The sequence below is a fragment of the Thauera sp. 27 genome (genome assembly GCF_000310125.2).
Lineage (GTDB): Bacteria > Pseudomonadota > Gammaproteobacteria > Burkholderiales > Rhodocyclaceae > Thauera > Thauera mechernichensis.
The window spans coordinates 1-56,580 of sequence record NZ_AMXB01000024.1 but is presented as its reverse complement, the minus strand read 5'-3'; the positions used below and the strand labels follow the sequence as shown (position 1 = coordinate 56,580).

Genomic DNA, 56,580 nt, shown 5'->3' with positions numbered 1-56,580 from the left:
TCCGATATGAGCCCTGCCGAAGAAGCCGAAGCAGCCGCGAAGATCCTCGCGCGCTGTGATGGTGACCGGGAGGAGGCAGCCAAGCGTCTGGGTTGGACCCGTTCCACCCTGGACAAGCGACTGGCGCTCATGAACTGCGCCCAACCAGTGCGTGACGCTTTGGTCGAGCGCAAGATCAAGCTCGGTCACGCCGAGCTGATCGCGGGCTTGTCCAAGGACAAGCAGGAAGGCGTTCTGAATGCCCTTCTCAAGGCACCCGAGCTCGTCTCGGTGGCTGAGTTGAAGGTGCAGATCCAGAAACTCGCCAACGCCCTTTCCGCTGCAATCTTCGACAAGACCGACTGCGCGGGTTGTCAACACAACTCGGGCAACCAGCAAGCACTCTTTGGTGAAGCGGTCGATGACGGCCACTGCACCAATCGTGACTGCTGGAGCACGAAGACCGACCAAGCGCTCGAGGCCAAGAGGGAGTCCCTCAAGGATGAATTCCCCGAGGTGCGCATTGTTCGTCCGGGCGAGAACTTCACCGTGATCAAACTTGTAGCGGAAGGGGCGACTGGTGTAGGTGAGGATCAGGCTCAGGCTTGCCGCTCTTGCGGGAAGTACGGTGCGGCCATCAGCGCGGTACCGGGCAAGGTCGGCAACGTCTTTCGCGGTCTGTGTTTCGACGCCCAGTGCAACATGCAGAAGGTCAAGGCGCAGCAAGAAAGCACCCTTGCTGCAGTCACGGCTGCAGCCGAGAAGCCAGCGGGTGAGGGTGTTTCGACGTCCGGAGCTGCTAAGGCTCGAAGTGCGGGTAAGACCGCGCAGAAGGCCGAGAAAAAGCCGACTGAAGTACAGGACTCGACACGCGTGAAGGATTACCGGGTGAAGGTCTGGCGCAAAGCCTTGGCTAAGCATCTGGCGTCCAACCCGCAGCAGAACGAACGGGTGCTCATCGCGTTGGCGATGACCGGCGAAGGCCGGAACATCTCCGATAAGACGGTCAAGGCAGTCTACAAGGCCTTGACGCAGCAGGACGTCCCTCCGAATGGCAAGCCTGAGGAGATCTTCGTGCTACTGGCGGATGCATCGGATGAGGTGGTCGTAAAGCTCCTCCGGACGCTGGCCCCCTCGGTTGCGGAAGGGATCGATGAGTTCAAGCTGGTCGCGTTGATGAAGACGCTACGCGTGGATCTCACGGCCTACTGGAAGCTCAACGAGGAGTACCTCAACTTGCTCACCAAGAGCGAGATCGAGGTCATCGCCGAGCAGGTGGGCATCAAGGAGCACCTTGGCAAGGACTACGCAAAGCTCATGGCGGGCAAGAAGGACGAGATCGTGAAGAAGATCCTCACGGTCGACGGCTTCGAGTACGCCGGAAAGCTGCCGGGCAACATGCTGTACGGCAAGAAGTAACAACCACACCACCCGGCTTTTGTCCGGGTGGTTTTCCTCAGCGTCACGGAGTGGGCGTTGTGGAAAGCGAGTTTCTGGTCGTCCATTGCGGATGCCGAAAATCACAGACCGATGTTTGCCGGATCTGTGGGCTACGCGAGTAGCCGACTCTTCGAGTCAGCAAGCCTTTCAACCCCGCTGGGAACCATGTTCCCGGACGGGGATGGTCTCCCCGCATCACATGGAGACCATCTATGAGGTTCAATTACTTCAAAGCCGCTGAGAAAGTGGCAAACGCACTCCAGGCAGCGTCAGTTCTCACCCCGGCAGGGGCGGAGCTCTTGCTTGGGGCGGACGTTTTGGAAGGCGAGGGTGCTGTCATGCTCGTCATCTACATTGCTGTATTCGTGTTGTTCAACCTGCTCGCGGCAATCGTGGCCGGCTTCGAGGACGACAGCACTTGATCAGCCCCATGGGTTGAGCATTGTGCGTTGGGCAACTACGATTAAGCATTCTAGGAGAGAGGACAATGTCCGAAGCAGCTACCACCATCATCGTTATCCTGAGCGGCTCACTGGCTGTCGGGGTTATCGCGGTGGCCTTCCTGTACTGGAAGATCAAGGGTAAGCACTGATGCGTTGCATCAGTCGATGACCGCAATGTGCGGCAAGCCCCGGTACTTCAGGCCGGGGAAGGATAGCGCGTTCGCCGCAGGCGAACTGGGGCTTGAAATCCGGATCGGATGTGAGAGCCTGTTCTCTGGCCGCGGGACACGCGGTTCTGGCCGGCGACGGCCAAGCGCTCGTGGAGGGAGAGGTGCACACAGGCCGCCCGGTGAAGCGAGAACCTACCGAAGGGGTAGGCCATGCGGCCTAGCCCAGCAGGGATCCCCGCCCTTCCCGCTGCGCGGCGAGCGAAGCGAGAGGGCGGGGAGGATGTCAATGAAAGAGAACAAGGACGTTCTCCGGTGCCCCCTTTCGGGGGTATCCGAGAATGGCTTTTCTGACCTTCGGGTCGAAGCGGTAGCTGGACTAAACCGGGTCGAAAGACCGAACCCAGCCTTCAACGCCCATCCAGGGCACATCAACCCCGCGGGGATCACCTATCCCCGGTCTGGGGCATGGTGGTCTCCGCTTTTTTTTGGAGATTCACCATGTTTCAAGTCCTGTCTCAACTGCTGGCCTCGTCTTCCTCGGTGGAGCTTTTCGTCACCGGCGACAGCGAGAACCTGACGGTCACCGTGATCCCCAAGGTTACGGACGCCAAGGAAGCAGCACTCAAGACCCCCTTGAGTCTCACCGGTACGCCGGCCGATCTCGATGAAGGGTTCGCTCAGGCGCTCGCAACCTACGTGACGGCTCGCAAAAGCCTGGCCGACCAGGTCGCGCAGACTGCCGCGATCCTCGATGCCGCCAAGAAGCAACAGGCGGCAAAGGCGGTGAAGAGCGCGCCCACGGCTGCACAGCCTGTGGCTGTGAGCATCGATGACCTCTCCGATGAGGAGGGCGAAGGCGATGCCGAGTCCGACACCTCCAGTGCACCGACTGTCCCGACGAGCAGTACTGAACCCAAGGCGAAAGCCGAGGCGGATGGCGCGTTTGATCTGGCGTCGCTGCTGGGCTAAGGAGGCGGAGATCATGGCACTCACCGTTACCGCCGCAATCCGCGTGTTCAACTACGCAGGCACCGAACTGCCGGACCCCGGTCCGCAGATGAGCCCTGTGCAGGTCCGAGACCTGTACAGCGCATCGTTTCCCGAACTGACCTCTGCCGAGGTCGAAGGGCCGGTGCGAAAGGGCGACAAGCTTGTGTTCGAGTTCCGACGTGCCGCCGGCACGAAGGGGTAATCATGAAATCGCTCAGAGAGAGGCTTGAAGCCATCTCCCGCGGCGAAATCAAGGAGACGGGTGGCGCTATCCCAGCGCTGCCCGTTTTTCATGATGAGGAGATGAAACGATGCGCCACCGCAATCTACGCGCTCATCGAGAAGTCCAAACGGAGCACACACGCAGCGGGGCGGCTTCAGCCGCCGCCGTCCGTCGTCCACGTGATCCTCTGAGGATTCCACGACGTATCGATGCTCCCGCAAAGTTCGTCGTGAACACACTCAATGGCGCCGCGCTGGCCGGCTTCGCGCTGGCCTTGTACGACGCAGGGTTTGTGTCCGAAGCAGACCAAGGGATCGAGATCGATAAGCTCGTCAAGACCGGGTTGGAGCGGGTCCGCCGCGACATCCTGGGCGAACTCGACCACGTCGACGAGCTCGGGCTGGTCGTCTCGACAACGCTCGAAGGGCTTGAGTGCTACACGAGCAATGACGACGACGATCTAAAGCAGTACTGGATCGGGATCGACCTGGGTAACGGCAACGCACCGGTCAGCGTGGGCGAAAAGCTCAAGCAGCTCGAAGCGTTGATGCCCGGGCTTGGCCAGACCGTCCTCGACACGCTCGAGACGGCCGGTGCCAAGACGACAGGATGCTGGTCGCCACGGTTCGTGCGAGAGACAGCCTCCTACACGCACTGGATGGGGGCAAACACCCAGGAAGAATGGCTCGAAGAACTCGAGATGTACAACTCGGACCCGGAAGATGCAGTGTTTGGGCCAGGCGAGTACGACAGCTATTTCAAGGAGTCGTGGGTCATTGACCCGACGCAGCCGCTTGACCCGTTCGCGCTCCTGCAATGCCTTGAGGAAGAAGAACCTGGCGTGGCAGCGATCGCTGAGAAGGTGCTCGAGATGCAGTGCCTGATCAAAGAAGGCGCGCACTTCACGTCGGTAGAACTGACCGATCGGGAATCCGTGTACCGCGGCGTCTGGATTCGTTGGGATGACGACGATCCGACGCAGCAGGTGCTCGACGACTACATCAACTACGCCAATCAGGGCGACGACTGCTACACGACGCTTTGCAGCGTGTGGGAGGTCGAGGCGACCCAGGAAGGCTTTGCGCAGTGGCTCAAGGGCTACATGCAGGGCCTGAAACTCTACAAGACGCTCGACCAGCTCCTGGGGCTGCTCTCTTGCGTCACTACCGGAGATCAAGATGTCGGTAACAATGAATCTGAGTGAGCAGCCGTATCGCGCTCAGCATGCGGTGTTGCTCTATGGGCAACATCGGCCGTCCTACGTGTCGGTCCATGAGGTCGCCGAGCAGCACGATGGCTCACTACGGATCGGTGTGGGGACGCCGGCGACGATGTCGGGCCTGCGCGAGCTTTTCGACCAACTCGATCCGTCCCGAAAGGTTCGGCCCGTGTTCTTCGAGGCCAATGTTCTGTCACAAGGGCCAGGTTGGCTCGTGTGGTGGATGAAACCCCAGACTCGTCGCGTATGGTTTGACGGTTCGGGGTTTAAAGACGAAAGCGCGGAAGTGCCCCATCCGGGGCTTGTCTTCGCGGTGAGCGCACTGGGTTGGCAGGTCTTTGCAGTAGGAGGCAAGGGCCGTCCTCGCCCGGGGACCAAGCTCTACCAGGTGCCGTACTTCAATGTCTGGGAGGGCGGCAGGATCTGCACCGGAACGGCCAGAACCCCCGAAGGCGCCAAGGCACAAGAGCCGAAGGCTTGGGAGGACGCGTTCTTCCTGTCCAGGTTCAGCCACCCGAACATTCATGAGGCCAACAAGCTGGTGAAGTATCGCGGCGGGCCGGTGAAGTTCTGGAAGGCCATGCTCAAGGGCAAGTTCAAGTCGTTCCCCACCGAGACGCTCGTGGAGACGAACTGGACGGTCAGCAATCTCCTGGAGAGCATCGGGAGGGCACGCTGATGGACCCGCGTGACGCCATTCTTCAACAGGTCACGCCGACGGTGATGGTGCCCCTCTACGGGGCATTCGAGCCGCTCGGCAAGCTGGGCCATCGGTTCCTGAGCGCAGGCAACGGTGAGTGGTTGGAGGTCCGTCGTTCGTGGCTGTACGCACGAACCCGGAATCTTTCGCCGGGCGCCGTGGCCAAGCCATACGGGCAGGTGACTGGGACGATCGAATGGTTGATGCCGGCCGTCCCGGTCGAACTCTTCAAGGCCTTCGCTCAGATGGCCCGGGCCAGCGCTCCCAAGGAGGCGGCGGCCTGGATCACCTGGAACGAGCTTACCGGCGAGTTCTCGTTCAAGCCCGTTGGGGTCCGGTCAGCATCCGAGGCCGCCATCCACTTCGACCGTCCGCGGCTCGATGAGGGTGAGCATCTGGTGGTCGACCTGCACTCACACGGCACCGGCAAGGCGTTCTTCTCCTCAACAGACGACGCGGACGACAGGGGCGAGGTCAAGGTCTCGGTCGTCCTCGGTCACTGCCATCAGGAGAGGATGAGCACGGTCATGCGACTGTGCTTGCTGGGAAAGTACATCGCGCTCGAGGTGGAGTCATCCGCCAATGGCGCAATCACATTCAAGGAGAGCAACATGAGCAAGCAATCCAGCTATACGGGGCGATGAAATGGAGCACTTGATTCATCACCGCCTGCTTCAAGGGCCAGTCGAGATCACGGTGGTCGGTGCCGGCGGCACCGGCAGCCACGTGATCAACGGTCTGGTGCAACTGCATACCGCCATGGTTGCCCTCGGGCATCCGGGGGGACTGAAGGTCCATGTGATCGACGACGACACCGTGTCCGAGTCGAACGTGGGGCGCCAGGCATTCGTGTGGTCCGATATCGGCCAGCCCAAGGCTGAAGTCCTCGTGAATCGTCTTAACCAGGCCTTCGGCCTTTACTGGACAGCCGAGGTCGGTCGTCTTGGTGAAGGCGATCGTTCCGGTGCTCCGAATCGGACGGATATGGTCATCGGCTGCGTCGATAACCGTAAGGCGAGAAAGGCGATCACCGAGGGATTCTCCGCTGGCGCCTACTACCTGGACATGGGAAACCGTCAGAACGACGGTCAGATCGTGCTCGGGGAGTTGGGCAAAGGGGCGAAGGTGCTTACCCGGAACGGACAAAGCCGGTTGCGACTTCCCACCGTCGCAGACCTGTTTCCGGAAACGGTCGAGGAGGGGCTCGATGCGAGTGACGATCAGCCCAGTTGTTCGCTGGCTGAAGCGCTCGAGAAGCAGAGCCTTTTCATCAACCGCGCAATGGCGCTACATGCCCTCAACCTGCTGTTCAAGCTGTTTCGGTACGGCAGGATCGAGAGTCATGGCGTCTTTGTGAATCTGGCCACGGATCGGGTTTCGCCCCTGGCGATCGACCCGCAGACGTGGATGCGATTCGGCTACGTTGTCGAGGAAAAGGTCGCAGCGTAGTGCCCACAAAGAGAAAGCCCCGCAAGCCAGTCACTGGCTTGCGGGGCTTATCTCGTTAGGGGTGTAATCAGCCGCCGCCGTTGTCGCAGTGTCCAGTATCCCCTCCGCCAGGGAGTGTGCTGCAGCCGCAGTTGAACTGGAGAACAGTCCCGTATTTTTTGGACTGCAAGCCGTCCGTATAGGCAAAGGCCCCCCGCATGTGATCGAGGTCGATGTTGGCGTGGGGGTTCGAGAGCAGGTGTTCGATCGTGCCCTGCTGATCATCTTGGATCGCGCCGTAGCCGGCTCCAATATATGCAGTAAGGCTGCCGTGCGAACGAATTAGGTCACAGATAAGGGCTGGGCCGTTCGGGCGGCCTACGTTGCGAGATCTCCAAAGGTTTCCAGACACATCGATGTCGCCCCGAGAATCAAAGACTGTGATTACCTGTGAGCTTGGAAGGGACTCAAAGCGTGCAGTAGGTGCGTGAAGGCCACCCAGGTAATCGATCCACTGCCCGTCTTCCTGTAGCACGAGGGCGCCACCTCTGCCGTCGCTAGCTGCAACGTACATTGAACCTGGTCTGCCTTGGTCGTTAGGAAGCGGGTGGATGATGATCTGTACAACCTCGTAGGGGTCCATACATCCGGAAGCCTCGTTGTATGAACGGTAGCCCCGAAGGTAGTAGCCCTGGATCATGCCGCGGTTCACCGATTTTTTGAACACAGACGTGCATTGCTCAGCAGCAAACCAGCTGTAGCCAACTGAGGGTACTCCCAAGCTTGCCAATGTCACAAGCAGAGCAGGTAGCTTGAATCTCATCCGAGGCATCTCCACAAGGCGTAGTCGCAGACGATCCATAGTGCTCCAAGCCAACAGGAGGAGTTGCCCCGCAAAACACCCCCTTTCACTAGTTATGTTCGAGCGCGCGCAGGTAGCGATCTACAAGGGCCAGACCTCCATGATCGGCGGCAAGCCCTGTTCGGGCCTGCCCGACGGTTCCACCTTCGATATGCTCCGCGACCTGAGCGGCCAACATCAGGTTCGACTCGAACAGGAACCGGGAGGCCTTGATACCCCCTGGCGCTGGGGACCCGGTTCGACCGAGCTTGCTGTGCTCGACGAGTGTGCGATCAAGCGGAGCGAGTAGGACCAGTCGGTCTTGGGCACGCGTCGTGGCAACGTAGTACAGGCGGCGTTCGTCTTCAATCGGCGCCCCTTGGGCGGGAAACTGTCCCTCGGCCAGATCTGGCAAGAGAACGCATGGCCATTCGAGCCCTTTGGACCGATGCACGCTGGTGATGAGCACACCGTCAGCTGCTTCCTCCTGCCGGGCTACGATCTCGCGCATCAGTTCCCGAAGCGTAGCAACGGTGTGCTGGTGCTCGCGCGCAAGTTCGATGACCTGGCGGATCATGCGACACCGCTCATCGATGCGTTCCTTTCGCACACCCGTCCGGTGGATGTGCTCAAAGAGGGACAGCCGGCGGATGGTCTCGAGCAGGAACGGCGCTGCAGGCGCATCGGGGCTCTGCCGACTTGCCCACTCCATCGCGTCGGCCGTCTTGCCCCTGATCTGCGCGAGCCACGATTTCGCCCCGGAGCTCACCTGCCGCAGGGTGCGCGACAGCGGCGCTCCTGGGGCCGTCAGCCGCGAGAGCTCGGCGCGCTTGAGGTACAGGGTCGGCGTGTTGAGCATGGCTGCGATGATTGCCTGCGCGTTGGACGGATCCCAAACTGCCGTATTACCCCCTGCCAGGCTCATGTAGCCACGCAGCACGAGCACTTCGGTCTGCTCAGCAAACGATGCGGCGCCGACGATGCGCGCGGGGATGCCATGCCGGTGCATGGCAATCTCGACGCCGACTGCGTTGGCGTACTCTCTCACAAGGATGGCGATCTCGTTGAGCTGGCGGCCCTCTGCAATCCATGCGTGGATCTCCTCGACGGCCAGATCGGCGGGCCCATGGGTGTGTAGACGGACTCTGATCCGGGTCGAATGGGCGGTGCGCGAAACGCAGAGCTTCTCCGCTCGCATGGTGTTGTTTGCGATGCAGGAGTTCGCCAGCAGCGACAATGCATGTCCGTACCGGAAGGTGCCTGTTAGGTTGTAACTCTTCACTCCCGGGAACTGCTTCTCGAACAGTGAGAGCATGAATTCCGGTCTCGCGCCTCGCCAGCCGTAAATCGTTTGGTCGTCGTCGCCAACGACCATGACCGAGGCACGTTCGCCGGCGACCATTCGCACCATCTCCATCTGGGCGTCGTTGATGTCCTGGAACTCGTCGACCAGCACGTGTCCGTAGTCGTCTGCGAGTGACGCGCGCACCAGCTCATCCTGTCTGGCTTGGAGAACGGGGTCGTAGATCAGGTCAGCGAAGAAGCGCAGTCCGGCGCGGCGGCGCCGAGCCTCGAAGAGCTTAAAGGAAGACAGCAGGCGAGCGGCGTCCGAGGCCCAGCCTGGCAGAGGGCCGCCCGTATAGAGCGCCCCTTTGAGCATGTCGATGGCCGACAGATACTCATCGAGCGCTTCATTGCTCAGGTCCTCGGGCTCCTCACCGTATTCGGCGAAGTGCTCGCTGAGCACCTGCCTTGCAAACTGGCGCGATTCGGATGCTGAGCTGACAAGCCTTGCATGAGACAGCGCACCGTCACAGGCGAGCTTTCGCGCCAGCCGCCTGCCGAAGCTGTGAAACGTGAAGACCTCGGGAGCTCCATCGGGCAGGCGCCGTGAAAGCCTCGACCGAAAGTCATCGGCCGCGCTCTTGTTGAACATTAGCACCAGGATCTGGTCGAGCCTCGAGCCCGACTCAACAAGATGCGCGATCCGCTCAACGAGCGTCGCGCTCTTTCCCGAGCCAGCAACGGCACGCACCAGGGCGTGGCCGGTACGGTGCTCGACGACTTCGAGTTGCTCACGGGTAGGACTGAACATCGCGTGCATGCTTCCTGATCTCAGCCCGTAACGGGATCGATACCGTCCTCGGGGGTCGGAGAGATGAGGGCGTAGCGCGGCAATTCGAGATCGGAGATCGGATCGACATAGCCGTGCCAATCGCCAGTGGCCTGCAGTCGCTTGAAGGCGCGCACGCCACGACGGAACTTGATCTCGCCATTACGCATGACGCTCTGGCCTGCGCGGTGAATCCAGATCCCGTGTGGGCGCCCGGTTTCGATGAAGATGAAGTAGAAGGGAAGCGTCTGACCCGTAAAGGCCCGTACCCCCTCGGTGTACATGAAGGCCTGGAGGTCATATTCCATCGACGCCACCTGACGTGCGACCTTCTCGGGACGCGCGTCATCGATGCTCTTCACGTCGAAGATCACGAACGGAGTGAGGCAATCGGCCCTGATCCGGCAGCCCACACCGGTCTCCTCGTCGATCCAGAAGATCGACTTTTCGACCTCGCCGATGTCGAGGGCCGCACGAAGCGGATAGGCGTCGAACTGGGCCACCGCCTTGACGACGCCCTCGACTGCAGCCGATTCCGTCGCGTTCAGAATTTGCTTGTCCGGATTGGCTGCCTTGAACTCATCCCAAGCCTTGCCTTTCCGATACCCAGCATAGGTCACGTAGTGCTTGGCGTACTCAGCCGGCTCGAGCACTGCGGCATGGATGGCCGTTCCGATGTTGGGCGCCTTCTCCTCGCTCTCCCCGTTGAGGTACTCGAAGTAGTGCGCCGGGGAACGGAGCAACTCCTTCATCCCGCTATTGGAGATGAAGGCTTTCTGCGCATGGTAGGTGGCGTTGTCCATCGTGGCCGTGAAACTGCCCGAAGAGACGCCATCACTGACGTTCTTCAGCAGCTTCTTGAACTCATCCCCATAGGGCAGCAAGGGGGTTTGGACATCGAGGTCCTTGTCCAGAAATACTGATGCGCTCATCACTTAAACCCTTTGGATTGCATACAAATCCAAGGTATCCCAGGCGGGCTGTTCTTCAAGCCCCCAATTTGCATTGAACGTGACCGCCCGCAAAAGGGGCTAAACGAGCTGTTTTACGTGGGGATGTCCTAACCGCGATCGCGATAGCCTCGCCTCTTGCAGAAGTCGACATCGGCTGTAGCTTGGATCGCATGCGAACACATCAACAGAACTTCACGAGAGAGGACATCGTCTGGGTTAGCGCCTTGGATGTCCGTACGACCACCGAGATATTCGCCAAGAGCTTTACTGAGTTTGGCCTCGACGGCTTCCTGCTGGAGCGAGCCAACGAGAGCCTTTCGATCATTGACCCCTCAGGTTGTTCTGTCCTGCATGTTGATGACGTGCGTGGGAGTGTGCGTCGTGAGGACGGCCTTGGCGCTGTGTTGATCCTGGCCAAAACGATTGACCTCTTCCCTGAGGTGATCTCAGCCGGCTACCGGGACGGAAGACCGTTTCTTCTGACGGATGTGACCGAAGTTGACCTGCTTGCACGATGTCCGCGAGCAGACCTTGATCGAATGTGGACACTTGCTATTCGTGCAGGACTCCTCTCCGCAGGGTCTTTGAGCGACTGCATGCGCCGCCAAATTCTCTCCCCGACACCTCCCGCCCCTGTCATCAATGGCGGGTTTCAGAACACCCTATCTCTGGGCTGAGGTTCACACCATGAAAATCAATGAGGCTGTAGGCCACCAATCTGAGATGGTCATGGCAACAATGGCTCGAGAGCAGTGCATCAAGAGCTGGGTGCTGGAACGGTTCAAGGCCAAGACTGAGGATGAAGTCACAGCGCTGCTTCGCACTGTACGTCCGTCCCATGCAATGATCGTGCAGCAGGCCATTCGCTCTACGATCGAGTATCAGACGATTGCGCTGGGAAGCAGGCAGTACGAAGTGGAGTTCTTCACAATCCCATTTGTTGTCGCGTCATCGGGTCAATTGAGTCGGGATCAACTCAATCTCGAGGGCATCATTCCCGCGATAACCCGCGCAATGAAGGAGCATCGATTGGCATCAAACGCCAACGGCGGCGCCACAGTCCTAAGTCATGCCATTCCCCATCAGCGCATTCGGTCCCTGGCCTTTGCTGACATGTTCGCTGCAACGCGCGAGATCTTCTACTCCAGTGTCGCGACGCCAGGTGCTCGACAGCAACGCATCCAAGCGTTCCGGATCGGTAACGATTCTCCATTTATGGAAATGCCCTCCGGTGATCATTTTGCGGGTCATCTGGTCGGTTGTAGCTACCGGAGGGTTGGGGCCCCGGCATCAATAGCGCGCAACCCCGCCCTGTTCGGGCTGAAGCTCAAGACCTTGCTTGAATCTCACTTTGCAACCCCTTCCATGGACGTCACCGCGTCGGTGGGATCCATGGCACCCATTTATACGGGGATTGAATCATGTGCGGTACTGCAGACCGACAGGTTTGCGCGTGCTCTGGCGCACACCTATGCGGGCGATGAGGTCTGTGCAGAGATCACCGCAGACGTTTCCGTGGTTGAGCCAGGCATCACGGAACTTAGCGTTCGGATCAAGCGTGCGAGCTCCCTCGAGACCATTGCCGACCTGAAGGTGACGTTCAATCTGAACGAGGCGGGTGGTATTGGGGATGCCCTGGCTCGTGTAGCAGGTATTTTCGATCATGACGAACAAGTCATGCGGCACACGACTCGCTACGCAACGATGATCAACTGAGGTTCAGGTTAATGCTGAGACAGGCAAGGTATTCCGTCCAGCAGCGTGGCGTCACGCTGCTGGAGGTGATGGGTGGGTTGGCGGTCGGGTCGATCATGATCGCAGGGCTGGCGACGATGGCCAGCGTATCGATCGAGGACACAAAGGCGCAGCAGGCCGCGCTACACCAGAATGCGCTGGGTAAGGCTGTCGTAAACTGGATGTCGGACGCCGCCAATCGCAACGCTGTGACCTCAACAGCGACTTTAAGTGTGCCCCGCAAGATCACTCTTGCCGAGCTTACTCCCCATCTGCCAGCTGGCTTCTCCGCAGAGAACCCATACCGTCAGACCGTCTGCGTAATGGCCTACTACGATAGCTCTACCAAGCGTATTGAGGCTGCGGTCACAACCGAAGGAGGGTCAGCGATCAACGACGCCCAGTTGGGCTATATCGTTGCACATGCCGGTTCAGGTGCTGGGGCGATCTACGCATCTCAGCCGACCGTGGCGAGAGGCGCATTCGGCTCGTGGCAGGTAACGGTGACCGATTACACGACCACGTCAGCAGCTCGGAACTGCTCTGGCTCACCTGCAGCGGCCGGTCGGTTGATGAGTCTGTTGCCCTTTGACGAGTCGGGGCTCTTTGGTATGACCGGTGCGGGCGAATGGCTGGCACGCAATGCAATCCCAGGACGCCCAGATCTGAACCGGATGAACACTACGCTCGACATGGGCGACAACCGGGTAGTGGGCCTGCAGCAGGTGCTCAACGTCCCCACCGATACCTGCACCGCGGCTCGCGAAGGCAAGGCTGGTCGCACCACGACGGGCGCACCACGCCTGTGCTCATCTGGAGCCTGGGTCGCGGCCGCCTGCTCGACAGGAGATCTGGCTTCTGGCTCCGACGGCAAGCTCTTGTCGTGCCAGGCCGGGGTGTGGAAGTCCCAGGGATCAGCGTTCTGGGAGGACGCTGTGACGAACGTTGCGGCGCTACCCGGATGCAGCGCATCCATCTCAGGGCAGACCCGGGTGGTGCTCAATGGAGGCGAGGCTGGTGGCGCTGGCCGTGCGCGTGCCTATACATGCAACGGCGCTGGTTGGGTTGCCCTGGGGCTCGACAACCTCGGCAACCTCTCAGTGCCCGGCACGGTGACAGCGACCAACGTTAATGTCTCCGGTACTGTCACGACGAACGCCGTAAATGCGTCAGGCAGAGTCACGTCCGCAGATATCGTGACCCAACGCGTGTACGATGCCAATGACACAAATTTCTACATCGATCCTGCTAGCTCCTCGCGGTTAAACTACCTCGACATCGAAGGGGTCCAGATCAACCAGGTGGCAACAGAAGGAACAGCATGCGCTCCAAATGGTCGTGTTGCTAGAGATACCGTTGGCTTGCTACTTTCTTGCCAATCCGGGGTGTGGCGAAACGGGGCCGGAGGGCTTAGTTTGGCCTCTACGTGGGTGAATATGGCTTCGCTTCGCTCAATCGGCCCAACTTATATCAACGATAGGCCTTATCCGATTTATGTATCAGTCTCTCATCACAATGGGCTAGGCAGCTTTTATGTTGACGGGATACTTGTGGCGAGAGAGCAAGGTGCAAACAGCGGTGGGACACATACAGCTACAATGATTGTCGTGCCTCCTGGTAGTTCATACCGTGTAAGTGGGATCACCAACTTAATTGGATGGGCCGAACTGCGGTAAGAGCCTGCTGGAACTCCGGAAGCATATCCATATCCTTTTCATGGTTTGCCAATCCGATATTTTTGAGGAAGGCTCAATGGGTAACGAATGTAAAGGATGTCTGCGATCAACTAATCGCAGAGCTTGGGTGGGGAGTCACGAATTGAAATATTGTGACTATCAGCAAAGTCTCTGCATGTTTTGGTTATCCGGACTACCCAAGCTGTTCTCCTGGCTGCGATAGCATTGCTGTCAGACGCTACTATCAAGGCTCATGCTCTGATATGCATGGCTCGGGAGGACAGGTTGGACACTCTGAATGATTGTGCCGCATCAGGTGATTAGACGCGACTGAACTCCGGCAGGCTTTTCAGAAGTCTTGCCCCATAGGCTTTGGTGGTCAGCCGGCGGTCGAAGATCGTGATTCGACCTCGATCCTCCTCGGTTCGGATGAGCCGCCCGACCCACTGGATCAGGATGAGGCCCGCTTTCGGTAGGGTGAGCTCGGAGAAGGGGTTCCCCTTGTTCTTCTCCACCCACTCGGCAAGGGCCTCTTCAAGCGGCGAATCCGGGGGAGGGAAGGGGATCTTCGCGATCACCACGTGCTCACACAGCGCACCGGGCAAATCCAACCCTTCGCCAAGGCCCGCCAACCCGAAAAGGATGCTGCGCGCTCCTGATTCCACTCGCCGCTTGTGGCTCTCGATCAGGTCCGGGCGCGACATGGTGCCTTGCATCAGCACGTCAGCCTTCAGGTGATCGGGGATCATGGCGTGCACCGCTTCCATCTGGCGCTTCGATGAGAAGAGCACGAGGCTGCCACGGCGCCACGACTCGAGCAGTTCAGGTAGTAGCTGGCCGATCTCCTGCGTGTGGCCCTCTACCTCTTTCGGGTCGAAGCGCATGCGTGGAACCGCGAGCTGACCCTGGGTGGCATAGTCGAAAGGAGACTGCACGGAGAGCGTGGTCACTTTTGGCAGATGCGCGAGGCCCGTTTTCTTGAGGTAGAACCGGAAGTCTCCGAGCGTCGTGACGGTCGCCGAGGCGAGCACCACGGCCGCAGCTGACGACCAGAGGTGCTTGCGCAGCACCCCCGATGCGGTGATCGGCGAGGCATGGACGATGATGTCCTTGCCGTCGGCCGCAAGCTCAAGCCACTTCGCAAGCGGCGGACCGTTCTCGGGCCGCTCCCTGATCATGAGCTGCCACACGTCGATCAACGCGGCGAGCTTGCCCGAATACCCCCCGAAGTCCCGAATCAGCGGTTCCGCGGTGACTGCGCTTATCTCACCGGCCTCGATCGCATCCTCGAGGCCTCCACGGACCTTCTCCACCAGGCGCCCCGTGTCCTGGGTGAGCGATGCCAGTTCGCCGGCGATGACGAGCATGTCGTCTTGGAGTTCGCCATTGGGGAAACGGTAGATCTTCTTCTCACCGAAGAGGTTTGCCGCGCGCAGAGCGCTCTGCAACTCTTTGAGCTTGGTCTCGAGTGCCTTGATGGTCTCGCCCACGCCATTGACGTTGCGCTTGGCCGGCATGCTGGTCATCACCCTCGCCAGAAACCCTGGCATGCGTTCGAGCCACCGGATCGAGCCCTGCAGCGGTGCGTGGGTCGCAAAACGCGCTACGGCGACGTCAGGGAGATGGTGAGCTTCGTCGAAGATGAAGATCACCTCGCTCGGCGCCGGCAGAAGTGGGCTTTCAGAGGCGAGGCAGGAGAGCACCAGATCGTGGTTGGCGACGATCACATCGGCGGAGAGAATCGTAGCGCGGGCCTTGAAGTAGGGGCACTCCGTGACGTGCGGACAGCGCCGCCCCGAGCACCCGCCCGAATCGGTTGTTACCCGCGACCAGAGATCCTGCGGGATCGTTTCCGGAAACACGTCCCGATCGCCCGACCAGCGCTTCTCGTCGAACTCCTTCACGAGCTTGCGCAGGAACTTGATCTCCTTTTCCTCGGGCTTTCGCTCCCACACCCCGGTGCTGGGCTCGTCGTCGAACAGTCCGTCCTGGCCTGCATTACCTGCCACTTGGTTCAGCCGTGCCGGGCACAGATAGCGTCCTCGACCCTTGGCCAGGGCGTACTCGATCTTTTCCCCAAAGTGCTTGGTGAGGGCTGGAAGATCCCGCTCGTAGAGCTGCTCCTGAAGCGAAACGGTCCCCGTGGACACCACGAGCTTTTTACCCATCGCCTTGGCCATGACCAGTGCGGGGATCAGGTAGCCGATGGTCTTGCCCACACCGGTCTTGCCCTCGACCACGATGATGTTCTGCCCGTCAGCCGGCTCATCTTCCTTCAGCCGAGTACGGGCGAGGGTGTTGGCGATACCGGCGATCATCTCCCGTTGGCCGTATCGAGCCTTGAAACCGGGGATTCCCGCCTGAACACGACTGTAGAAATTTCGCACCCGCTGCTTGAGGGCTTCGTCGGTCAGCATTCGAGCACCACCGGGTAGTCTTCCCATGCCACCGAGTTCGCGGGCGACCCGGCTGGGACATCCTTGGCGTGGATTGCACAATCCATGTCCATGCACGCAGTGGCCGGGATGGCGAGATAGGCGAGCACAGGCTCACCGTCGAACGACTCAGCGGGAGAGCAGATGACGTCACACAGCACGTCACCGACAGTTTCACGGCCGCAGTACGTCGTATCGGGGATGGGGGAGAATTTCGCGTTCATGCAACGAGCGTCGCACGAACGTCCCGGAGTTCAAGCCCCCAATTGACATCCTCCCCGCCCTCTCGCTTCGCTTGCCACGCAGCGGGAAGGGCGGGGATTCCTGCTGGGCTAGGCCGCATGGCCTACCCCTTCGGTGGGTTCTCGCTTCACCGGGCGGCCTGACTGCACCTCTCCCTCCACGAGCGCTTGGCCGTCGCCGGCCAGAACCGCGTGTCCCGCGGCCAGAATGTTCTTCGCGGCATTGACGTCCGCGTGGTCGGTGTGGCCACAGGACCGGCACCGGAAAGCTTCGCCCTTGCGATTGTCCGCATGGGTGTGAGCGCAGGCGTGGCAGCGCTGCGAGGTGTAAGCGGGATGGACGAGCACGAGCACTCCATCGCGCCATTCGAGCTTGTACGCGAGCTGGTCCTTGAACATCGACCAGCCCTGATCGAGGATCGAGCGGTTCAGGCCCGCCTTCTGACGCACCCGCTTGCCGGGCGCCTCCTGCGAGCCTGCGGCCGAGGCGCTCATCGATCGAACCTTCAGATCCTCCAGGCACACGAGCGCGTGTTCGCGGGCGATCTGCGTCGACAGCTTATGCAGGAAGTCCGCCCGCTGGCGGGCGATCCCCTGGTGGATCTTCGCCACCCGGGCTTGTGCCTTGCGAAGCCGGTTCGAAGGCTGCAGCCGGAACCCCTTCGGGAAGGGTTTGCCCTTCGGGATGCCGGCGGCGACCTTGGCCGCTTCGAGCTTGCGAGCCACCGCTCGCTGGTAGCGGCGCAAGCGCTGGACGGCACGCTTGTGCGCATCGAGCGGCGCGATCCGCTGCCCGGTGTCGAAGGCGGCGAAGTTCGCCACCCCGCGATCGATGCCGCAGGCCTTCGGGCCGCGCTCGAGCGCCCCGGCCTCGAACGCGCAGGCGATCGACACGTACCAGCCATTGGCCTCGGCGCGCAGCGTGACCGTGATCGCTCGCCCCTCGATGGGGCGGCTCGCCCGGTAGCGCAACCAACCCACCTTGGGAAAGCGGATGCGCCCGTTGGCCGCGTCCACCGAGAAGCACTTCACATCGGTCTCGCGCAGACCGATCGGGTCGCCGCGGCGCTTGAACTTCGGGTAGCCGCCTTCCTTTCTGAAAAAGCGCTGGAAGGCGCCATCGAGCGCACGCACCACGTTTTGCAGCGCGTGCACCGGCACCTCGGCAAGATAGGCCGTCTCCGGGACCTTGCGCCAGGCGGTGACCCACTGGCACATACCCGCGAAGCCGGCATACTTCTCGCCACGCTCGCGTCGAGCCTGCTGCTCGGCCAGGGCGAGGTTCCACACCTTGCGGCTGCACCCCGCCCAGCGTCGTAGCACCGCCTCGGCCTTGCGGTTGCTCCGCATCCGATACCGGTACGCACGATGGAAGCCCGCTCCCTCACTCATGCGATCAGGCTCTCACGTCCGGTCCGAATTTCAAGCCCCCAGTTCGCCTGCAGCGAGCGCGCTATCCTTCCCCGGCCTGAAGTACCGGGGCTGGACGCGCATTTCGGTCATTACTGGGGGAGACTTTCGGGGAACGTCTCGGGCCAGGACAATCGATCCTCGGGTTGTATGAGTTCGGGACGGAGGTGCTTGCGACCAAGGTGTTCGAGGTGCAACGCAACGTCACCGGTCACACCATACTCCGCGATGAGCCTGTGGCTTGTCGAGTCGGCGAGGCGGTTTGTGCTCAGCAAAGCACAGGGCGAGCCGGTTGATGTCGAGGAGTTCGTGGATAACGATAGCGAGGCAGACTGGGATCCGGCTGACGCCTGAGCAGATCCTGCGCTAGTGTTCCGAGCCAGCAACGAAGCGCTCGTCGCACGCGAGAAAACCCACATCGACGACGAACCAGCGGCCACGATCGCCTGGCTCAATCATCGCCAAGGCAAAGACAGGTTGATCCCCACGACGCCAGGTGGCGATCGCTTGGTCGTACTTGCCTTCAGCGATGTGGGTGACCTCCGCGCTCATCAGCAGGAATGGAGCTCCGTGAAAGTTGCGTAGGCGTAGCGGGCTGAGTGGCTGATCCTGACGCTTGGCCGACGCCAGTCGCCCGAGGACCAGGACCCGGCGACGCGCTTCGGTTGCACGCTTGATCGCCGCAGCGTTGTGGGCGTCGGCTGTACCGCCCTCATGTAGCTCCCCGATCACCAGGTTCTGCGCGAGTTGCTCGCCGTTGATCTCGATCTCGGTAGCCGCAGAGCGTAGTCGGTTCAGAACTGTGAACGTGTTGCGCTTGCCGGTCCAAGACGCCTTCCATTCGTTCAGGCCCGCAAATTGCCAGAGCCTTTGAAGCAAGTCCTCCAGCGTGACGCGATGCACCCGTGGGCTCTGCTTTGTGCCTACTCCCCTCGTCCCGCCGGTTGCGGGTGCCTGCCTTGACACTGTGAATCCCAAGGGCAGACGATCCTTTGGTGCCTCGTCCTGTTCAGTTCGATTGGGAGGCTCAGGAAGTAAGTTCTTCGCCCCTCGCGAATCACGGTGGAATCGGCAAGAATTCTTGTGCGCTTCACCTTGACCAGGGAACGCTTGAAGGTGATATCGGCCCCGACTTTCGTGGACTGACAGTTGCAGTCGTGAAGAGTCGCCGGAGCACAGGCAGAGTACTGGTGTGCCGCTGGCCTTAGCCCTTGCAAGAACGGATTGCCAGAATGAGACTTTATGCGAGTCCGTTTGGGCGCTCACTCCGTATGTAGCTTGTCCGATCCGGATAGCGAAGAATCTGCTTTGCATCGAAGCGCCCTTTCTACTGGAGGTCAGCACCTAGCCGCATTGGACGTCCAATGTGTGCTTAGATTGACTTGCATAGCGCGTCGGCAATGCTCGAGATAACAGATTGCCCTCGTAGAGACACATCCAATGACGCCACGAGGGTGTTGTCGAACTTAAGATCCCGTATGGTGCCGAAGCCGCGCTGGCAGTCCGATTGAAGGATTGAGTAGATTCCGTAGTCGTATGTGTTTTTGTTTTTGTCGTGGATTCTGTACAGGGAAGTGAGCGCTGGTTTGTCCTTGTACTTACTCTTTTTAAAAGTCCGAACGTTCAACGCGAATTCATCACCTGATCTTTCAGCGGTGGCCACCTTATTCCATGCACTTGAATCGTTCTCCAGCGACACTTTCTGCGTGGTTTGATCCCATGTTTGGCAGGCCACGGTGGCCAGAGCATCTGTCACGGTTGGCCCGAACCGTACGAACTGAGACTGCTCCAGGAAGTTGCCCTGCATGTCGTTCGAAATCAAATACCCGTACCCGCTCTTACAGGCGCTGAGCTTTACAAAGACATGGTAATACTCGAACTTATTCGTCTGAATGTTCTTTCTTTCTACGAGGTAGCCGTATGCAACATTAGGTTTTCCACCCAGCGAGAAAAATGTCCCGCTCCCTTTCTGGCCGTACCAGTCATAGGTCGACGTGCCGCTGATGTGAATCCAAGACGCTTCCTTGTCGTCAGCTAGAATGTGTCCAGAAAAGAGCAGGGTTGTAGCAAGGGCGAGTGCAATCTGGGTCCGCATGGATGTCTCTTCCGTTAGAGTGGTTGGGACTGGTAGGGTGGCCTGCGACTTCACGATTTTGTCATGCAGTTGCAAACTCCTTCTGCAACGACTTGCGTCGATCTATGCGAAATTTCACAGAATCCGATCAGAGTCCGCACGGTTGTGTGAAGAGAATGAGGATGTTTGCCTCTCAATCCCCTGTGTCAAATGGGTCGGTTTCGCAGGGCAGATCTCCAGTCTCGTAGCACGCGCTTACCCTTCAATCCAATCGACCGTTCGTCAGCACGGCGCCCACGCCTCCAAGATCCGGCTGCAGGAGCTCCCGACGGAGCTTGGATCAACCGAGCGAGTGCTTGCGGCTAGCACCGTTGATGGCAAGAATCCTTCCCAAAATGCCAGTCTCCTCTTGCTCAGAGAAGCAGTAGGTGTACAGGTTCTTAGCAGAACCATATCCCTGCTGGCCACCATACTTTCTGATCAAGGCCCGTACTTTAGTGAGCGGTAGCGACAGAAGGACCGACGGTGCCGCAGCGCGTTCGCAGTTGCGCTCTGAGCCAACAACTGCAAACCCGAGGGCTTTCGTGTAGTAGCCAACGTGGCGAGGATTTACCTCGATGAGCAGTGTTGTGCTCTCGCTGACGACATAGGCGTACAGATACGCTATATGAAGAAGAGCTGCCATGACCTGCTTGTTCAGCTCGGTTTGGTCTATAGCAAATCTGGTGAGCTCGCAAAGGCGCGCGCCTGGAACCCGCAGCCTTGCTACCTCATGTGGGTATGTCGCTTCACATAGAAGCCCGGATGCACCATCCAGGCCGACAGTGACTGTCCCCAGAACTTGCGTTGCGTTGCTCGCGCAAAGTGTGATCGAGTCAGGTCTCTCTGTATTCTTGTGATCAACTGCGTACCCACGCCATCTGTAGCGCTGTTCGATGAGCATGCTTGCTGCGCCACGATGTCCATCAGTGTCAGCCACTCTCACCTTGAACAAGAAGGTGGTCTCTATCGGCGAACGTTGTGCTGGCTGGACGAGCACCTGCCGCAGACCGTTTGAGTGCAGTGCAATGTCGAGGATCGCACCATCCGCTGAGGACGGTGTGTGAAGCTGGCGGTGGCCCATTGCAGTCATCCGCATTGCGTACCCCATTTGCCATTCCCAGTGGCCATCAGGGTCGCCTCACCTTCTCGCTCCGCGTGTTCGGCAGTGTCCGATTTCTCGACAGGACGGCCAAACCAGTTACCTTGGAGCAGCTTGATACCAAGCGAGGTCACGAAGTCACGCTTGGCTGGGCAGTCTATTCCCTCGGCAATGATCACTGCGCTGTGGTCGAGTCCGACACGCATCACCTTTTCAAGTGATCGGTGGTCATTTGCTTGAAAGCAGTCGTCTACCCATTCCCTGTCTAGCTTGAGGAAAGCCGGCTTCACGGCACAGACAAAGGCATCGTCGCCGTATTCGTGCCCTAAACGGCAGTCATCCAGCGCGACGTAGATACCGCTGCTCAAGCAACGGCGTGTGAAAGACGAAAGCGTGTTCGCGTCGCTTCTGTACGTCTGAGTGATATCGACAATGACACGTCGTGATGTTCTAGCTAGCCCCAAGAGCTCTCCAAAGTACTCATCGGAGGCTAGCTCGAGGGTGCGTGCTGAAACATTTACTGCGATTCGACCCATAGTTCGGGTGTCTTCCATTGCTCTACGAACAACACGAACCATGGCGCAATCGACCGACACAACGTAACCGCTCTGCTCCCATCGCCGGAACAGTCCTGCTTGAAGCGAAGCACTTCCCTTGAACCGAAACAAGGCCTCTTCAGCATATCGCCCCTTTCCATTCACCCAGACGATAGGCTGGAAGTACGGCTCGATGTAATCACATAGCTGCAACTGATGACCCCTGTTGAGTGCCCACTACTCAACATGAATTTATCCGAGGTCCTGCCTGGGGTTTAGGACGTAAAACGGCCCATTTCACCCCTTATGCATTAATGATGAAGCGGGGCCTCATGCTGAGGCCTGAATGAGTCAGCAAATGAGCGATGAATGAAACCAGAGCACTGCCCAATTTGGGCAAAGGGGCGCGATCCGTCCCCTTACGCAGCTCCCGAAGCTGGTTGGGGGAGATCTCTCCGAAGGCACGCCCGGGAAGATCGGGCTGTGGTGTAGCGCTGGGAGCGGCCCTGCGCTCTGATTATTGGACCACGCTAGCACCGCCCCGGCTGTTAGCTTGGGGTAGAGGTCATCGGATGCGCCGCACCCAAATCAGCGTGGTCGATGCGACGTGCAGGGGGAATCGAGCGGGACATGATAGTGACGCCAATAGCGTGCACGACCGCGGACTTCGTGCAGCTGTCTGGCCAGGGTCGTTGGCGCGTCAAGTGTGACTCGGACGACGTGCCAACCAACGCCAAAGGCCGGATGCCAGGGATCGAGTACGCTGTCGCACTGGTACAGAATCTGCAGGCTCCATCCTCGCGGAGGTGGATGGTCCTCGATCAAAGCCCAGTCACTGGTGATCTCGAAGGTTCGACCTGGTCGAGTTTCAACGCCATCGTTTAGTAGTGCGTACCTGCGAAGACTTGCCAGCGCCTGGATCGAAGCTCCCTTGATCGTGGTTTCCGCGCCTGGACCTTCGCCACGGAGATGCGCCTCAAGAAAAGGATGCGTCAGAAGCTGCTCAATGAGTGCGTTGATCCGTACTGCCCGGTTACGATACAGCACCTGTGCCCAGCGCACCCTGCAGCTGATTTCAGCAATGGATGCGTGAAGCGCCGGCGCCGGATCAAGATGGCCGCAGTCCAAACAAAGCAGCCCATGAGTGCTCGCTACCAGCAACCCCGGCTCATCGAATACCGGTCTTTCCGAACCACTTGCGCAGCTCGGACACCTGCTACGTGCGAACGGGTGATCACTGAGGCCGAATTGATGCTCGTTCACCGCCTGGATGAGCTCAGCATCGAAGGGGGCTCGATTGATCGGCATCGACGAGATAAGTCAGTTCGCAGGAGCGCTATCGACCTGATCGGCCTCGGCTCGTGACGTCTGCGATGACACGCTGTCAGCTTCCGCACGCGAGCTCATCTCCTCAACAAAGCGTTGCGCCGACAGATTTTTTGAGGCCTCCGCCTCGATCGTGCGCAACACCTGCGGCATCCACTTAGGCCTGTGCTCTTCTTTCTGGCTCCAATATGCGCGCGTATCTACCGGGTTGCCTTGGCGAAGCACATGCTTTCGGCCAAAGAACGGCGAAGAGGGAGACTCGCCGATGTTGAAGATCGCCCGATCCTCCTTCTCGGGGCAGCGCTCCTTGTTGAGGATCAGCGCATAGCCAATCGGCTTGTCAGGCTCCGGCGGCAGGATGACGCCGGTTGAGAGTTGCTCTTCTTCCCAGTCGCGTGCGAACTCCACCATCACGCCTTCGTATTTGCACTTCTTCGCCCACAGTGGGGCCTGCTCAGTCATGGACACCGCATAGACCTTCACGTCCTTCTCGATGAGGATGTCCTCATCAGCGCGGGCGACAACGTTCAGGGTCTGGGTGGCGATGGTCGCTGCAATGAAGATAACGTTGAGTGCTTCGAGCATTGTGTTCGTTCCTGCAGGGCTGGTTGTTGTCAGGTCAGAAATCGCAGCGAAAGGGCCGCAGGGTATGCGCGTGTGTGGATGTTGCTTTGTATGAAGCGCACGCAAGACGCAGCGGTCTTTAGCACCATCCAGTGTTCATCGACGAGAGTTTCCGGGAACAGCGTGCCCAGCGCCTTGCGCTACATCATGGGGCGTGGGTCCGCGGACAACGGGTGCGGCTTGATCCCCGTTCGGGTGGTAATTCTTGGCCCCCATTAAACAGGCAAACAGCCTCTGACCTCGCGCCGTAAACCGCTGTTATATGGCCCTGGGTTTTCATCCTCCCCGTGCGCGCGTCGTTTGCCGCTCATCTGGGAGCACCACTGAACATCCATCGTTTGCAGATCTCTTCGACTCGAGCGCACATCTCTTCGTTGAACTCGCCGATGTGGCACGACTCGACATCGATCCCAAGCTCCCTTGCCAGCCAGGAGTAAGCATCCGCACGGCTCATCCGGCCAGATTTCCAGAACGGATCGAAGAGGGCGTGTGCCCGCGCCTTGGCCTTTCTCAACGACGCGTTAGCCAGGCGGCCGAGCGGCTGCGTACCGTCGTATCCGAACCGACGGTTCGGTGCGTGGCAACCGACATGCGCACCGCACGGGGCACAACGCCAGAAGCGCTTGGCGTGCAGTTCCGGACGGTCACGGTAGATTACGTCCCCGCCGACCAACTCTGCAGGGGCGCTGCAGTACGGACAGGACACGGTGGGGCGGAGGGCAACGACCTCGGCTGCACGCCCGAGGGTGTTGAGTGACGAGTTGGACGAGCCGCGCAGGAGATCGTGCGGGGTTGAATTGCTCATAGCCCGCTTTGCCTGGTCAGCCTGCAATCCGAGCTTGGGCAGCGTTGCGAAGCCACGCCGCACCGAGCTTGGTGACCTCGACTTCGCCTTTATGCCGCACGACCAGATCTTTCTTCGCCAGTCCGCCAACCGCACGGCCCTCGGTGTGGTCGTACGACAGCATGGTGCCCGGCGTAAGGTCGTTACCGATTTCGTCGAGGACGGACTCCATGAAGGCGAGTTCGCCCGGCGATAGCTTCACCCGACGAGCCGCCAAGCGCGTCATCAGGTCATCGCAGTCAGTCTTCGAGTGCCCGGTTTTCGCCCAAGCAGCGAAAGAGGCAAGGTGGCAGGTCGTGGTGGTGCCGATGACGGACACCATCCGCTGCTCCACGTAGCTGTACTGCTGCGTAACCTTTGCCGCCAAGACGCGGTACTCGACCTGCTCGATACCCGCAGCATTCGCGCCTATTGCGAGAACTTCCCGAACCGCGGCCTTCCCGTCGTGGTAGATGCCCCCGACCTTGATGTCTTCTACCTTCATTATCGTCCCCACATAGGCATTCAGCATGCGCCCCACGGATGCAATCCAACATACCGCATTAAGCCGCGACTTCAAGGCACGAGCGTGTCGCCCCCTTTCACGCCCGTTGCTCCTGAGTTGGCTACTTCGAGCGTCGAGCCCAGAGACAACAAAGCGCGGACCTGCCGCGCTTCGTCTCAACCTGCCTCAGCGGCTCCGGCCTTCATTTCGCCCGGCGCCGCCTGCGCGTCAGGCCGCCTCTTTGATCTCGAGGACGATTTCGCCGCTCAGCTTGCCCTCCGTGACGATCTCACCACCCAAGGCATCAACCACCGCCGCGAACAGGCGACTCAGCTCGCCCGCCATCAGCGCGAACTCGGCCTGGAACAGCGCCTCGGCGTCCTCGTCCTTACCGTCGAGTGATTCCTTGGCGACGTCGAGCAGATCGATGCGCTTCACTTCACCCTTGTCCGTCAGAACGAACGACACTCGGTCGTCGAAGGTCATCGCAAGCCGCGTGGGCAGCTTGCCCGCCTCCAGGTGATCCTTCACATGCGCCGACTCCAGATCATGACGCTTGAAGCTCGCCTCGGCCTTGTCTTCCGAGACGGACTTCAGCGAAAAATCCGAATCGAGCGTGAAGCCATCGGGCGCTTCGCCGGCCGCCAGCCAGTCAGCCATCGCCGAAACCGGGGGGCGCTCAGTGCGCAGTAGCGTCAGCGGGAAGCTGTCGAGCGTGTGACGAAGCGCCTCCACCACATCTTCCGCACGGGACTGCGACGACGCATCGACCACCAGCCAGCCGCCCACCGGATCGATCCAGGCATACCTCGTCGAGCGCCGCGTGAAGGCCCGCGGCAGCAGTTCCTGAAGTACCGCCTCTTTGATCTCCTTCATCTGCTTCTTGCCCGGCTTGTACCCTTGCTGTTCAGCCATTGCCTGGGCACGCTCCTCCGCCTGCTGCTTGAGCACCGCACCCGGCAGGATCCGGCTCTCGAACCCCAACGCAATCAGCCACTGACCACCGACCGTGGCCACCAGCGACTCGGTCTTGTTCGGCGACACCCAGCCGCGGCTTTCCATGTCCTGGCTACCGCACGGGTGAAACGCCTTCTTCGCCAGCTGCTCCTCGAGCCCCTCGGCCGTCATGCCCCAGTCCTTCGCCAGCCGATACACCTGCGCATTCTTGAAAAACATCTTGTCGTGAACTCCTTCTAATTGAAGCGGCGCAAAACTCGGTACTGCCCCGTGCTCTCTAGCGCCAGTACCATCCATTTCTGGTCGAAAATGTTCGGACCAGACATCAGTGAACAACCTCATTGGGAGACGACTGCCGTAGCGTCTTCGAAACTTCGCCGCGTAAGGCCTCAAGTTGCGTCAACGCTCGGACGGCACGTTCCGACGTCTCGGGCGTGCTGTAGACGATCACGAACGAGTTGATGAGGCTGCGCAACAGCCCCGCCGTGTCATGGTTCTTCACCACCGACATCACCGCAAACTGATCCAGCAACTCCACAGGCGTCTTGGCGAAATGCTCCAGGCCCATCCCCTTCAAGATTTCGCCAAAGAGAATCCTCAGATTCTCGCGACGTTTCTCAGGGGAAAGCGGCAAGCCCGTCTTCGCATCCACGAGCTCAAGCCGGAAATGCGGGCGCTCCATAGCCCTTTCAACACGCGATTCAAGCAGCACCGAAATCAACGCGTCTGCATGGTGGTTATCTGACATCTCGTTCGCTCTCCTGTGTGAAAACCGCTATGTGCTCAACCCACCGTACCGGCAAGTCGCGCTCATACAAGTCCTACCCTTGAGATTTCCTAGCCAGACAGAGGGATGAAGTTGCGAGGCGCCAACCTGAGCCGCCTTCCTGGTCCCGGTCGACCCTCAGCGCCCCGCGTCAATTCAGGACGCGCTCCGTACCCGATCCGCCGATGTCCGCGTCCGACATCCATCTGCGCACCACCAGACGCTCCACGCCGCGCTGTGTCAGCGAAAGACTCGGGCGCTCCTCGTCGCTCATGGACACCAGCCCCTCTACCTCGATCAGCCCAGCCCGCTCGACCGCGACAAGGTGCGCCGCATGCTCCAGACCCACCATCGCCTCCTCGATCTCATCCAGACCAGACAAGGTGTGCCCGCCGCACTCGGCTGCATGCCCAAGGTTCGTCGCCAGCAGCAGATCGAGCACCAGATCGTTCTCAAGCTCCGCGTCCTCGTCGGACAGCATCACCTCCAGCCGATCGATCAACTCTTCAAGCTCCCCATGGGACAAGCTGTGAAGCCACCCCCCAATCACGAATCCCTCAATCTCCGGTAACGCCTCCAGGTGGGCGCGCAGATGCGCCTCGAACAGGACCGCGCTCATCGCCGCACCCCGTCACAGGCTGGTCTAGCCAGACAGAGGGGAGGGAAAACGTTTATGGGGCGTTTCCGGAAACGCACTTGCCGTCCGTCGATGACAACCATCACGCACCTCCTGCTGCAAGATTCACTTCGTCCGACCCCGCCGGCGTGGGCAACTCCTCATGCCCCGGCGCATCGCCCTTGTCCTCGTCCAGCCGCAGGATCTTCCTCAAGCGCGCCTTCTCCTGCTTCTCCGTCTCCGTCAGCAACGAACGCCCATGAAGCTCGAAGAACCGTGTCCAGTGCGCCATGTACCGCTTCTCGGCCGGGCTCGGCTCCCGATCTCGCCCTGCCAGGCCGCCAATGTACGAACCCGTGATGCTTAACCTCGCGTGGCCCGCCGTCTCGGATACCACCGCTCGGGCGTACTCCACCTTCTCGGGATCAGCATGCGAAAGAACCTCCCGTGGATTGCTCGTCCTGATCGGAGAGGGAACTCCCGCAATCTCCTCAAACAGATCGTTCAGCCCCTGGTGACGCAACCCGTGCGCCGTCACACCAAGACCCGACTTCGTCGCACCGCACTTCTCCATCACGTACGAGAAGCGCCGCAGCGCTCCCTTCAGATCCCGCTCAGGATCACCAACGTGACCGTTCACGCCCTTTACGAACGCCTTGGCTTCATCCAGCACCCGACGCTGGTACTCCGTCCTAATCTGCACAACACGGTGACGACCCCCCTTTGTCCCGTCCTCCACGTCAATGTATGAACCCTTGTCCGCGCGCCGAGGCCTGAACATCACCGCCTCCTCACGTCTCAGACAAAAGGCGTGGCACAGCCGAAGCTGCATCCCCACATAGGCGTCCATCGCGGACGCCATCTGCAGCACCGCCTCAACATCCACTCCCGCTGCCGACCAGGAGTGGTCATACGTCGCGTTGGTCTTGCGTCGAACACGGATGGGGTCCGATACGAACTCACTCGACCGACCAACCATCTCCTCCTTGCCCATCCAGGCCGCCAACGTCCGTAACGAAGAAAGGTTGTTCTGGATCGTCGACGCGGACAGTCCTTCCTGCTCCCAGTGGCGGGCCAGCACCTCAACGTGCTTGCGCTTGAAGCCGTCCAACGTCCGGATCCGATAACCAAGCGCCTCCAACTGGCGGAACGCCCGAAATAGCACGTCAGCGCGCTTGTCGACCGTGCGCTCACTCACCGGCTTGCGGCGACCACGCTGCGGAGCGGTCGCTCGGCCCTTCGTCTGAAGGAGATGAATCAGCCCGTCCTTCCAGCCCATCTCGGACAAGGTGCGGGTCATGACGCTCTGGGAAGTAGTGGTAGCTGGCTTTGACTTCATCGTGGTCTTCCTGAACTGCATGTGACGTGGATTGCACAATCCAGAACAGGCGCCTCGTCCGCTCTGGATTGCACAACCCACTCGAGAATCCCTGTCTGCGGCTACCAACCGCTGCGGCCTCTCGGCCAGGCGCTTAAGGGGCGCCCAATTCGGCAAATCGCTGGTACATGAGCATGCGCGTTCCGACCCGGTGCTTCATTTCTGCTTCACCGAACCCGGCCGCCCCATCTTCCGGAACGACCACCCTGCAGCCCGCATTGCACGGCACCCAGGGGGAGTGTTGGGGAGCCCTAGCTTCGTCTCCCTTCGATGTCTGTTGGCTGTACGACCCGGCCCGCCGATTCTCCCTGCGAACAGGAGAGGGTCCGTTCCCGCGTAGCGTAAGGGTGCGCCCTGACAGATCACGTGGTCTGCAGAGTCGCTGAGAAATACGCGGCTGTCGTCAGTATTGGAAATGCTGGGGTGACTAGCTCAGCCCGTTGGTAGCTGGACTGCGCTGGTGCCATCGTTGCGACGGCGGTACTGCGGTGCTTTTCGACCCTGGGGTCGATGCGGCAGCTCCTATTCCGGGAGCTACGGCCCTTTCTGGCTGCGTTGCGGTTGGCAGCTAACCGGTCATAGACGGTGCCGACTCTATCCTCGGCGTTGTTGTCGCGTCAAGGCACTGTGCGTCGTAATTGCGCTTCTTCCCGCGTTTCGCTTTCCAAACCGTGCCGAAATCGCGCGCCGTTACTGGTCTTCGCCTTCACTCTCTTTCCGTCCCTTTTTCCAATCGCCGCAATCTCACTCCTCATTTCGCGGTGGTAAGTAGGATCTACGACGGGTCTTGCGCAAACACAATCGGCGCGTGATCAAGTTGCAGAGCAACTCGATTCACCCTCGGGATGGGCAGCGAGGTGCCTAACGCTGTTTCCGGAAACACGATTGAGTATGGTCTCCCCAACAAGAGCGTCGCAGAAACGTCGTTGCAGCGGCGCTCCTCTGGTTGGCATCTAGGCTCGTTCGAGCGCACCGTCGTTATATCGCCCCACTAGCGTCGGGGAACCGGCGTTGAGGCTGAGCGGTGAGTGCGTTTCGTGGGGTGCGACGCTACCGCGTCGTATCTGGGGCCCTTCTGCGACGCTGAATCGTCGTTGCGTGTGCGCAACCGCGTATATCGACCGAATAGGGGTGTTTTACGGACCTTGATACCCGAGGGGGCGGGGATAGGATGGGGCGGTCATTTCATCAATAGGAGGATCCATGACTCAGAGCATCGTCCGGGCCATTGACGTCGGCTATGGCAATACGAAGTTCGTCCAGTTCTACATTCAGGGCGACCAAGTGGCCTGCAGCCTTTTTCCTTCGCTCGCTCCGCAGGCCGGTTCCGGTCCGGATCTTACGGGCGGAGTCTTCCAGCGCCGTAACACCGTGCAGATCGAGGTGGAAGGCGTCAGCTACGAGGTGGGGCGTGATGCAAGACTTGCGCAGGATCCGAGCTACGGCCGGGTGCTGGATGCCGACTACTCGATGACCGACACCTACATGGCGCTCGTACGTGGCGCGATCCACTACATGGGGGTGCCGCACCTTGATCTGTTGCTGCTTGGCTTGCCGGTCAACACGCACCACCTTCACCACGAGGCACTGGCGGCCCGCATGATCGGCGTGCACCGAATCCCGGACCAATCCGGGAAGATCGTCGATGTTGAAGTGCGGAACGTTCGCGTGACCCCTCAGCCGATTGGGGCGTTCTTCGACTATTCGATCCGCAACAACGTCTATGGCCGGATGCGCAACCAGATGAACCTGCTGATCGATCCGGGGTACTACACGCTGGACTGGGTTGTGGCGCAGGGCGTGAAGATGGTCAATGCGCGAAGTGGCGCTCACTCGGGCGGGATGTCGGCCATCCTGGCAACGATCGGCGAGGCGATCAGCAAGGATCTCGGCCATCAGCTTTCTGACTACTCGGCCATCGATGAGGCCATCCGTACCGGGTCGCAGCCCCGCTTCTTTGGCAAGCAGCGCGATATCTCCTCATACATTCGCCTTGGCAAGGAGAAGGCCCGTCAGTTCGTCTCGGTGCTGGCCAACAAGGTTGGGAATGCTGGTGTCGACATCGACAACATCATCCTCGCCGGTGGCGGAGCCGAGTTCTTCCGTGACGTGATCCAGGAGAAGTTCCCGAACCATGAGCTGGTGGTGACCGAGGACCCGGTGTTTGCGAATGTGCGCGGGTTTCAGTTGGCCGGCGAGCAGTACATGCGCACCCAAGAGTTCAATGGCAAGCGGGCTGCTGCTGCTTAAGGCGATTCTCGATGAAATCACCGAAGCCTCTTGCACTTCGGGTTTCAGTCTTCGCGGACGAAACTCCGGATCTGTACGCACAACTACTTAGTTTGTTGCCTGACCAGAAATTCAGGCGTCGAACGACATTGCTGCGAATCTTGGAAGCAGGTTGCCGGGTCGAGGCGGGGGAGTTGCCCGAGCCTGTCGCTCGGGTGCCAAGCAACGCGGCAGTGGCCGAGAAGGAGGCCGCTGTGACGTTGGAAGCGATGCCTCAGCAACATCAACCCGAGCCACCGGTGAGTGGTGTCGCCGAGGTGATCCTCGACAGCGACGAACTCATGGATCTGTTTGGTGCCCCGACCGCGTAGAAGTCGTCTTGAGGGCGAATTTGCCCTCTTGAACTCAGGCGCTTCCCCTGTAGAAGTGAAGGTGAGGGATGTCCTCAAGCACTGACAGGAGAAGCACCATGAGCAAGATCCGCAGCACCTACTTCATGAAAGATTTCGCAGACGATGACCCGCGCAGCGTTCAGGCTGCCATCGAGGGGCGCGACGACGGGCGGTCGGTTCTCTACGAGCGCTACGCCCAGAAGCACCTCGACACGGCCCGCACGATGAGCGTGAGCGAGGTGTATCAGGCCGGCATGCGGGCGGCCAACGGGATCGATCCTTTTACCGCCGGCGCCCGGCGTTCCAGCCGCGGGATGTCCCGCCTCGCGACGCCGGTGCTGGGGCTTGGCCTCGGCATCGCTTTTTTTTCGCTGTTCAACGGATGAAACCTTTACCGCTCCTCATCTTGATGCTCTTGCCGGTGGTCGCTTCGGCCAACCAGCAAGCGAAGCTCGACTTCGACAACACCCGTCCAGTGACCCAGGCGTCGGTCGCTGCGGCCGCATCCGAGCCCTCGCGCACGGCGGCTGCGGCGGCCTGCACTTGGGAGAGCGTCGGCCGCAAGTGGGGAGTGAATCCTTACATCCTGTTTTCGATTGCAAAGACCGAATCAGGGCTTAACCCACGCGCCGTGAACAAGTCCAATGCCAACGGCAGTGAGGACGTGGGGATGATGCAAATTAACTCGTTCTGGTTTCCGAAGCTTGCGAAGTTCGGGATCACTCGAGAGCACCTGTTTGATCCGTGCGTGAGCCTTGACGTCGCCGGCTGGATCCTGTCGCAAAATATGGAGCGCCACGGCAACACTTGGAAGGCGATCGGGGCTTACAACGCCGTCACACCGTCCAAGCAGCAGTTGTATGCGGAGAGGGTGTTCCGCAACCTGCCTCCTCAAGCCAACAATGCACGCTGAAGATCTCCACCTCCTGAACGCCTCGATGATGCTGCCGGCTTTTGTCCATGCAGCCGCTCTCGGCTGGGCGCCAGGCGTGGTGATTCCGTTCTTGGTGAAAGTCGCGCCCTGGCTCGTCGACGGCAAGGCGCTGCGAGAGGCAGCCCCCTTGGTGGCGGGCTACAGTCTGGGCTTTGCCGTGATGCATGACCGGATCGGTTACTGGCCGATGGATCTCGTGGTCACGCTGGGTTGTGTGGCCGTATTCTTCTTCTATATTCGGGCTTGCCGCCGCGGCTAGGCTGCGGCGCGAGCCGCGTCAGCCGGCTCGAAATCCTCGGGCATGAGCTCGATCGAGCGAAACAGCGTGCGAGCCTTGCCGCTGGTAGCCGTCCCATCGCGGCCCAGATCCCCGAAACCCCGTTGTTGCATGTCGAGTTCAGCCAGCTCGAAGCCGTTGGTCGTGCGCGTAAGTAGCTTAACGCGCGCCAGGGTCTCTTCCTCGACCTCACGAGGCAAGTAGGCGAAGAACCATGCCTCACCCCCCTTACGAGCCAGCCGGCCGCGGAACTGGTGCAAGGTGCTCACACCGTACCGGTCGGCTTCCACCACAATGAGCATGCGAAGGTTCTCGATGGTGATACCGATCTCGATGATCGAGGAGGCCACGACGATCTTCTTCTGGCCTTCGCGGGCGAGCTGCATCGCCTCGAGCTTCGCCTCGGTGGAGAGCTTGCCGTGCAGCACGATCACTTGGCCAGGACACAGGCGCTCGAAACGCTCGCCTGCGGTGATCACGGACTTCACGTCATCATCGCTCTTGCCTTCGACGCGAGGGTAGATCACTGCAACCTGGTAGCCTGCTTCCACTGTCTTCTTGAGCTTGGCGAACATGCGCTGTCGATGGGACTGATCGACCACGTAGGAGTGGATGGTCTGCTGGGCGTGGCGCTTGTCGACTTCAATGCGATCCTTCCCTCCGTACTGCAGCAGGGCGAGCGTTTGAGGCAGGGGCGTCGCGGAGGCCTCGAGCACGTTCGTGTCCTCGGTGCAGAGGGCTTCGCGCTGCTCGACTGACATCTTCTGCTGCTCGTCGATCACCAGCAGATTTGGGTGCCATTTCGCGCGCTTGGCCACGGAGAAAATCCTCGTGGTGGCGACGATGATGGGGTTGTGATCCCAGGCTATCGCAACGCCCTTGGTGGCGTCGGTCACGAGCGCAACAGGGCTCTCCGGGAAGCAATGGCGGAACTCTCCCGCGATCTGCTCTGCGAGGATCGTGTTCGGGACGAGGATGCACACCCGCGCGCCTTTGGCCTGCGCAGCGACGGAGGGCACCATGTAGCAAAGTGTCTTGCCTACACCGACGTCGGCCGAGAGGATGGCATCCATCGCGTAGGGCTCGGCCAGGAGCCGTGCGATCGCCACTATAGCCTGTTCTTGCGAGCGCTCACCGATGGTCGGGGCGAAGGGTAGACGAGCCATCAGGGCACGCACGTCCTCTTCGCTCGTGCGAATCATTGTCAGCATCCGAAGGGGGCGGTGGGAGGCTTGCTCGGCGCTGTGCTTCACGTAGGCAACCGCGAGCTTTCGCGCTGCGGTCATCGCCCACTCGGCCATCTGCATGGATCGTGGATTGTGCAAACCATAAAGCAGCAGCGCTAAGTTGCCCTTGATGCCGGCGAGTTGGAGGATGTCGGCTTCCTCCATGCCGCTGAAGGCTTCACGGATGGCAAAGCAGGTTTCAGCCACGACGGCGCTATCCTTGATCGTCTCTCCAACGGCCTTCGCGACCACCGCGGCCGCCAACACACCGGCTTTGCCTGCGTACACCGGCATGACGCGATGCGCCCACTCGGCAGGTACCAATTCAGGCCCGTTCAGATAGATCCGATCGTTGTAGAGCGACGGCTTGCACACAACGCAGGCACGATCGCCCACTGGGATCTGCTTCCAGGGCGTGTAACGCACATCACCAAACACGGTGAGTCGGTGCTCGCAGCCGGAACCATCAACGACCCAGATGTGGAACGCCCCCTTCTTCGTCGGATGCTTGAACGGCTCGCTGCCGATGACAATCTCGAGCATCACGCGCTGATCGATCATGTCAGGCAGCGCGACTGCTTGGCACAGGCAGGTGTAATCAACGTGCTTTCTAGGCGCCCATAGTAGCGTCTCGAAAGCGTGCGTGATCCCGACCTTGCGCATCGCGGCCATTGGAGTGATCGGCTCGGAGTCATTACTCATGCTTCACCCGAAGGGCATTTCGCAGGTCGATGCGTTGGTCGTCTGGAAGCTCGCGGTAGAGACGAAGCACCTTGGCAAGCCGCGGCTCGAGCTTCGCGCCCATTTCGCGAGTGTGTTCTGCGTTGAGCATCTCCTCGAGAGAAGTTTTCGCGTCGCGCTCGTTTAGCGCCGTGACGATGCTCACCACTTCTGTCAGGTTCTCTTCGTTGGCGACACGGCTGGCGAGATCGAGTGTGCTGATGTTGGCCATGCACATCGCTGTCAGCGCCGCATCGGGGAGCGGCATCTCGAAGAAGAAGCGGCGGGCCACCCGCATGTACTGGTAGGCGGCGCTCTGGTTGATGCACAACTCCTCAAGGAAGCTCGTGAAGGTTTCCGCGTGGCCCTCCCATCCCTTGCTGTTACGGATGTGTTCGAGCAGCACGCCCATGTGCAGGCGTGCGAGGCCGTACTTGTGCCGCGCTTCGCGCAAGGCATGAACGGGATCGGAGGTTGTGGGATTGCTGGTCATGCAATGATCGTCACACGGATGGCCGAAAATTCAAGAGGCGTTGAGCGAGCGTACGAGTGGCAATTTGAAGATTCGCGCCCACGCGTTGATGTGTTCGTCCTGAATGGCTTGTGCCTTACCATCCTGGGCCCACCAGCCGTTTGCTACCGCGATGATCACCTCTGGTCGCTTGTTGGTCATGAAAACGCCAAGATGGAGCCAGAACATGTAGTCCTCGAAGCAAAGGGACACATGAGCCGTCTGGCCAGCCACTTCAAAGAGGCGTAGGTCGGTCGGGTTGATCACGGTCGTGTCGTCGGCCCACGGCTTCCACATGCTCACGGGCACAGCAAAGCGTGCCTTGATCGGTGACCAGTGGGCGCCATCGAAGTGCATCAGCACGTTCGCCGTCTGTTTGCCCTCGCCAGTAGGGAGTGCTGCCCCAATGAGCGCATGGGCAGACCGTTCCGCGAGCATGGGGCCGAGTAGATACTGAAGCGCCCGTTCCGTGTCGAGATTGAATCTGCCAAGGAACTGCTCTGGCAGTACGACTACTTTGGTGCCTTCTTCGCGAACTGCGGACTCAACCAGCTCCTGGGTTCGGCTGTACCGGATCATCCGGTCGCTCATCTCTTCGGGCGTCTTGCCCTCATGTGTGGTGAGTCCGACCCAGCCCGGCATTGAGGTCGGACTGGGCTGGCCGGCTAAACCAATCAGACCGATCAACACGGCGATCAACCCTGACTTCCATCTGGAGCAACGGCGAGCGGGCAGCAGCGAGAGCCAGATGGCCAGAACGAGGCCGACGACCAGGGACACGAAACCCAGTCCAGGCAGGAGCAGGGAGGTGCCCAGCAGGGGGTTTAGCCAACCAACAAAGCCGAGTGGCGGGACCGTCACCAGACAGAGGGCAGCAAGAGGGCGCCAGGCGTTACGCAATCCGCCCTGCGCGCAATGGAGTAGTCCCCACGGAAGTGCCAGGAGGCCTGCAGCGACGAGCCACAAGCCAATGCCCAAGAGAAGGCTGGTGTTCTCCCCGAAGAACACGGCCGCCGCGCCGGGGATGACGCGCGAACCAGCGAGGTAGTAGGTCAGCGCGGTGAGGTACGCAACTTCTCTGTTGGGAGCCGCACCCCAGAGTAGAAAGAAGAGGGCGGCCAGGGGGGTGAATCCATACCCCCAAGCCGCCCAACCTACCAGCGCGCCGGCTAGTGCCGGCCAGTTTCGAAGCAGCTTAGCCATTGGCGACGCGCGGTTGCTGTTCGGTTAAGCCGCTCCGGTACATATCGCAGACCCGCTTGGCGAGCTGAATGATCTGCGCGGTGGGCAGGCCTGGTGCGTTCTTCTGCATCTGCTCGAGGAGCATGGTCATGATCGGGTAGGCATCCTTGGCCGGCACGGGGACCGGATAAATAGTGCCGCCGCGAACGCGCATCGAGAAGAAGAACTTCCCGCCTTGCTCCTCGATACTCATGCTCTTTTCGTTCTCGACGCCGTGACCGGTGAGATCGACCTTCGGAATCAGACCGTAGAGCACCCCGAAGACGAGCGGCAATTCGCTCACCGTCATCTGGAAGCTCACCTTCGAGCCCCAATCGTACTGCCGGGGACCCGATACCTTCGCAGCTTCGACGCGCACTGTGGGGCTGGTGTCCTTGCGGGTCTCGTCTGGGCTGAAGCACAACGCAGCCTTGCCGGCATACAGATGAACGGAGGTGAACCTGCGATCAGGGGCTTCGCCGCTTGCTTGGGAGGCGCGGCTGGTCGTGGGCTGTCCGCTGCCCGCGTTGCGGCGTTCGTGACGTTCTCGAGCTGGGAATGGCGTCACCGAACCTTGACGTTGAGCGTGTTGGCTGCTCTGCGGGTGCGACTGACGTGTGGGCGCCTCCGTGCGCGATTGGGGTTGCGGCGCGTTCGGATGAGGTGCGCTCTGCGACGGAGTCGCTGTGGTCGGGGCGTGATCCTCAGGGGACGCGGTGGCGTGGGGGCTCACCACTCGGGTCAGGTACTGCCTGACGTGTGCGTTCTCCGCCGACATCTCATTGCCGTTGATCGCCCGGATGGCTTGCGCGAAGGTTCGGCCCTCGGCCTTGCTGATCTCAATGAGCGCGCTCAGTGCGACGCCGCGCAAACCCAGCCGTTCGAGTACGGCTCGAGTGGCCGGCACGCAGGCGCCGATTATCTGCAACAAATAGCGCAGGCTGGGATTCTCGCGGTCGACGTTGCCCTGAGCGACCGTGGCAAGAGCCTGCTTGAAGTCCTCGCCCTCTTTGCTGACGATCTCTGCAATCACTGTTGGCGTCAGTTCCGGAAGACCCGCAGCGCGCAGCATTTCTTGCGCTTCTTTCGCAGTCTTGGGCAGCACGAGTGGGCTAGTCATCTTGAACTACTCCTGAACAGACAGTATGGCCTATGCGCTAAACTCTAGCAGCAGTAATCTATACTGTCTAGGCTAGATATAGCAGACTAGGCTAAATGGGCCGGCATGTTGGTGCTTGCTCAACTAGAATGCTGTACATCATCAGTTCTGCAAGGTCGAGCGTGCGCTCACTACACTAGGAGGTATTCCCTGTGCCAATCATCGTTGTCGGCTCATCCAAGGGCGGGTGTGGGAAGAGCACCATTACGACGAACCTGATCACCTTGCACCGGGCGAAGGGCCTGGGGTCGTTGCTGATCGATGCGGACTCTCAGCGGTCATCGTCGAACTGGGTGGCGCTGCGAGCGTCGCGGGGTCTGACCCCAGAGGTCGTCGCAATCGAAAAGACGGGTGGGGATCTGAAGCGCTCGGCCGTCGAGATGGCAAAGCACTACGAGCACGTGTTCATCGACGCACCAGGCCACAACTCGCCCGAGCTTCGTGCGTCGCTGGTGGTCGCCGACGTGCTGCTGTACCCAGTCAAACCCAGCAACTTTGATGCGTGGGTGTTCCATCAGGACTTCGAGGATCTAATCTCGAATGTGCGATCGATCAACGAGGGACTCAAGGTGATTGTGGTGATGAACGGCCTGAGCCCATCGCCCGCCGCCCGTGGCCAGGAGGTGCTAGCGCTGCGGGAGTTCCTCTCCGCCTACACTGGTCTCTATGTAAGTCCGCACTTCGTGTGCCAGCGGAGTTCATTCATCACTGCGGCGCGTGAGGGCAGAGCGGTGCATGAGCTGCCCGGCAAGGCTGATTCACTTGCACGCGCGCAGATGGAAATGGAATCCGTACATACCGAGTTGATGAAGGTGCTCGCCGGCGAGCGGCCCGAGGCATCGAGCTTGATTGAAGGAGTGCATCCGTGAAGCCGGACATGAAGAGAATCGTTCCGCCGCCCCTGAGCAAACCAAAGGAAGAGTTGATCGAGTCGGCTGCGGCGCAGGCATTCATCGAGCGTGGCGATACCGTCGCCAAGCCGACAGCGCCCGTGGAGACGCCCGTTCTTGTTCCGTCTGCTGGGGTAGGGGAGGAGGGTGAGATGCCTTGGGTCAGCGGCGACCCGCGATACAAGCAAACGGTCATGATCAAGATGCCTGAGCACGAGTACCTCATGCTCAAGTGGATGGCGCAGACGACCTACGGTGCGAGCCAGACCTCGATCGTGATGGAGGCGTTGAGGTTGCATCTGGACACCCTTTTCGTCAAGCGTGGCTTCCAGACTGGCCGGAGTCCGGATGGCACGATGCGAGTAACTAAGGCAGATGCCCCATAAAACCCTTGGTTTTGGGTGCTTTGTGAAGGGTTGTTGATTTTTTCGGCGACATACACTTCCTCGAGTTAGCAGCAGGCGCCACGCCCGGGCCTTGCAATTGGAAAGACTCGTGAGAGGCTGGTCTGTGGTCCGCAACTGGCGCTGTGCGCGCCGTGCCGCGGAAATCCTGGACTCGAAACCTAAGAGGAATGTATGTCGCGAGACGGCTTTAACGACTCCATCATCATGAACAACATGGGTGGAAGCAGCGCACCCAATATCGAACTGGATCTTGAACCCCAAGACGTGATCGATACCGAGTTTGTCGAGCAGTTGCCGCCGAAGAAGAGCCGCAAGAAGCTTTTTCTCGCTCTAGCGCTCGCCGGGGTGGTGATCAGCGGCGTTGCAGCACTGCAGTTCCCGCAAGTCCATGCGCTTCTGGAAGGCAACAACCAGAAGCTGGATCTCGCGGTGCTTTCGGGTTTGGAAGGAGGCCCGAATACGGCAGGCAACCCCTTTGCCCTTCCGGAAGCTGCCGTGCCGCAGCAAGCCGTTACGGCTGTTCAACTTCCGGTCGACCCGGTACAGACGGAAGCCATGCCCGATTCAGCTCCGCCGCAAGTAGCCGTTGCCGCAGCGCCCCAATCCGCGCTAGTTGCTGGGGAGATCGGAGCAGAAGCTGAACTTCTGGCCGTTGCAGCAGGAGGTGAGCCGGTCGCCGCCGAGCCGATAGTCTCGGCTCCAGTTCAGCAGGTCCAACAGATGCAGCCTGCTCCTCAAGCGGTGATCGAAGCTCCGGTTGTCGCCCCTGTTCAAGCTGCAGTTTCCGCGCCCGCGCCGATCAGCGCCCAACCCGCACCAGCCCCGGCTGCGTCCGTACCCAAGGTGGATAAGCCGGTCGAGCCGGAAGCGATCAACCCTACCATTGAAACCAAGAAGGCCCCTCCTGCTGAGACGAAGAAGGCGTCTGCGCCTGTACAGCGCAAGACCGAAACCGCTCAACGCTCGAAGCCTTCGGAGCCGTCCAGTAAGGAACCCGAGACGGTGCGTGACGTGATGGTCGTTACCGCATCCCAGATCGGTCTTCGTGCATTTACCGACGGACAGCTGGTGGTCAGTACCGGTGGCCGGGATGCCGCGTATCGGGTGCATGACCTCCTACCGTCGGGCGAGCGCATCGAGCGCATCGATGCGGTGGCCATGACGGTCATCACCGATCGCAGTGTCATCCGTGTGAAACCCTGATCCGGAGCGGCGAATGGAGTCGAACATGCAGCTAGCTCAACGCAACCAGCGCACCAACTTCTCGATGATCCGGCAGGACAATGCTCCCAAGCGGATCAGCATCAACCCCATCGACGAGAAGGTCAGTTCGGTGATCAGCGCAAACTCGAGACTCGAGGGGAATCTGTCCTTCGCGGACGGACTGAAGATTGACGGCGTGATTGCCGGAAACGTGACCTTCGGTACCGAGGACGGGTTGTGCATCCTTTCTAAGGGAGCGCGCATCGAAGGTTCACTCATCGGCCCTCGTGCCTTCATCCTTGGCGAGGTAGAGGGCGATATCGAAGTTCAGGGCACGCTTGTTCTGGCCCCCAGTTCCGTCGTCGTCGGCAAAATCCGATGCGGCAAATTTGTCGTCTATGACGGGGCAAGTATCTCGGGATCGATTGAAACGATTCAGTCCCCGACGAAGCAGCAGCTTGAGCAGGATGATCCCGATGATGCGCGCGGCATCATCAAGTTCAAGACGGGCGCTCGGTAATAGATCCTGTCTTGGGAGAAAGGGGGGGGCTCTGCCCCCCCTTTCTTCTTGTGGAAGTCACAACTGATGAGATGACGGTGCAGTGCAAAGAGAGTCCATGCAATACAATAGCCAAGATAGATACAAGGCTGATTGGACATGACTACTCTTAATGACATCCTCGACGAGCTCCGCGAAGCGGCCCGGTCCAATCGTGAGATGGGCGACAAGTTCGAGCGCCTAATCGCCAACTACCTGCTCACGGACCCGCAGTACGCCGACCGGCTCGCCGAGGTCTGGTTGTGGTCGGAGTGGCCGGACCGTAGCGGCATGGATGTAGGCATCGACCTGGTCGCCCGCGAGCGTGGGACGGGCGATTACTGGGCGATCCAGTGCAAGTTCTTCGATCCAGGCTACGCGCTACAGAAGGCCGACATCGACTCCTTCTTCACGGCCTCGGGCAAGCGCTTCACGACCAACCAGGGCGAACGCTCGTTTGCCCACCGGGTGATCGTCTCCACGACCGACAAGTGGAGCAGCAACGCCGAGAAAGCGCTCGAGAACCAGACCATTCCGGTCTCGCGCCTATGGTTCAAGGATCTAGCCGAGAGCCCGATCGACTGGAGGCAGTTTAGCCTCGAACGCATCCAGGACATTCGGCTGCGGGATAAGAAGACACTCCTGCCCCATCAGAAAGAGGCGGTGGCCAAGATCATCGAGGGCTTCCAGGAGCTCGATCGCGGCAAGCTCATCATGGCCTGCGGAACCGGTAAAACCTTCACCTCGCTGCGCTTGATGGAGCAGGTGACGCCGGCCCCGGGCAGAGTGCTGTTCCTGGCGCCATCAATCTCGCTGGTCGGCCAGACGCTTCGGGAGTGGTCCTCGGAGGCGATCGATCCGTTCCATGCATTTGTCGTGTGCTCGGATACGAAGGTCGGCAAGGACGAGGAGGACATCAGCACGCACGACCTGGCGTACCCTGCGACCACCGATGCCCGCAAAGTCGCCCAGGCGGCGAGCGTGCTCTCGCCCGATCGGCGCACGGTCGTGTTCTCCACCTACCAATCCATCCAGGTGGTGGCTGACGCCCAGCGCCAGGGGTTGGGGGCATTCGATCTGATCATCTGTGACGAGGCCCATCGCACGACCGGCCTGACGCTGCCGGGCGAGAGCCCGTCGGAGTTCGTAAAGGTCCATCACAACGAGAACATCATCGGCGCCAAGCGGCTGTACATGACGGCCACGCCGCGGATCTACGCCGAGGCCTCGAAGACCAAGGCGAACAACTCCGATGCGGTGCTTTTCTCGATGGATGACGAGGAGACCTTCGGTCCCGCGTTCCACCGGCTCGGCTTTGGCAAGGCCGTCGAGCTCGATCTGCTCTCCGAGTACAAGGTGCTGATCGTCGCCGTCCGTGAAAACGAGATGGCCAAGCTCGCCAACAACTTCAACAACGCCTACCGCCTGGACGAGAAAAAGGCGATCGATATCAACTTCGCGACCAAGATCATCGGGAGCTGGAAGGGCCTCTCCAAGCGGGGCCTGGTGGCAGTCGGCGAGGACGGCCAGGAAGAGACGCTCACCGAAGACGTCGAGCCGATGCGCCGGGCGGTGGCCTTCTCCAAGTCGATCAAGCTTTCGAAGCAGACGACGGACATCTTCAAGGATCTGGTCGCCGTTTATCAGCAGGCCCACGACGGCGCCGAGCCGACCGGCATGGTCCGCTGCGACCTCGACCACGTCGACGGCACGATGAACGCGCTCACTCGGAAGCGCGCCCTCGACTGGCTCAAGGCCGACCTCGAGGCGGGCGACTGCCGGATCCTCTCGAACGCGCGTTGTCTTTCCGAGGGGATCGACGTCCCAACCCTCGATGCGGTGGTCTTCTTCGACACTCGGGAGTCGATCGTCGACATCGTCCAGTCGGTCGGGCGCGTCATGCGAAAGGATCGCACCGGCCGCAAGAAGTACGGCTACATCATCTTGCCGGTGTGCATGCCCTCGGAGAAGGTAAAGGACTACAACGCCTACATCGACAGCGACCCGCAGTTCAAAGGCATCTGGAAGGTCATCAAGGCGCTGCGGGCGCACGACGAGAGCCTGGTCGACGAGGCTGAGTTCCGGCGCCGGATTGCGGTGATCGACGGCGGGGGCGAGAAGTCGGGCGAGCAGCGCAGCGGCGAGAGCGAGATGCTCCCGCTCGACTTCCCAGATCTGCCGATCGATGCGATCAACGAGGCCGTCTATGCGGCGATTCCGAAGAAGCTCGGCGATCGCGAATACTGGAGCGAGTGGGCCAAGAGCATCGGCCAGGTGGCCGAGCGCCTGATCGCACGTATCGAAGATCTGATTGCGCGCGATGCGGCGCTTGCCACGGAGTTCGAGGTTTTCCTGAAAGGGCTGCAGGACACGCTCAATCCGGCGGTGACCCGGGGCGAAGCGGTGGAGATGCTTGCCCAGCACATCCTGACCCTGCCAGTGTTCCAGGCGCTTTTCGCGGCCACCAACTTTCCCGAGCACAACGCGGTCGGCAAGGCGCTACAGCGCATCGTGGATCGCTTGGGCGAGTCGGCGATCGCCTCCGAGACCGAAGGCCTCGACAAGTTCTATGAGAACGTCCGTGAGCGCGTCAGTCTCGCCAAAAGCGACAAGTCCAAGCAGGACATCATCCGCAACCTCTACGACACCTTCTTCCACAACGCTTTCCCGCGGATGGCCGAGCGGCTGGGCATCGTCTACACGCCCGTTCAGGTCGTCGACTTCATCCTGAAAAGCGCAGATGCAGCGCTGCGCAAGCATTTCGGGGAGTCGCTCGCAAGTTCCGGTGTGCAGATCCTCGATCCATTCGCCGGCACGGGGACGTTCCTGGTGAGACTCATCCAGTCCGGCCTGATCGATCCTGAGCACCTGCCGCACAAGTTCGACTACGAGCTGCACGCCAACGAGATCGTGCTGCTGGCCTACTACATCGCCACGATTAACATCGAAACCGCATACCACGCGGTGACCGGTGATTACCGCCCATTCGATGGAATGATTCTGGTCGACACCTTCCAAATGACCGAGGAGAACGACCTCGTCGACAAGGTTGTACTGCCGGAGAACAACGCCCGGGCCGAGCGCCAATTGGCGCAGCCGATCCGGGTGATCGTGGGGAATCCTCCGTATTCGGCGCAGCAGGATAGCGAGAGCGATAACAACAAGAATCTGGCTTATCCGACACTTGATTCCGCCATACGATCGTCTTACGCCGCGAGCTCCTCAGCAAAGCTAGTAAAGAATCTGTACGACTCATACATCCGTGCGATTCGTTGGGCATCTGACCGCATCGCCGAGCGGGGCGTGGTGGCGTTTGTGACCAATGGCTCCTTCCTTGACGCCAACAACATGGATGGTTTGCGTAAGTCGTTGGTGCAGGACTTCAGCCACCTGTACGTCTTCAACTTGCGTGGGGATGCAAGAACTCAAGGCGAGGAGCGTCGTAAGGAAGGGGGTGGCATCTTCGATTCCGGTTCTAGGACGCCGGTGGCTATCACCATCATGGTGAAAGATCCAACTCACGTTGGTTCCTGCGAGTTGCTCTACCACGACATCGGAGACTGCCTGAGTCAGCAGGAAAAGCTGGACATCATCGAGTCCTTCGGTTCTTTCAATGAGATGCCTTGGCAGAGGCTCACCCCTAATGCACAAGGAGACTGGGCCAATCAACGCGACCCAGCATTTGAGCGTTTCATGATGATGGGCGAGAAGGATGGTCTCGGAGCAAATGTCATCTTTGACTTTTACTCTCTGGGGGTCGTCACAAATCGTGACCCATGGGTTTACAACGCCAGTTTCGACGTCCTCACCGACAACGTTCAGGGGATGCTTCGCATCTACAACGCTGAGTTTAAGCGGTACGCTGAACTATGTGCAGGTCAGCAGAACGAGCCGCATCCTGAGTTTGAAAGTGTGGTCGATGCCGATCAGAAGAGGATCAGTTGGACGCACAACCTAAAAGAAGATGCAAAACGCCAGAAACCACTCGACTATGACGTGAGTTCGGCAGTAGTGAGCATGTACAGGCCATTCAACAAACAGTGGCTGTATTTCAACCGCCGACTGAATGAGCGCGTTTACCAAGTTCCAAAGCTCTTTCCTACCCCACGGCATCGTAATGTCGTGATCTCGAGCACAGGCGTTGCTGACCGCAAAGGCTATTCAGTTCTCGTCACTGATCATGTCCCCAACATGCATCTGACTGACACTGGCCAGTGCTTCCCTCTCTACTGGTATGAGAAGGTTGAGGATGGTGCTGAGCCCCAAGGCGAGATGTTCTCTTCTATAGGGGCTCCCGACACCGATGGTTACGTCCGCCGTGACGCGATTACAGACTGGGCGCTGGAAGCCTTCCGCGGGCACTACGGCGACGCTGCGATCAGCAAGGAAGACATCTTCTGGTACGTCTACGGGATCCTGCACTCGCCTGAATATAAGCAGCGCTTCGCGGCGGACCTCAAGAAGATGCTTCCGCGCATTCCCTTCGCCGCGGATTTTCGCGCGTTCTTGAACGCCGGTCGCCAGCTGGGCGAATGGCATCTGAACTACGAGACGGTCGAACCCTTCCCGCTGACCGAGGAAGCCAAGCGCTTGGTCATGGAGCCGGACGACTACCTGGTTACGAAGATGACCTTCGGGAAGAAGGACGGCAAGCCCGACAAGAGCGTCATCGTCTACAACCCGCACCTGGTGCTGCGTGACATCCCGCTTGAGGCCTACGAGTACGTGGTCAACGGCAAGCCGGCGCTTGAGTGGATCATGGAGCGCTACCAGGTCACGGTCGACAAGGCTTCAGGCATCAAGAACGACCCCAACGAGTGGTCGGAGGATCCGCGGTACATCGTCGATCTGCTGAAGCGGATCGTGCGTGTGAGCCTGGAGAGCGCCCGGATCATACAAAGCCTGCCTGCCCTCAAAGAGCATGTCGTATAAGTATTGCTTGGTTCCTGCTTTTCTTTAACCTCAATGGTTGTTCGGTCTTTGCCGTCTCTGACGCTGCGGTCACCGTTGCATCGACAGCGGTGAGCGTCACCGCGACGGCCGTCGAGACGACCGTCGATGTCGCAGCCGCCGGCGTCGACGCCGGATGGGTGACGATGAGGACGAGGATGAGTAAAGCTCGTCCTTAGAGTGAACCGAAGACGCCTTCCAGCGTCTCGCTGACCTTGTCGTGGAACTGCTCGTCGGCCATGGTCGAGTAGATCGTGGTTGTGGCCACGGAACTGTGCCGGCCGAGTTGCTGGGCTAGTTGCAGATCCTGTGTCGCCTCGACCGTCGCACCGATGGTTGTGTGGCGCAGCCAGTGGGTCGAGGAGTGCTTGAGCAGGTGCTCAAGGTCATCCCGCCCGCGCTCATGCGCGATCTTGCCCGCGCCTTTCAGGATCGCCTTCACTTCGCGATAGACCATGTTGTCCGAGATGCCCTCGGAAGGTTGCAGTAGCTTGGAGAGCAAGGGGTTTCGTTCGCCCATCGTCGGATAGGCCGGCAGCCCGTTGGCTAGCCGGTACTCGGTGAGATCCCGAAACAGGGTAGGGGGGAGCGGCAGGCCCGCTTTCTTTCCGCCCTTGCCGATGACCCAGAGCGTCCATCTCCCCTTTTCATGCGCGAGGTTCTGCGTGTTGGCGCTGGCAATCTCGCTCAGGCGTCCACCGGTGAACAGGAAAAGTGAGAGCGCGGCGCGAGAGCGCATCTTCCGGCATCGCTGGCTGGGGGTCTTGTCGGGGAGCGCGTTTATCCACTCGTAGGCGAGCTGCAGGGCGTCGTCGGGCAACTGGTGACGCCGTGCGGTGGGCGGTGCAATCGGTTCGTTGGTTGCGACTTCCCGCGTCCGCTTCCTTGCCAAGGAGAATGGGTTCGCCGAGAGGTAGTGCGCCTCGACCAGATAGGAGAAGAGTGAATCGCAGACGAGCTTCACGTAGCGCAACGAGCTGCCCTGCAGCGGCCCGCGGAAGGGGCGCCACTCGGGTGAGCCGATTTCGTGCCGGCCGGGGCTGATCCAGTCATCTGGAGGAGCGGACAGGAAGGCGAAGTAGTCATCGACATCCTCACGCACCAAGTCGGAGAAGGACTTCAGGGCGATGGCCTCACACCACATGAGCAGGCGCAGGGTTTCACGCTTGTAGGCCCGGTGCGTGTGGGGCGAATCCTGGAATTCGAGCAGGAACCGTGCGGCCGCCTCGCGATCGTTGCTGGCGCGGATGATGGGTGTACGCTGTCCGGTGCCGACAACAGGCGTTGCTGCGGGAGCTTGAAGTAGCGAGATCTCGAGCGACTTGAATACTTCCGGGAGGCAAGGGGAGGGGGCCGTCATCATATGGATCGCCTCTTTAAGCCAGGTTGCGCAGCAGCCGTGTGTCGACCTCGAGCGAGAGCGGGGCGCCGATCTGGATGCGGGTGAAGTTTGGATGCCTTGGGTTGAGGAGGTAGTTGCGCTCAGCCGGCACCACGGCGCTGGGCACACTCAGAACCACCGTTTCGCCACTGTCGATCCAGGTGCGGCCGATCTCCTGAAGCGAGCTCCGCGCGCCAATGGTTCGCCACTCCGAGGGCAGTGACTCGGTATCAACTCGTGTTTCGGGCAGATCGGCCGGCAACTGCGCAGGGATCAGCACGTAGTTCGCTCGTAGTGGATCGTCCTGGACCATGAGCTCGAGCAAGTCCAGGGATTGCGACTCGGCGGTGTAAATCATCGGCCAGCCCTTCGGATTCCAGCGGCCACCGTACAGCCGCGCACCTTCCCCGCTGAAGGCGGATGCCGCGAACCGTGCGGTTGTGATTCGCCAAACGATCCGCATTAAGCGAAGACGCCGTTCTCGATGCGGCCGAGCGTGTCGAGCACGTTTTCAGCGCCAATCTCCGTGTCCAAAAGGGACAGAGGCGTCACCCCGCCGAGCGAGGCGTTGGGGCTTTGGATCCAGCTCAGTGCGTCTTCCGCATCCTCGAACACCATCTCAGCGCGTTCCACGACCCGGGCAAACCGGACGAGCTTGGCCGACTCCTCGGGCGAGAGCGTGCCTTCGCGCTTGCGACGAACCAGGGTGCGCTCGGGGATGTTGAGGGCGCGCGCAAGATCCGTCTGAGTAATTCGTGTCAGCCGAATCGCTTCGTCGATCGAGGCTGAAGGCAAACCCTGGCGCAGAAGCGGAATCCATTCCATCGGGACGCGTGGCATGGCGTGAAGGACAGCCTCACCCCCGAGCAGACGGACGGCGCCCATGGAAGCGGTGACCGTACGGGAAGAGGGGAGCATGAATGTATCCTTTCTAAGCCAGCTTGGTCCGAGTTTAGGCAAATTTGGCGCGTGCGTCTATGCGTTGTCTCACACAGTGACGCTCGCCTGCCGGCCAGTCGGCGCCATGCTGTCGTTCAAGTGCGTTTCCGGAAACCAGTCCTCGCCGCGATCGAACCGGACGAGGAAGCTCCAGTAGTTCCCCGCGCGCTTTATCTCGGTGATCACGCCTTCCTCACCTTCGTCAGCGATCTCTCCGATGTAGTCGGACGCCATCAGGATGTCGCCCACGGAGAACCCGACCGCCTGGGTGATCAGGCTGCTCGCAGGCTTGGTGCCGGGGCGCTGGTGCCCTGGCTTTTCCTTTGTTCGGGACTTGGCAAGCACTAGGAGATCGGGCGAGGCTTCGGGCAGACCTTGGACTGCGCAGACCCAGAGCAGGGCAGGGGCGTCTTGCTTGAACACCTGGTAGAGCCGCTGTCTGCTCACGTCCCAATAGCGGGCGACATCGCGGATCGTCCAGCCTTTGGCGAGGATTAGCTTCTGGATATCCGCACCGGACAGAAGGGATATGCGTTTCACGTTGCTTTCCATTGGGTTGCGACCAATCCGACGCTACCACCCCGGATAGAGTGCGCACAGCTTGCCCCAATCGTGCAACGCACCGTGCTCCTTCAGGATGGCTATGCCTTGAGCCGCGTGCCACGTCTTCGGCACCCGTCGCATCCAGTATTCGTCGTCGCGTTGGAGGTAGAGTTGAAGGATCGTTGCCACGAGTAGCTGACGATACGGGGGAAGCTTGCGGTACTCGGCTCGCCACTGATCCAGTGCACCCGGAATTTCGGGGTTGTCGGGGTCTGCCCATTCGAATCCGCGCGGACGCATCAGGAAGTGATCGCCGCGGCTGCCGTAGGGGTGCTCGACCCGTTGGAAGAATGCGCCTAGGTCGTAGCGCTCGATCATCGCCCAGAGGTGGATACCAAAGGGTTCGGGATTGGACCAGAAGGGCGGTTGTACCTCGACGTTGCAGACTGCGGCCAACGTACAGGCCTCGATCTCGTCCATCGCGGGCAGCTTGTGGATCAGTTCGATGAAGGTAAGTTTCGGGAAGCGCCCTTGTGCAAAGGTCGGCGACACCAAGGCGTATCCCACCGCGGCTACGGGTATTCGCGTGTGGTGAACGTACGCTGACTCCGCTTGAGGAAAATCGATGATCTCGACTTGATGGGTGCCGATGGCAAGGCCCAAGCTATCGAGAAGGGCAGCAACGTCGGGGGGAGGAGGCATCGGGGTTACCTATTCGGTGGGAGGCGCGGGGGCGTCAGCGGCAAAGGGGTCGATGATGGTCAGGGAACCCTCGATCACCTGCCTGTGCTGCAGGTCCTCTGAGAGCAATGTGCCGCATCCGGCAATAAGTGCAGCACTCACCACCATTGCGTCCCACCAGGAGAATCCGTACTTGGATTGCACAATCCACGCCCGCTGCAGCAGTTCGCTGTCCGGCGTCAGGGGGTTCCAAGCCTGTAGGGCCAGCACGTCTGCCTGTGCCGCCGCCTCGACCATGGCCATTTTTCGCGGATGCGTCGCCACCGCATAGAACTCGATCAGCACCTGCCAGGACAGACGGCCGGTACGGTGAATCGCGAGCGCCCTCAGCCAGTCCATGGCGATTGCCTGCTTGCGGGAGTCCCGTTGGTCTCGTGCGTAGGCAAGGATGTTCGTGTCGACGAAGACGAGATTCACCGCAACACCTTGCGGTCGTAGATCTGGTCACGCGAAGGCCACGACCTGTGGTCGTCACGCGGTTCAGGTGAAAGGTATGGACCACGTGAGAAGAAATCGGTCATCGCTCGCTCATAGGCGTCGTCCCCGGCGAACTTTTCCTTCACGAGTTCACCGACAAAGCGCGAAACGCTGACGTTACGGGTGGCTGCCTCGATCCTAAGTCGGCGAAGCGTTGCGTCATCCGCCGAGATGGTCAAGTTGGGCATGATGATCTCCTGATCGTCAGTAACACGGTTCTAGTGTAGCACTAGGTTCGTGATTGTTCAGGCGATGTTTCGGGCTCTCGCCTGCGCCGATATCCAAACAGGTAAGTGGCAGCATTTTCATGGACTGGGCGAGGGTGTAGGCTGACGAGCGCTTATCCAGACAAGGAGAAAGCTGTGTGCGGACGCTATGCCCTCTACGGGCCCCATTCGCGCCTCAGAGAGCAGTTCGGCGTTGATCTCGTGGAGTTACGGGAGCGCTTCAACATTGCGCCGACGCAAGAGGCCCCGGTCGTGCGTGCGGGAGCGGGCGGCGAGCCTGAGTTGATAGACGCTCGATGGGGCCTGCTGCCGTCCTGGGTGAAGGAGCCTGGCAAACTCGCGCAACCGATCAATGCGAAGATCGAGACCGCCGGGGAGAAGCCAATGTTCAGGCACGCCTTCAAGCGGTCACGTGTGCTCGTACCGGCGTCAGGGTTCTACGAGTGGGTGCCAGTGGCCGGGTACAAGCAACCGTACTTCATCCGACCCGCTGGTGGTGAGTCGCTTTTCGGCTTCGGCGGCCTGCTCGAGCACTGGGACAGCCCCGAGGGGAAGGTCCTCACGTTCGCTATCCTGACGACCGCGGCGAACGACCTCATGCGGCCAATCCACGAACGCATGCCGGTGATCATCCAACCAGAAGACTATGCCCAATGGCTCGATCCCGGTCTTACCGACTCCAAGCTACTTCGGGCGTTTGCCGGTGAGTATCCAGGTGATGGGATGGAAGCCTATCCGGTGAGCCGGGCTGTCGGAAACCCGAGAGCACAGGGGGTGGCGCTTGTTGCTCCAGTGGTCACTTAACGAACGGCGATCCTGGTTTGTTGTTGGAGGTTTTGGTACTCAAGGGGTTGGACTCCAAGCCGGAGCCATACGGTCACACGATCCCTACGATGCTGCGAGCTTACACTTGATCCGTTGACGATTCAGGATCGTGCCAGTAACGTTCGTCCCGTTAGCCTCGGCTAACAAAAAAAGCCCCGGCCGCAAAGGACCAGGGCGTTAAGGGGTAGTACCTACGTCTTACCTGATGCCGCTCGGAAGGTGTGCCACCACCTCCAACACATGGTGAATAACAATCACCATGTGTGCGGCAATCAGGATCCATGCGCTAAAAGTATCCATTTTGGATCTCCTGAGCGACGGTAGCTCGGTTGCTGGCCTTGTGAGCCTTCGCCGGTCCCGCTTCCCGCCTTGACGGGACGCGGTCGATATTAGCGGAGGGCATCAGCGAGTGCAAATAAGTAAATCGGTTCAAAAACAGGCACTTACCATTCTGCCTTGTGTTTGAGAACTTTTTTGTCCCGTATTTAGTGGGTTTGGCTGGCATTTTGGCTCATTGATCGGGGCATTGTGCCTTCTCCAAAGAACACATCGGCCCTGGCAGGGTGGCCCCTTCGCATGTGTTGCGAGGCTCCTGATGGCTACTTCAGTCCACTTGTAGCACGCTGGCCGAGCCGATCTTGGTCAAACGCGGGATGCGGGCGCTTTATAGGCAAACCCGAGCAGCGTTGGGCAAACACAAGGGTGCTGCTTATCTGTCTCGACGCGTCGCGGGACGTTAGCTTGGCGTCGAACACCGAGACTATCGCGATCCGTAAGGTACCCAACTGGACTGGCTCGTTTAGCCAATCACGACTAGAAAGAAGCATGGCCACGTGGAACTTGGATGGCGTCCGTACTACTCGGATGCTCCTTCACGACCGGCTACCAGGGTTGCTCGGTACTGCTGACCGTGGGGCTTGAACTGGCGACAGGCGATATCGCTGTCGTTTTGGATCGCCTCTTGTGAAGCAAAGAGCGGCCTTCGTGGGTGTCAAATATATGGACACTCCCCATATTGGCGCCGACCCAGTTCCGCGCCGCTACTGGGTTCGCGGCTGATACCACGCCGCGCAACCTGTCTCCATTATTTTGAAATTCTCCGGCGACGCCCTTCTGTTGTGTTTACTCATGATAATAGGCGTTATCGTGAACGCTTGCTGACGCAAGTAACAAACGTGACGAATAACATAGCTGGCGCAACGTCACGAGTATGCTTAGATAGGGCTATTATGTGACTGATGATTGCCCATGTCCCTTCGTTTTCGATCACTGGAGGATCTCGGTCGCGGTGCGTGGCGCATCGCGTCCGTGACCCCGCTGTCCACGCCCAAAGAAAAGCTCGCGCTGCGCGATGCGTCCGCCGTTGCCCCCGGTTCAGCGGACAGCCGACGTCAGCCTGCCAGGCCACCTTGGTCGCGCTCGGGGCCGACGCCGCACGATCTGCTCTGGGATGCGGTCGTGGCGAGATGGCCCACCGCGGTGCGCGAGTTCGAGGGCGCAGTACCAGGCCGGCGCTACCGGCTCGATGTGGCGCTGCCCGAGGCGCGCATCGCGCTGGAGGTCGACGGGTTCCGACATCACGGGAAGCACCTCGAGGATTTCAGGCGCGACCGGGTGCGGCAGAACCTGCTGGTTATCAGCGGCTGGCGCGTGCTGAGGTTCGCAGCCGGGGACATTCGCAAGGATTTGGCATCTTGCCTGGACTCAATCCAGGCGCTACTGGAGACGATTCGCCATGAACAAGACTGAAACTGAACAGCCGAAGAGCCGGCGCGAGGCTGTGTGGGAGGTGTGCGATCAGCTCTCCGCGCAGGGCATCAAACCCTCGCTGCGTTCAGTGAAGATGCACTACCCACGTGGCTCGGACACCGACGTCCAGAAAGACGTGAACGGCTGGTTTGAGCACGTGTTCGCCCAGCATGCCCGCCGGCGCGTCATCCCCTCGCTGCCAGAATCAGTCGTGAAGGCGATGGAAGCGTTCTGGGAGACAGCCTCGCTGGAGGCGGATAACCAGTTCGCAAAGGAGCGCAAGGCGCACGAGGACATGAGATCCGAAATGCGGGAGAAGCTCGACTCAGTGCTGGCCGAACTGGCTCAGTCCAAGGCGTCTGCGACGAAGTCCGAGCAGGATAACGTGGATCTTCGGCTGGAACTGTCGCACCGCTCTACTCTTCTCTCCGATGCTGAGGAGGAAGTCAAAGTCCTCCGTCGGGATCTGGATGAACTCAGAAGGCACCTCCAGAAACGAGACATGGATCATCAGGAGGAGCTATCACACCTTCGTGACACTCACGAGCGCAACCTCAAGGCTCAACGTGAGGACTTCGAGCTTCAGGTGAAGTTGGTGCGAGAAGCTGCCGCAAAGCAGGCTGAGGAGCACGACCGCGAAATGAAGAGGGCCGATGACCACTACCGTGATCTTGAGCGTCGATCGCTTATGGAGATCGACTCCATGAGAACAAGAGCGAAAAGTGCTGACGAGTTGATCGAGCGCCAGCGGAACACCGTGCACGAGCGCGATATCGAGCTCGTAGAACTAAGGACAGAGCTACGGCTGATTCGTGCAGCCCAGCAGGCGCAGATAGATGATATTGCGAACCGTAACAGCGCCCTCACCTGCCAACTAGAACAGCTCCAGGCCAAGTTGGAGAGGCAGGAGAATGAGGCTACATGTAGCGGCTTGCAATCCTAGCGGCCTCGGCTCGCAATCCAGACCCGCTTCTGGCTCGGATTATCTGCAACTGGCCTCGCTGTCTGGCTCACATTCCTTGCAACCCGGCTTGCAATCCATCCGGCGGGCTCGCAATCCAGCGCTGCCGGCTCACGCTTTCTGCAATTGACCATACTTGCTCTTTCTGAACAGAAAATAGGGCAGACCCAACACTCGGGTCATCCGCCGCCATTTCTATCTCGGGTCGGCGGTCGCCACAGACCGGACGGCTGACCCGACTACAACCCGGTCGCGAACGGCAGGTGATGGGAACGAGGCTCAGGGGCATGACCCGGCCATCAAGAGTCATTCGCCGGTCAAACCTATCCGGCCGGTTAAGGCTGATCTGAGTCATTCGCAGTTTGGACCCGAGTGACAGCATCCGCTGACAGCCGTCATTGAATCCCGGATACCGCGAACGACTGGTACACCTTCGACATCAGACAGTCGGCCGCCGCCCGGCTGCGGTCCACCTTGGTTGGCCGGTCACAAGGCCGGCGCGTTGAACTGGACGAAGCGCTGCGACGACGCGATCGTCAGGGTTCGCGTGGCCCTGGAAATCGCGACGTAGAAGAGCTTTGCTTGGGCTTGCCGTTCATTGCCGAAATGTGTCGCATCGGGGATGACCACATGGTCGAATTCCAGCCCCTTCAAGAGCAGCGGCGTTGAGACAGTGCGCTTGGGCATCTTCCGACCGGAGTTGGTCACGCGCTGACGGACGCAGAGGGTAGCCGCCGCCATCGTCTCAGCACGGTCCGTGGCGACCTCATTGGCCGCTCGCTCTGCGTCTCGCCAAAGCTCGTTGCGGTAGAGTTTCCACCGCGGACGCTTACGAGCCAGGGAGAACAATTGAGCGAGGGCTTCTGCCCCGTTGCCTTCTCCGACAGTCGGGACCAAGTCCCGCATCGCTTGCTGAACCACTGCATCTTCCGGATCAGGGGCTTCGCCATCGACGGGGGCCTTCTTGTGGAAGCAGTCATTGCTCAGGTCGATGAACGCCTGCACGCGCGCGCGTTCATCGCCAGCCCGATCCCACGCCGACGCGAACCCCCGCAGACGGTTGGCGGCAACTTCTTCGATGGCCTGGTATCCGCCATTGGCTGCCTTTGCCAGTCTGTAGCAGATAGTCTTGTTGCAATGAATGGCGGCGAAGCTGCCATCTTTGCCATCTAAGCCTTCGAACAGGGTTCCCATGTCGAAGGTGTCGTCGGACTCTCGGTAGGTGATACGAGGATCGGCCAGGTCGATGACCTCTCCGCGCATGAGCTTCTCGCGCGTTTCCGCGATCCATTGCCCAAGCTCGGGGTTCTTGCCAGCCCAGCGGTGGGGTGTTTCAAGTGTTCCGGCTAGCGGGAAGCCTGGATGAATTTCACCGTTCCAGCTCAGCGTCGCTCCGGCGAACTCGAAGATCCCCTGCATTGGGTCGCCGAAGATCAACGTGGGAACGATGCAGGAGAGCGCGATTGCGAGCTCATGCTGCAAGCCATGACAGTCCTGATACTCGTCGATCAGGATGCGGTCGTAGGAGGATGCGACGACCTCGCGGATCGCGTGGACGCGCAGGGCCCACGCCGCTCCACGATAGAGCTGATTCCATTGCTCGGCGGTCTGTGGCATTCCATCGGGCGGCTGGGCCACGCCGGGGAAGGCATGGGCGTAGCGCATGCACCATCCGGCGATGGTATCCACGGACACTTGGGCTCGGGAGATGCCAAGGCGCTTCAACCGCGTGCGGATCGCGTGCACGCCAGCATGCGTGTGTGTGAGGATCAGAGCGCGGCGGCCCATCGCTGCCACGTTGGCGATGATCTCGGTCTTCCCGTGGCCCGCGGGAGCGACGACGGCGGCGTTCCCCAGCCCATAAAGCTCTGCCGCGTCAGGCATACAGCCATGCCTCGACTTGGGCCAAGGTCGTTGCCAGTGGAGCGGCGGCGTTTGCCGCTGCGATGCGAGCGACCAGCGGAGCAAGGCCTCGGCCGATTCGCTGGTCTTTGAACCATTTCTTGCGGGCGGCGACCTCAGCGACTGCCTCTCGGAGCTGAATCGCATCCAGCGCGGACAACAGGGACCAATCAGCAAAGTTGCCACGAATCATGCCGATGCCCACATCCGGAATTCGGGTGTTCAGGTTATCGTCGACTGCGGCGTCGCCACGTTCTTCCCGCGCATACGCGAGCAACGCTTGCACGAGCTCATCGTTTGCGGCCGAGAAGATGGCCTGCTCCGTGTTGAGGCCGCCGCCATACTCGAAGACGGGGACGCCTGCCGCCGCCAGCGCGGCGATCGTTGCCGGCGCGAGGACTGTATCGGAGTCGCGAAACATAGCCGTCGGATAGCCGAGCCCAGCCAGCGCCAACGCAAGCGAACTAGCCTGCTCGCCGTTGCCATCCGCAACCGCAGCCCCCTGTTGTTCGATGGGCCGACCTCCATGGCGAACCGGCCAGTCTTCGCGCAGGCCCAGCAGCAGCCCCAGTTCGGTATTTCCCTCGGTTACGACGATGCGCCGAGCGAACATCGCCCGGGGTGTAAATCGCATCAACGGCCGGATGAGATCAGGAGAGCTCGGGCGGGCGATCGCGGTCGCCCGGCCAGGACGGGCGGTTTGAACCACCCGGAGGCTCTCCGCCCCAGCTTCGCTCAACGCGACATCAGCATGTGTCGTCATAAGGATCTGGCCGGTGGGCTTACGCTCTTCGAGCGCCTTGGCCTGGTCGGCTTTGAGCTGGGCGATCGCGCCTATGATCCGGTGTGGCTCGAGCCCGTGCTCGATTTCGTCGATCAGCACGATGGCGCCTTCGGCGATCGCAGACTTCTGGATTGCGAGCGTCGCCAGTCGCCGTGTGCCCAAGCCCGCGAGCCGAAGCGGCACTCCGCTGTCATGCAGTGCGATTGAGCCGGAAGACAGTCCAGAACGCCCCAGTTCCAGCCCAGGCTCGTAGGCGCCTTCGACGTAGGCTCCAAGCCCCTTGGCGAAGCGCTCGGCCAAGTCCGCCGCGTCAGCCAGCGACTCGATCTCTGCCAGCTTCGCACTCGCTCGGGCCGTGCGGTAGGCCTCCGCTAGGCGCGCTGCGGCCTCCTTGTTGTCGCCCGTCAGCCGTGCGAGTACCGAGCCTTGTCCCCAGGCGAGGTGGCGGGCGTCTTCTCCGGCGAGCCGGACGAGCCCGAACAAGGCTCGGTCACGGTTCGATAGCGTGCGCGGATCTTCGACCCGGTCACACACCAGCTCCCAGGTCGGCTCCATGGTGGCGTCGACGGTGAGGCGGACAGTCAGGACAGGCTCGTCTTCGCCTTCCGGCTCGTCGCGCAGTTCGCCCGCCGATGTCCACCCCCGGATGTAC

At 60.3% G+C, this 56,580-nt stretch carries 56 protein-coding genes (1 of these 56 only partly in view); 26 read left to right on the top strand and 30 right to left on the bottom strand.

The genetic code is table 11. The annotated features are described in order from the left end of the window. The 9 genes from B447_RS13720 to B447_RS13680 all read left to right on the top strand — a co-directional run. Positions 1–1,398, top strand: partial view of a PRTRC system ParB family protein gene (locus tag B447_RS13720; protein WP_002941218.1) — the 3' portion only. Its footprint begins 288 nt before the window's first position; only the last 1,398 of its 1,686 coding nucleotides appear in the window; its start codon lies off the left edge, out of view; the stop codon is at positions 1,396–1,398. Between the two features lie 233 nt (positions 1,399–1,631). Beyond that, positions 1,632–1,841 (top strand): hypothetical protein, encoded by a 210-nt coding sequence (locus tag B447_RS13715; RefSeq protein WP_002941215.1) that lies wholly within the window; start codon positions 1,632–1,634, stop codon positions 1,839–1,841. 689 nt (positions 1,842–2,530) lie between these two features. Then, entirely contained in the window at positions 2,531–3,001 is a 471-nt protein-coding gene (locus B447_RS13710) for a PRTRC system protein E (RefSeq protein WP_002941213.1), read from the top strand. Positions 3,002–3,014: 13 nt separating this feature from the next. Beyond that, complete coding sequence (locus tag B447_RS13705; RefSeq protein WP_002941210.1) at positions 3,015–3,224, top strand: PRTRC system protein C; 210 nt, start codon at positions 3,015–3,017, stop codon at positions 3,222–3,224. Positions 3,225–3,226: 2 nt separating this feature from the next. Continuing rightward, complete coding sequence (locus tag B447_RS22750) at positions 3,227–3,436, top strand: hypothetical protein (protein WP_002941209.1); 210 nt, start codon at positions 3,227–3,229, stop codon at positions 3,434–3,436. A 38-nt stretch (positions 3,437–3,474) separates the two neighbouring features. Beyond that, the gene (locus B447_RS13695) at positions 3,475–4,449 is read left to right on the top strand and encodes a PRTRC system protein F (RefSeq protein WP_002941205.1); all 975 of its coding nucleotides are present in this window, start codon (positions 3,475–3,477) and stop codon (positions 4,447–4,449) included. Next, positions 4,424–5,143: a PRTRC system protein B gene (locus B447_RS13690; protein WP_157384680.1), complete on the top strand. Its 720-nt coding sequence runs from the start codon at positions 4,424–4,426 to the stop codon at positions 5,141–5,143. Before B447_RS13695 ends, B447_RS13690 begins: the two co-directional genes overlap by 26 nt. Continuing rightward, a complete protein-coding gene (locus B447_RS13685; RefSeq protein WP_002941196.1) occupies positions 5,143–5,808 on the top strand; it encodes a PRTRC system protein A in 666 nt (221 codons plus the stop codon). Before B447_RS13690 ends, B447_RS13685 begins: the two co-directional genes overlap by 1 nt. 1 nt (position 5,809) lies before the next feature. Beyond that, a complete protein-coding gene (locus B447_RS13680) occupies positions 5,810–6,613 on the top strand; it encodes a PRTRC system ThiF family protein (RefSeq protein WP_002941193.1) in 804 nt (267 codons plus the stop codon). A 67-nt stretch (positions 6,614–6,680) separates the two neighbouring features. On the opposite strand, the gene B447_RS13675 is transcribed toward B447_RS13680, so the two are convergent. The 3 genes from B447_RS13675 to B447_RS21865 form a co-directional block, all read right to left on the bottom strand. Then, positions 6,681–7,415 carry a hypothetical protein gene (locus tag B447_RS13675; RefSeq protein ID WP_002941187.1) on the bottom strand — a complete coding sequence of 245 codons (735 nt, stop codon included), beginning with the start codon at positions 7,413–7,415 and terminating at the stop codon, positions 6,681–6,683. An 88-nt stretch (positions 7,416–7,503) separates the two neighbouring features. Continuing rightward, positions 7,504–9,537 carry an ATP-dependent helicase gene (locus B447_RS13670; RefSeq protein ID WP_083491459.1) on the bottom strand — a complete coding sequence of 678 codons (2,034 nt, stop codon included), beginning with the start codon at positions 9,535–9,537 and terminating at the stop codon, positions 7,504–7,506. A gap of 11 nt (positions 9,538–9,548) precedes the next feature. Next, positions 9,549–10,478, bottom strand: coding sequence for a PD-(D/E)XK nuclease-like domain-containing protein (locus B447_RS21865; RefSeq protein ID WP_002941181.1), 930 nt, complete (start codon positions 10,476–10,478; stop codon positions 9,549–9,551). Positions 10,479–10,669: 191 nt separating this feature from the next. Between B447_RS21865 and B447_RS13660 the strand changes: the two genes are divergently transcribed. Genes B447_RS13660 through pilV form a run of 3 tightly spaced genes read left to right on the top strand, consistent with a single transcriptional unit; the run spans position 10,670 to position 13,909 of the window. Continuing rightward, positions 10,670–11,176 carry a hypothetical protein gene (locus tag B447_RS13660; RefSeq protein ID WP_002941180.1) on the top strand — a complete coding sequence of 169 codons (507 nt, stop codon included), beginning with the start codon at positions 10,670–10,672 and terminating at the stop codon, positions 11,174–11,176. 10 nt (positions 11,177–11,186) lie between these two features. After that, on the top strand, positions 11,187–12,215 hold the full coding sequence (locus B447_RS13655) for a hypothetical protein (protein WP_002941179.1): 1,029 nt from the start codon (positions 11,187–11,189) through the stop codon (positions 12,213–12,215). Between the two features lie 11 nt (positions 12,216–12,226). Next, the gene (gene pilV / locus B447_RS22745) at positions 12,227–13,909 is read left to right on the top strand and encodes a shufflon system plasmid conjugative transfer pilus tip adhesin PilV (protein WP_083491458.1); all 1,683 of its coding nucleotides are present in this window, start codon (positions 12,227–12,229) and stop codon (positions 13,907–13,909) included. Between the two features lie 320 nt (positions 13,910–14,229). Here the strand turns inward: pilV and dinG are convergent, their stop codons facing one another. From dinG to B447_RS13640, 3 genes are all read right to left on the bottom strand, one after another. Then, the gene (gene dinG, locus B447_RS13650) at positions 14,230–16,326 is read right to left on the bottom strand and encodes an ATP-dependent DNA helicase DinG (RefSeq protein WP_002941171.1); all 2,097 of its coding nucleotides are present in this window, start codon (positions 16,324–16,326) and stop codon (positions 14,230–14,232) included. Further along, positions 16,320–16,568, bottom strand: coding sequence for a hypothetical protein (locus B447_RS13645; RefSeq protein ID WP_002941168.1), 249 nt, complete (start codon positions 16,566–16,568; stop codon positions 16,320–16,322). Before B447_RS13645 ends, dinG begins: the two co-directional genes overlap by 7 nt. A gap of 108 nt (positions 16,569–16,676) precedes the next feature. Continuing rightward, positions 16,677–17,978 carry an RNA-guided endonuclease InsQ/TnpB family protein gene (locus tag B447_RS13640; RefSeq protein WP_037982820.1) on the bottom strand — a complete coding sequence of 434 codons (1,302 nt, stop codon included), beginning with the start codon at positions 17,976–17,978 and terminating at the stop codon, positions 16,677–16,679. Between the two features lie 246 nt (positions 17,979–18,224). On the opposite strand from B447_RS13640, the gene B447_RS23000 reads away from it, so the two are divergent. Next, entirely contained in the window at positions 18,225–18,350 is a 126-nt protein-coding gene (locus B447_RS23000) for a hypothetical protein (protein ID WP_269745248.1), read from the top strand. Between the two features lie 12 nt (positions 18,351–18,362). Here the strand turns inward: B447_RS23000 and B447_RS22205 are convergent, their stop codons facing one another. From B447_RS22205 to B447_RS13580, 11 genes are all read right to left on the bottom strand, one after another. Continuing rightward, a complete protein-coding gene (locus tag B447_RS22205; protein WP_157384679.1) occupies positions 18,363–19,310 on the bottom strand; it encodes a DUF1173 family protein in 948 nt (315 codons plus the stop codon). Positions 19,311–19,368: 58 nt separating this feature from the next. Continuing rightward, complete coding sequence (locus B447_RS13630; protein ID WP_002941159.1) at positions 19,369–20,091, bottom strand: hypothetical protein; 723 nt, start codon at positions 20,089–20,091, stop codon at positions 19,369–19,371. 319 nt (positions 20,092–20,410) lie between these two features. Further along, positions 20,411–21,193 carry an N-acyl amino acid synthase FeeM domain-containing protein gene (locus tag B447_RS22565; RefSeq protein ID WP_157384678.1) on the bottom strand — a complete coding sequence of 261 codons (783 nt, stop codon included), beginning with the start codon at positions 21,191–21,193 and terminating at the stop codon, positions 20,411–20,413. A 5-nt stretch (positions 21,194–21,198) separates the two neighbouring features. Next, the gene (locus B447_RS13620) at positions 21,199–21,960 is read right to left on the bottom strand and encodes an EAL domain-containing protein (protein WP_083491455.1); all 762 of its coding nucleotides are present in this window, start codon (positions 21,958–21,960) and stop codon (positions 21,199–21,201) included. A gap of 1,107 nt (positions 21,961–23,067) precedes the next feature. Then, a complete protein-coding gene (locus B447_RS13610; RefSeq protein WP_002941141.1) occupies positions 23,068–23,658 on the bottom strand; it encodes a hypothetical protein in 591 nt (196 codons plus the stop codon). A gap of 346 nt (positions 23,659–24,004) precedes the next feature. Continuing rightward, entirely contained in the window at positions 24,005–24,502 is a 498-nt protein-coding gene (locus B447_RS13605) for a zinc-finger-containing protein (protein ID WP_232431627.1), read from the bottom strand. A 16-nt stretch (positions 24,503–24,518) separates the two neighbouring features. Then, entirely contained in the window at positions 24,519–25,025 is a 507-nt protein-coding gene (locus B447_RS21855) for a hypothetical protein (RefSeq protein WP_157384677.1), read from the bottom strand. Positions 25,026–25,253: 228 nt separating this feature from the next. Beyond that, entirely contained in the window at positions 25,254–26,201 is a 948-nt protein-coding gene (locus tag B447_RS13595; RefSeq protein ID WP_002941129.1) for a recombination-associated protein RdgC, read from the bottom strand. Positions 26,202–26,307: 106 nt separating this feature from the next. Next, positions 26,308–26,730, bottom strand: a complete 423-nt coding sequence (locus B447_RS13590) for a hypothetical protein (RefSeq protein WP_002941125.1) — start codon at positions 26,728–26,730, stop codon at positions 26,308–26,310. A gap of 169 nt (positions 26,731–26,899) precedes the next feature. Further along, positions 26,900–27,367 (bottom strand): hypothetical protein, encoded by a 468-nt coding sequence (locus B447_RS13585; RefSeq protein ID WP_002941120.1) that lies wholly within the window; start codon positions 27,365–27,367, stop codon positions 26,900–26,902. A gap of 100 nt (positions 27,368–27,467) precedes the next feature. Beyond that, positions 27,468–28,664, bottom strand: a complete 1,197-nt coding sequence (locus tag B447_RS13580) for a phage integrase N-terminal domain-containing protein (RefSeq protein ID WP_232431626.1) — start codon at positions 28,662–28,664, stop codon at positions 27,468–27,470. Between the two features lie 1,281 nt (positions 28,665–29,945). Here B447_RS13580 and B447_RS13575 point away from each other — a divergent pair. From B447_RS13575 to B447_RS13560, 5 genes are all read left to right on the top strand, one after another. Next, positions 29,946–30,992 carry a PRTRC system protein D gene (locus B447_RS13575; protein ID WP_002941118.1) on the top strand — a complete coding sequence of 349 codons (1,047 nt, stop codon included), beginning with the start codon at positions 29,946–29,948 and terminating at the stop codon, positions 30,990–30,992. Between the two features lie 11 nt (positions 30,993–31,003). Continuing rightward, a complete protein-coding gene (locus tag B447_RS22560) occupies positions 31,004–31,342 on the top strand; it encodes a hypothetical protein (protein ID WP_002941115.1) in 339 nt (112 codons plus the stop codon). Positions 31,343–31,440: 98 nt separating this feature from the next. Further along, positions 31,441–31,749, top strand: a complete 309-nt coding sequence (locus tag B447_RS13570; RefSeq protein ID WP_002941112.1) for a hypothetical protein — start codon at positions 31,441–31,443, stop codon at positions 31,747–31,749. Then, positions 31,746–32,276, top strand: a complete 531-nt coding sequence (locus B447_RS13565) for a lytic transglycosylase domain-containing protein (protein WP_232431625.1) — start codon at positions 31,746–31,748, stop codon at positions 32,274–32,276. The genes B447_RS13570 and B447_RS13565 overlap by 4 nt, the downstream gene beginning before the upstream one ends. After that, complete coding sequence (locus tag B447_RS13560; protein WP_002941108.1) at positions 32,266–32,556, top strand: hypothetical protein; 291 nt, start codon at positions 32,266–32,268, stop codon at positions 32,554–32,556. The genes B447_RS13565 and B447_RS13560 overlap by 11 nt, the downstream gene beginning before the upstream one ends. On the opposite strand, the gene B447_RS13555 is transcribed toward B447_RS13560, so the two are convergent. From B447_RS13555 to B447_RS13540, 4 genes are read right to left on the bottom strand one after another with little or no spacing between them, the layout of a single operon-like run. Further along, positions 32,553–34,502, bottom strand: coding sequence for a DEAD/DEAH box helicase (locus B447_RS13555; RefSeq protein WP_037982817.1), 1,950 nt, complete (start codon positions 34,500–34,502; stop codon positions 32,553–32,555). The genes B447_RS13560 and B447_RS13555 overlap by 4 nt on opposite strands. Further along, positions 34,495–35,013 carry a hypothetical protein gene (locus B447_RS13550; protein WP_002941105.1) on the bottom strand — a complete coding sequence of 173 codons (519 nt, stop codon included), beginning with the start codon at positions 35,011–35,013 and terminating at the stop codon, positions 34,495–34,497. The genes B447_RS13555 and B447_RS13550 overlap by 8 nt, the downstream gene beginning before the upstream one ends. A gap of 30 nt (positions 35,014–35,043) precedes the next feature. Beyond that, a complete protein-coding gene (locus B447_RS13545; RefSeq protein ID WP_002941102.1) occupies positions 35,044–36,234 on the bottom strand; it encodes a hypothetical protein in 1,191 nt (396 codons plus the stop codon). Next, the gene (locus tag B447_RS13540) at positions 36,227–37,372 is read right to left on the bottom strand and encodes a hypothetical protein (RefSeq protein WP_002941100.1); all 1,146 of its coding nucleotides are present in this window, start codon (positions 37,370–37,372) and stop codon (positions 36,227–36,229) included. The genes B447_RS13545 and B447_RS13540 overlap by 8 nt, the downstream gene beginning before the upstream one ends. Before the next feature lie 191 nt (positions 37,373–37,563). Here B447_RS13540 and B447_RS13535 point away from each other — a divergent pair, with 191 nt between their 5' ends. The 5 genes from B447_RS13535 (at position 37,564) to B447_RS13515 (ending at position 45,381) form a co-directional block, all read left to right on the top strand. Further along, positions 37,564–38,280, top strand: coding sequence for a nucleotide-binding protein (locus B447_RS13535; RefSeq protein WP_002941097.1), 717 nt, complete (start codon positions 37,564–37,566; stop codon positions 38,278–38,280). Continuing rightward, positions 38,277–38,687, top strand: coding sequence for a hypothetical protein (locus tag B447_RS13530; RefSeq protein ID WP_002941095.1), 411 nt, complete (start codon positions 38,277–38,279; stop codon positions 38,685–38,687). The genes B447_RS13535 and B447_RS13530 overlap by 4 nt, the downstream gene beginning before the upstream one ends. A 225-nt stretch (positions 38,688–38,912) precedes the next feature. After that, positions 38,913–39,911 carry a hypothetical protein gene (locus tag B447_RS13525; RefSeq protein WP_232431624.1) on the top strand — a complete coding sequence of 333 codons (999 nt, stop codon included), beginning with the start codon at positions 38,913–38,915 and terminating at the stop codon, positions 39,909–39,911. A gap of 13 nt (positions 39,912–39,924) precedes the next feature. Next, complete coding sequence (locus tag B447_RS13520; RefSeq protein WP_002941092.1) at positions 39,925–40,431, top strand: bactofilin family protein; 507 nt, start codon at positions 39,925–39,927, stop codon at positions 40,429–40,431. 138 nt (positions 40,432–40,569) lie between these two features. Then, positions 40,570–45,381, top strand: a complete 4,812-nt coding sequence (locus tag B447_RS13515) for a DEAD/DEAH box helicase (protein WP_037982815.1) — start codon at positions 40,570–40,572, stop codon at positions 45,379–45,381. 193 nt (positions 45,382–45,574) lie between these two features. On the opposite strand, the gene B447_RS13510 is transcribed toward B447_RS13515, so the two are convergent. The 7 genes from B447_RS13510 to B447_RS13480 form a co-directional block, all read right to left on the bottom strand. Further along, entirely contained in the window at positions 45,575–46,762 is a 1,188-nt protein-coding gene (locus B447_RS13510; RefSeq protein WP_002941088.1) for a tyrosine-type recombinase/integrase, read from the bottom strand. 13 nt (positions 46,763–46,775) lie between these two features. Next, positions 46,776–47,243 carry an RES family NAD+ phosphorylase gene (locus tag B447_RS13505; protein ID WP_002941086.1) on the bottom strand — a complete coding sequence of 156 codons (468 nt, stop codon included), beginning with the start codon at positions 47,241–47,243 and terminating at the stop codon, positions 46,776–46,778. Further along, complete coding sequence (parS, locus tag B447_RS13500) at positions 47,243–47,698, bottom strand: type II RES/Xre toxin-antitoxin system antitoxin (RefSeq protein ID WP_002941083.1); 456 nt, start codon at positions 47,696–47,698, stop codon at positions 47,243–47,245. Before parS ends, B447_RS13505 begins: the two co-directional genes overlap by 1 nt. Before the next feature lie 69 nt (positions 47,699–47,767). After that, positions 47,768–48,259, bottom strand: coding sequence for a hypothetical protein (locus B447_RS13495; protein WP_198291805.1), 492 nt, complete (start codon positions 48,257–48,259; stop codon positions 47,768–47,770). 33 nt (positions 48,260–48,292) lie between these two features. Further along, positions 48,293–48,964 (bottom strand): hypothetical protein, encoded by a 672-nt coding sequence (locus B447_RS13490; protein ID WP_037982814.1) that lies wholly within the window; start codon positions 48,962–48,964, stop codon positions 48,293–48,295. A gap of 9 nt (positions 48,965–48,973) precedes the next feature. Further along, a complete protein-coding gene (locus B447_RS13485; RefSeq protein WP_002941075.1) occupies positions 48,974–49,420 on the bottom strand; it encodes a PIN domain-containing protein in 447 nt (148 codons plus the stop codon). Then, positions 49,417–49,668: a hypothetical protein gene (locus tag B447_RS13480; protein ID WP_002941073.1), complete on the bottom strand. Its 252-nt coding sequence runs from the start codon at positions 49,666–49,668 to the stop codon at positions 49,417–49,419. Before B447_RS13480 ends, B447_RS13485 begins: the two co-directional genes overlap by 4 nt. 174 nt (positions 49,669–49,842) lie before the next feature. On the opposite strand from B447_RS13480, the gene B447_RS13475 reads away from it, so the two are divergent. The 3 genes from B447_RS13475 to B447_RS13465 all read left to right on the top strand — a co-directional run bounded on the left by B447_RS13475 (position 49,843) and on the right by B447_RS13465 (position 53,224). After that, a complete protein-coding gene (locus B447_RS13475; protein WP_002941071.1) occupies positions 49,843–50,511 on the top strand; it encodes an SOS response-associated peptidase in 669 nt (222 codons plus the stop codon). Positions 50,512–51,780: 1,269 nt separating this feature from the next. Next, positions 51,781–52,281 (top strand): endonuclease domain-containing protein, encoded by a 501-nt coding sequence (locus tag B447_RS21850; RefSeq protein WP_002941069.1) that lies wholly within the window; start codon positions 51,781–51,783, stop codon positions 52,279–52,281. Continuing rightward, complete coding sequence (locus B447_RS13465) at positions 52,268–53,224, top strand: DNA-binding protein (protein ID WP_002941067.1); 957 nt, start codon at positions 52,268–52,270, stop codon at positions 53,222–53,224. The genes B447_RS21850 and B447_RS13465 overlap by 14 nt, the downstream gene beginning before the upstream one ends. Before the next feature lie 504 nt (positions 53,225–53,728). Here B447_RS13465 and B447_RS13460 read toward each other — a convergent pair. Then, positions 53,729–55,126, bottom strand: coding sequence for a UvrD-helicase domain-containing protein (locus B447_RS13460; RefSeq protein WP_002941051.1), 1,398 nt, complete (start codon positions 55,124–55,126; stop codon positions 53,729–53,731). Continuing rightward, a partial coding sequence (locus B447_RS13455; RefSeq protein WP_002941048.1) for an ATP-dependent nuclease occupies positions 55,119–56,580 on the bottom strand: 1,462 nt, incomplete at its 5' end. The genes B447_RS13455 and B447_RS13460, both read right to left, overlap by 8 nt.

Excerpts from the sequence above, each read along its gene's own strand:
- B447_RS13715 (WP_002941215.1), top strand. The coding sequence starts at position 1,632 with ATGAGGTTCAATTACTTCAAAGCCGCTGAGAAAGTGGCAAACGCACTC.
- B447_RS13710 (WP_002941213.1), top strand. The coding sequence starts at position 2,531 with ATGTTTCAAGTCCTGTCTCAACTGCTGGCCTCGTCTTCCTCGGTGGAG.
- B447_RS13705 (WP_002941210.1), top strand. The coding sequence starts at position 3,015 with ATGGCACTCACCGTTACCGCCGCAATCCGCGTGTTCAACTACGCAGGC.
- B447_RS22750 (WP_002941209.1), top strand. The coding sequence starts at position 3,227 with ATGAAATCGCTCAGAGAGAGGCTTGAAGCCATCTCCCGCGGCGAAATC.
- B447_RS13690 (WP_157384680.1), top strand. The coding sequence starts at position 4,424 with ATGTCGGTAACAATGAATCTGAGTGAGCAGCCGTATCGCGCTCAGCAT.
- B447_RS13685 (WP_002941196.1), top strand. The coding sequence starts at position 5,143 with ATGGACCCGCGTGACGCCATTCTTCAACAGGTCACGCCGACGGTGATG.
- B447_RS13680 (WP_002941193.1), top strand. The coding sequence starts at position 5,810 with ATGGAGCACTTGATTCATCACCGCCTGCTTCAAGGGCCAGTCGAGATC.
- B447_RS13675 (WP_002941187.1), bottom strand. The coding sequence starts at position 7,415 with ATGAGATTCAAGCTACCTGCTCTGCTTGTGACATTGGCAAGCTTGGGA.
- B447_RS13670 (WP_083491459.1), bottom strand. The coding sequence starts at position 9,537 with ATGCACGCGATGTTCAGTCCTACCCGTGAGCAACTCGAAGTCGTCGAG.
- B447_RS21865 (WP_002941181.1), bottom strand. The coding sequence starts at position 10,478 with ATGAGCGCATCAGTATTTCTGGACAAGGACCTCGATGTCCAAACCCCC.
- B447_RS13660 (WP_002941180.1), top strand. The coding sequence starts at position 10,670 with ATGCGAACACATCAACAGAACTTCACGAGAGAGGACATCGTCTGGGTT.
- B447_RS13655 (WP_002941179.1), top strand. The coding sequence starts at position 11,187 with ATGAAAATCAATGAGGCTGTAGGCCACCAATCTGAGATGGTCATGGCA.
- pilV (WP_083491458.1), top strand. The coding sequence starts at position 12,227 with ATGCTGAGACAGGCAAGGTATTCCGTCCAGCAGCGTGGCGTCACGCTG.
- dinG (WP_002941171.1), bottom strand. The coding sequence starts at position 16,326 with ATGCTGACCGACGAAGCCCTCAAGCAGCGGGTGCGAAATTTCTACAGT.
- B447_RS13645 (WP_002941168.1), bottom strand. The coding sequence starts at position 16,568 with ATGAACGCGAAATTCTCCCCCATCCCCGATACGACGTACTGCGGCCGT.
- B447_RS13640 (WP_037982820.1), bottom strand. The coding sequence starts at position 17,978 with ATGAGTGAGGGAGCGGGCTTCCATCGTGCGTACCGGTATCGGATGCGG.
- B447_RS23000 (WP_269745248.1), top strand. The coding sequence starts at position 18,225 with ATGAGCCTGTGGCTTGTCGAGTCGGCGAGGCGGTTTGTGCTCAGCAAA.
- B447_RS22205 (WP_157384679.1), bottom strand. The coding sequence starts at position 19,310 with ATGCAAAGCAGATTCTTCGCTATCCGGATCGGACAAGCTACATACGGA.
- B447_RS13630 (WP_002941159.1), bottom strand. The coding sequence starts at position 20,091 with ATGCGGACCCAGATTGCACTCGCCCTTGCTACAACCCTGCTCTTTTCT.
- B447_RS22565 (WP_157384678.1), bottom strand. The coding sequence starts at position 21,193 with ATGGGCCACCGCCAGCTTCACACACCGTCCTCAGCGGATGGTGCGATC.
- B447_RS13610 (WP_002941141.1), bottom strand. The coding sequence starts at position 23,658 with ATGCTCGAAGCACTCAACGTTATCTTCATTGCAGCGACCATCGCCACC.
- B447_RS13605 (WP_232431627.1), bottom strand. The coding sequence starts at position 24,502 with ATGAGCAATTCAACCCCGCACGATCTCCTGCGCGGCTCGTCCAACTCG.
- B447_RS21855 (WP_157384677.1), bottom strand. The coding sequence starts at position 25,025 with ATGAAGGTAGAAGACATCAAGGTCGGGGGCATCTACCACGACGGGAAG.
- B447_RS13595 (WP_002941129.1), bottom strand. The coding sequence starts at position 26,201 with ATGTTTTTCAAGAATGCGCAGGTGTATCGGCTGGCGAAGGACTGGGGC.
- B447_RS13590 (WP_002941125.1), bottom strand. The coding sequence starts at position 26,730 with ATGTCAGATAACCACCATGCAGACGCGTTGATTTCGGTGCTGCTTGAA.
- B447_RS13585 (WP_002941120.1), bottom strand. The coding sequence starts at position 27,367 with ATGAGCGCGGTCCTGTTCGAGGCGCATCTGCGCGCCCACCTGGAGGCG.
- B447_RS13580 (WP_232431626.1), bottom strand. The coding sequence starts at position 28,664 with ATGACCCGCACCTTGTCCGAGATGGGCTGGAAGGACGGGCTGATTCAT.
- B447_RS13575 (WP_002941118.1), top strand. The coding sequence starts at position 29,946 with ATGACTCAGAGCATCGTCCGGGCCATTGACGTCGGCTATGGCAATACG.
- B447_RS22560 (WP_002941115.1), top strand. The coding sequence starts at position 31,004 with ATGAAATCACCGAAGCCTCTTGCACTTCGGGTTTCAGTCTTCGCGGAC.
- B447_RS13570 (WP_002941112.1), top strand. The coding sequence starts at position 31,441 with ATGAGCAAGATCCGCAGCACCTACTTCATGAAAGATTTCGCAGACGAT.
- B447_RS13565 (WP_232431625.1), top strand. The coding sequence starts at position 31,746 with ATGAAACCTTTACCGCTCCTCATCTTGATGCTCTTGCCGGTGGTCGCT.
- B447_RS13560 (WP_002941108.1), top strand. The coding sequence starts at position 32,266 with ATGCACGCTGAAGATCTCCACCTCCTGAACGCCTCGATGATGCTGCCG.
- B447_RS13555 (WP_037982817.1), bottom strand. The coding sequence starts at position 34,502 with ATGAGTAATGACTCCGAGCCGATCACTCCAATGGCCGCGATGCGCAAG.
- B447_RS13550 (WP_002941105.1), bottom strand. The coding sequence starts at position 35,013 with ATGACCAGCAATCCCACAACCTCCGATCCCGTTCATGCCTTGCGCGAA.
- B447_RS13545 (WP_002941102.1), bottom strand. The coding sequence starts at position 36,234 with ATGGCTAAGCTGCTTCGAAACTGGCCGGCACTAGCCGGCGCGCTGGTA.
- B447_RS13540 (WP_002941100.1), bottom strand. The coding sequence starts at position 37,372 with ATGACTAGCCCACTCGTGCTGCCCAAGACTGCGAAAGAAGCGCAAGAA.
- B447_RS13525 (WP_232431624.1), top strand. The coding sequence starts at position 38,913 with ATGAACAACATGGGTGGAAGCAGCGCACCCAATATCGAACTGGATCTT.
- B447_RS13520 (WP_002941092.1), top strand. The coding sequence starts at position 39,925 with ATGGAGTCGAACATGCAGCTAGCTCAACGCAACCAGCGCACCAACTTC.
- B447_RS13515 (WP_037982815.1), top strand. The coding sequence starts at position 40,570 with ATGACTACTCTTAATGACATCCTCGACGAGCTCCGCGAAGCGGCCCGG.
- B447_RS13510 (WP_002941088.1), bottom strand. The coding sequence starts at position 46,762 with ATGATGACGGCCCCCTCCCCTTGCCTCCCGGAAGTATTCAAGTCGCTC.
- B447_RS13505 (WP_002941086.1), bottom strand. The coding sequence starts at position 47,243 with ATGCGGATCGTTTGGCGAATCACAACCGCACGGTTCGCGGCATCCGCC.
- parS (WP_002941083.1), bottom strand. The coding sequence starts at position 47,698 with ATGCTCCCCTCTTCCCGTACGGTCACCGCTTCCATGGGCGCCGTCCGT.
- B447_RS13490 (WP_037982814.1), bottom strand. The coding sequence starts at position 48,964 with ATGCCTCCTCCCCCCGACGTTGCTGCCCTTCTCGATAGCTTGGGCCTT.
- B447_RS13480 (WP_002941073.1), bottom strand. The coding sequence starts at position 49,668 with ATGCCCAACTTGACCATCTCGGCGGATGACGCAACGCTTCGCCGACTT.
- B447_RS21850 (WP_002941069.1), top strand. The coding sequence starts at position 51,781 with ATGTCCCTTCGTTTTCGATCACTGGAGGATCTCGGTCGCGGTGCGTGG.
- B447_RS13465 (WP_002941067.1), top strand. The coding sequence starts at position 52,268 with ATGAACAAGACTGAAACTGAACAGCCGAAGAGCCGGCGCGAGGCTGTG.
- B447_RS13460 (WP_002941051.1), bottom strand. The coding sequence starts at position 55,126 with ATGCCTGACGCGGCAGAGCTTTATGGGCTGGGGAACGCCGCCGTCGTC.